The sequence below is a fragment of the Enterobacter cloacae complex sp. 370H10 genome (assembly GCF_050031535.1).
Lineage (GTDB): Bacteria > Pseudomonadota > Gammaproteobacteria > Enterobacterales > Enterobacteriaceae > Enterobacter > Enterobacter intestinihominis.
The window spans coordinates 4775483-4833153 of record NZ_JBLGWG010000001.1; the positions used below are offsets into that span (position 1 = coordinate 4775483).

A 57671-nucleotide genomic window follows, 5' to 3' on the forward strand; every position below is an offset into this window, starting at 1 on the left:
GATCCTGCTGCGGGAAGCGCAAAAAGGTAAGCGCGTGGTGCGTCTGAAAGGGGGCGATCCGTTTATCTTTGGTCGCGGCGGCGAGGAGCTGGAAACTCTCTGCAACGCGGGCATTCCGTTCTCCGTGGTGCCGGGCATTACGGCGGCATCCGGCTGTTCTGCCTATTCCGGCATTCCGTTAACCCATCGCGACTATGCCCAGAGCGTGCGCCTGGTGACGGGCCACCTGAAAACCGGCAGCGAACTGGACTGGCATAATCTGGCCGCTGAAAAGCAGACTCTGGTCTTCTACATGGGGCTAAATCAGGCAGCCACGATTCAGGCGAAACTGCTGGAGCACGGCATGGAAGCAGATATGCCGGTCGCGCTGGTAGAAAACGGTACCGCCATTACGCAGCGCGTGGTCGATGGCGTACTGACGCAGCTGGGCGAGCTGGCGCAGCAGGTTGAAAGCCCGGCGCTGATCGTGGTGGGCCGCGTGGTAGCACTGCGTGAAAAACTGAACTGGTTCTCCAGCCACTAACGCACAATCTCTCTCCCGGGAGTAGTCTTGAAGCGGACTACTCCCTTCTTACCTCAGTCGATAACATACCGCCCGCGTAATGGAACTTTTCCATTTATTCCCTCGTGTTACATCCAATTTTTTGATTTTATTGACAAGGAATGCGTATGTTCAAACTGGCAAAAGCTGCCGTACTGGTCGGCCTGTTAACAACTCTGACGGCCTGCACCGGTCACGTTCAAAATACTAAAAATAATTGCAGCTACGATTACCTGCTGCATCCGGCAATCTCCATTTCGAAGATCATTGGCGGTTGCGGCCCGGCGGCACAGCAGTAAGCGTTATTCAGGCGTAAAAAAACCGGGGATTTCCCGGTTTTTTTTTCGTCAGTTTTGTCGGGTGGCGGCTCCGCCTTACCCGACCTACACGGTCCCGTAGGCCGGGTAAGCGTAAGCGCCACCCGGCAAAGCGGCTTAAGGTTTCGCCACAAACCCAATCGCCTCGTACACCGCTTTCAGGGTTTCGGAGGCGCGCGCGCTGGCTTTTTCCGCGCCCTCTTTCATCACTTTTTGCAGGAAAGCTTCGTCGTTACGGTAACGGTGATAGCGCTCCTGCAACTCGGTCAGCATGCCGGAAACGGCGTCTGCCACTTCACCTTTCAGGTGGCCGTACATTTTGCCTTCAAAGTGTTTTTCCAGCTCAGGGATGCTCTGTCCGGTCACACCGGAGAGAATGTCCAGCAGGTTGGATACGCCCGCTTTGTTCTGCACGTCGTAGCGCACCACTGGCGGCTCGTCGGAGTCGGTCACCGCACGCTTGAGCTTTTTCACCACCGATTTCGGATCTTCCAGCAGGCCGATAACGTTGTTGCGGTTATCGTCAGACTTGGACATCTTTTTGGTCGGCTCCAGCAGCGACATCACGCGCGCGCCGGATTTCGGAATAAACGGCTCAGGCACTTTGAACACGTCGCCGTAAAGCGCATTGAAGCGCTGGGCGATATCGCGGCTCAGCTCCAGGTGCTGCTTCTGGTCTTCACCCACTGGTACCTGGTTGGTCTGGTACAGCAGAATATCTGCCGCCATCAGCACCGGATAATCAAACAGACCGGCGTTGATGTTTTCAGAGTAGCGCGCAGATTTATCCTTGAACTGGGTCATGCGGCTCAGCTCGCCGAAATAGGTGTAGCAGTTCAGCGCCCAGCCCAGCTGCGCGTGCTCTGGTACGTGAGACTGAACGAAAATGGTGCTCTTCTCTGGATCGATACCGCACGCCAGGTACAGCGCCAGCGTATCGAGCGTCGCCTTGCGCAGCTTCTCGGGATCCTGACGCGCGGTGATAGCATGCAAATCCACGATGCAGTAAATGCAGTGGTAGTCATCCTGCATGCTCACCCACTGACGTAACGCACCCATGTAGTTACCAATGGTCAGTTCACCTGAAGGCTGTGCGCCACTAAAAACGATGGGCTTAGTCATTATTCAATTCCTGATGTTCACTGTGCGAGAGCCCGAGTGCGGGCAACAAATCTTTGAAGTGGTCGAACACAACGTCCGGCTCACTCAGCGTAATGGCTTCACCGTAGTTGTAGCCGTAGGTCAACCCAACAGACGGGCAACCTGCCGCTCTGGCAGCCAGAATATCATTGCGGGAATCCCCGACAAAGAGCAGCTCCGCAGGCGCTAAGGATAATTTTCCTGCCACCAGCAATAGCGGTTCCGGATGCGGCTTTTTATTCTGCACGTCATCGCCGCCCACAATTACGGAGAAGTATTTCGCGATATCCAGCGCTTCCAGCAGAGGCGCAACGAACGGTGTTGGCTTGTTGGTCACCAGCCCCAGCGGGATGCCTTTCGCATGTAGCGCGCTCAGCGCTTCAGCGACATCCGGGAACAGGAAGCTGCCCTCTTCGACGGTCTCTTCGTAGAAACGGTCGAACAGTTTGCGCAGAATACGCTGCTGCTCATCCTGGGGAATATCCGCGTGGTCAACACTCGGTTTCCCTTGCGCGGAACGCTGGGAGGCACGCTCCTGACGAGCCCAGGTCAGCGCGCGCTCCATCAGCACGTCTGCACCGTTACCAATCCACGTCACAACGCGCTCTTCACCCGCAACGGGGAGTTCAAGGGCATACAGCGCCTGATCGACGGCGCGGGTTAATCCTGGCGCGCTGTCGACCAGCGTGCCGTCGAGGTCAAATGCTACACCCCGAATAGCCTGCAATTTATCCATGACTTACCTTCGCCAGTTCACGGCGCATTTCATCAATGACTTTTTTGTAATCCGGTTGATCGAAGATGGCGGAGCCTGCGACGAACATATCCGCCCCTGCCGCCGCAATCTCACCGATGTTATTGACCTTCACGCCGCCGTCCACTTCCAGACGAATATCATAGCCAGACTCATCAATGCGGCGGCGCACTTCACGCAACTTGTCGAGCGTCTGAGGAATAAACGACTGGCCGCCAAAGCCCGGGTTGACGGACATCAGCAGGATCACGTCCAGCTTGTCCATCACGTAGTCGAGATAGCTCAGCGGGGTCGCCGGGTTAAAGACCAGCCCCGCCTTACAGCCGTTCTCTTTGATCAGCTGTAGCGTGCGGTCAACGTGTTCGGAGGCTTCCGGGTGGAAAGTGATGATGCTGGCACCCGCCGCGGCGAAATCAGGCACGATGCGATCAACCGGTTTCACCATCAGATGCACGTCAATGGGCGCGGTGATCCCGTAGTTACGCAGCGCTTTAAGCACCATCGGACCGATGGTCAGGTTGGGAACGTAGTGGTTATCCATAACGTCGAAATGGACGACATCCGCGCCAGCCGCGAGAGCTTTGGCAGTGTCCTCACCCAGGCGGGCAAAATCGGCCGACAGAATTGAGGGGGCAATCAAAAACTGTTTCATCCGCATCTCCTTGAAATGTGTTTACCGGCGGGCAAAGGCTCAGGGTCGATAAAGCGCCAGAAGTTCGTCCACCTTTTTACGTGTGCCGCCATTGCTACTAATGCTACGCCGCACTTTTACCTGAAAATGCTTCGCGGCTTTGTACCATTCGCGCGTATCAGGCGTGTCGTGATTCGAAATTAACACCGGAATTCTTTTGCTGACCAGCTTTTCCGCCATCTCAGCCAGACGCGCCTGCTCGGCCGGGCTGAAGCTGTTGGTGTGGTAGGCGGTGAAATTTGCCGTGGCAGACAGCGGCGCGTAAGGCGGGTCGCAGTAGACCACCGAGTTTACGCCCGCCAGCTCCATGCACTCTTCATAGGAGAGACAGTAGAACTCGGCATTCTGCGCTTTTTCAGCAAAGTGATACAGCTCGTCCTGCGGGAAATAGGGACGCTTATAGCGGCCAAACGGCACGTTAAACTCGCCACGCAGATTATACCGGCACAGACCGTTGTAGCCATGGCGGTTGAGATAAAGAAACAACAGCGCGCGACGGAACGGGTCCTGGCTCTGATTAAACTCAGCGCGGAACTGATAGTAAATGTCCGGGTTGTTGTTCTCTGGCGTAAACAGCTTCCGCGCCTCTTCCACATACTCATCGGTACGCAGTTTCACGATGTTATAGAGGCTGATAAGGTCGCTGTTGATATCCGCCAGGATATAACGAGAAAAATCGGTATTCAGGAATACCGATCCAGCACCCACGAAGGGCTCGATAAGACACTCGCCTTTCGGCAGGTGCTTTTTAATATCGTCGAGCAGGGGGTATTTCCCCCCTGCCCATTTAAGAAAAGCGCGATTTTTTTTCATGCTGACTAACTGATTACACCTTCTCCGGCTGTGGAGAAAGCTCCGACAGCATCCTGCGCTTTAAACATTACTTCAGATCGGCCTGCACCTGATGAATTGGCTTCGCCCACGGATTTTTCGCCTGCACATCGGCAGGCAGCGTGGAGACGGCTCGTTTTGCTTCATCTTTTGAGGCATAAACTCCGCTTACCAGAACGTACCAAGGCTGTCCGTTACGGGTCGTCTGATAAACCACATAGTTTTTCAGATTCGATTTCTTCGCCCAGGCGTTGAGGTTGTCGTAGTTAGACGAACTGCTCAGCTGCAACGTGTAGTTGCTGGATGATGCGGATTTCAGAGAACCCACGTTACCCGTCGTTTTACCTGCCGTGGTGCTGGATGCGCTAGCGGTTGGCGTAGCAGCCGGTGCCGCAGTTGCAGCAGGCGCGGTTGTGGTCGCCGTTGCTTTAGGTGCAGCGGTTGCCGCAGGCGTTGGCGCTTTAACCGGTTGGCTCACCGCAGGTTTTGTCTGCGCTGGCGCTTTCGTTTCTGGCGCTTTTGCCACGGTCTGCGGTTTCGTCTCACGCTTCGGCTCAATCACAGCCTGCTTACGCTCCTGACGCGGCGCAGTCTGGGTATGGCGCGGTTTGGTTTCCGTTGCCGCCGTTTGCTGCTGGGCATTGCTGCCATGAACTGGCGCAACGGTGGCAGGTTCAGTAGGCAGCGTGGAGTTCACCACGGCAGCGTTAACCTGCTCCTGATTCTGCGGCTGCGTCAGCGCGTTATTCAGATCGCCCTGAACTTCAACACGCTGCTGGCCCTCCGGCGTAACAGGCGCCTGGCCCTGAGTTGGGGTCGCAGAGACGGGCGGCAGAGAGATATCCTGACCGGCACTGGTGTTACCTGCGGTCTGCTCTGCGGAAGTGGTGCCCGGCGCTGGCTGAGCGCCATTCGCCTGGTTGCTCGCATCGTTACCAGACAGGTCGATGCTCTTCTCGGCAGACGCTGTCTGCTCGGTAGAATGGGTAGAAGGTGCTTTTAGCGCGGAACCAATGCCGACAATCAGCAATACCAGAACCAAAACGCCAAGGCCCATCATGATGTACTGACGGGAGGCCGGTTTTGCCGCTACCGCTTTTTTACGTTTGCGCGGACGACGTTCAACAGGCTGTTCATCCATTAACTCTTCTTCGGATTCATACTCCTCGTCTTCACGCTCATTTCGCGCATTACGGCTACGCGAAGGGCGACGATCGTCTGCATCCAGATCGACATCGTCAAAGTTGATCTGCGGCTCGTTATCACGTTCTGAAGATTGACGAGAACGACCAGTACGACGATCGCTGGGATCGGGTTTCAGCTCGTCTTCTGGTTTGAATTCATCCATTTAACACCCCACTCAAAGGCTTCTGCCAACGACTCTGCATTTACCTGAAGCTAAAACGACCACCTGTTACAGCAGCCTGACCTTTCTAGTTGTTACGCCTGCTGACAATCAGCAATAGCGCCAAGTACGACTTCGTGCGGCACTCCGCCGCGCACTTCACTTTTCCCTATTGCAAGCGGGAGTACCAGACGCATCTCACCTGCCAATACTTTTTTATCGCGCATCATGTGGGGAAGGTACGCTTGCGCAGACATTTCCTGCGGACCATTCACCGGCAAGCCAGCACGTTTAAGCAACGTGATGATACGTGCTGTCTCTTCCGGCCTGAACTGCCCCAGACGTTCAGAGGCACGGGCCGCCATGACCATTCCGGCAGCGACAGCTTCACCGTGAAGCCAGTTACCGTAGCCCATTTCGGCTTCGATCGCATGACCAAACGTATGCCCCAGATTCAGTAAAGCACGTAAGCCGGTTTCACGCTCATCTGCGGCAACGACTTCTGCTTTCAGCTCACAGCACCGGCGAATACAGTAGGCCATTGCCTGCCCATCGAGGCGCAGCAGCGCATCCATATTCTCTTCCAGCCAGGTGAAGAACTCACCGTCAAGAATAATGCCGTATTTGATCACTTCTGCAAGGCCGGACGCCAGTTCGCGCGCTGGCAAGGTTTGCAGACAGTCAAGATCCACCACCACCGATGCAGGCTGGTAGAACGCGCCAATCATGTTTTTGCCGAGCGGATGGTTAACCGCCGTTTTACCGCCCACAGAAGAATCGACCTGTGAGAGTAACGTGGTTGGAATTTGAATAAAGCGCACACCGCGCTGGTAGCTGGCGGCTGCAAAACCGGTCAGATCGCCCACAACGCCGCCGCCCAGGGCAAGCAGTGTTGTATCACGACCGTGCGGTTTTTGCAGAAGTGCGGTAAAGACGGTATCCAGTACCGTCAGGCTTTTGTACTGCTCGCCATCGGGCAGAATCACACTGTCGACCTTCACGCCCGCCTGCTCAAGCAGGTGGCGTACACGGTCGAGATAAAGCGGAGCCAGCGTCTCGTTGGTGACCAGCATCGCCTGATCACCCGCTTTCAGTGGTAAGAAGGAAGCTGGATCGTTAAACAAACCAGCCGCGATGGTGATAGGGTAACTACGTTCCCCGAGAGTAACTGTAATCCTCTCCATGACGCGACATCCACCTTAAATGCTTTTACCCGCAGGCGAGTGTATATAAAGCCAGAATCAGTTGCTTTCCAGCATATGAATAATCTGGTTTGCAACCACTTTAGCGCTTTGATCGTCAGTACGAATGGTCACATCAGCAATCTCTTCGTACAGAGGATTGCGTTCATCGGCCAAAGCTTCCAGAACTTCACGTGGCGGTGTTTCAACCTGCAACAACGGGCGCTTTTTATCACGCTGCGTGCGTGCCAGCTGTTTTTCGATGGTCGTCTCAAGATAGACCACTACGCCACGGGCGGAGAGACGGTTGCGGGTTTCGCGAGATTTTACAGAGCCGCCGCCTGTTGCCAGCACAATGCCCTGTTTTTCCGTGAGTTCGTTGATCACTTTTTCTTCTCGGTCACGGAAACCTTCTTCGCCTTCTACGTCGAAGACCCAGCCCACATCCGCTCCGGTTCGTTTCTCAATCTCTTGATCAGAATCGTAAAATTCCATATTGAGTTGTTGAGCTAACTGACGCCCAATAGTGCTTTTGCCGGCACCCATAGGCCCAACCAGAAAGATATTGCGTTTCTCTGCCATTTTTTCGGTACTACTAAGACTATTCGTTAATGGTAATCCCCGCTGCGCAGACACCCGGCGTAGCAGGACATGAACTGAAACCTCATTTGCAATAGAGCGAGAGTCAGACGAAAAATTATCTCAATACTCCGGCTTGTTTGGCAACTGATTAAATCACCGTTCCCGGCGCATAAGGAAATAAGACGTAAGTCCAACTCAAATCGGTACTCCTTGTATGCTAATTCATGCCCCACGTCAAACATCTGCAACAAACTGAATGCAAAATCATTGCGGGGATCGTTACCCATTAATGAATACTGACCAGACGTGGCGTGATAAACACCACTAACTCGCGCCGTTCGTTATCTTTTCCGTCATGGCGGAACAACTGACCCAGCCACGGAATGTTGCCCAGCACGGGCACGCTGTCGCGTCCGGTTTTATTCTTTTGCGAAAAGATCCCGCCCAGCGCGAGCGTTTCCCCACTTTTTACCTCTACCTGCGTTTCGATCTCCTGCTTATCAATCGCCAGCGTTTCGCCGTCCGCCTGTTGCAGCACCTGGCCAGGCATATTTTCACTGATATGCAGCTTCAGACGAACGCGGCCGCCCGGGAGCACCACCGGCGTGACCTCCATGCCTAATACCGCTTCTTTAAATTCAACGGATGTCGCCCCGCTTTCGCCGCTGGAAACCTGATACGGGATTTCGCTGCCCTGCTTGATGCTGGCCGGCTGCATGTGCGACGCCAGTAGCCGCGGGCTGGCGATGATATCCACCTGCTGCTTTTGCTCAAGCGCCGACAACTCAAGATCCAGCATCCTGCCGTTGATGCGCCCGATATTAAACCCAACGTGTGTGGTTGCACTGGCCACCGACAGGTCAGCGCCCAACGTCGTGACCTGACCCACCTTACCGGCCTCCGTTGCGTCAGCGAGGTTCCATTTCACCCCCAGTTCACGCAGGCTTTTTTCACTAATGGTCACAATCTGCGCCGCCAGTTCTACCTGCTCGACGGGCAGATCCATCTGCGCTGCCCAGCGCTGGAGCATATCCACCACCGACTTGTTATCCCTGACCAGGAGACGGTTGGTGCGCTTGTCGACGGCGAGACTGCCTTTCGGGCTTAAGAGCTTTTCCGCCGCTTTTTGCAATTCGGCCGCATCCGCATAAGCAAACGGAATGCTGTGAGAGAGCAGCGGAGCGTCGAGCAGACGCTGGGCCCGCTCCTGCTCTTTACGCGTCTGTTGCTCCCGCTGCCAGGCCGCCGTATGCACATAAAAAATGCCGCCCTCTTCCCGCAATACCAGCCCGGCACTGTTCACTACCGTCTGAAGCGCCTGCCTCCAGGGCACCCGCGTTAGATTCAGCGAAAGCGAACCGCTGACATCCGGCGACACCACCAGATTGCGATCCTCCTGCGCTACCATCGCCTGTAATACCTGCACCACCGGGACATCATCCACCAGCAGGGTGACCGGTTTTGGCGTCGCGGCCCACAGGGGCTGGCTGAGTGCCGCCAGTAACAGCCCTATCCATATCTTCACTTTTTTTCGTTCCTTCTCGCTGCCATGTCCATCGTTTCGGCTCGCACATCTCGCCGACATCAACGGTCAGTTGTTGTGTATCTATCGCACTCACCCGCCAGCCTGGCGGTAACCGCATCTGCGTTTTTACCCGGTGCCAGCGGTTCTGCCCGTCCTGCATAAGGCCGATATCCCTGCTGCCGCTGACTACTCCCTGATACCGCCACTGGCTGAGTTGCCCTGCTGCGCAACGCTCTTCAGGCACGGAGAAGGGATCCCGCATCCCGGTCAGGAAAAGCGGAGAAAGCAGGATCAGCAAAAGGGTTTTACTGCGCATGACCGATCTCCAGTTGCAGGCTAAGGCGTAGCTGTTTTCCCTGTGGGGTGATGGAAAACGCGCTCACCCGCACGTTCTCAAGCGCCAGCCGGGAAAAGAGCGCCGGAACTGCGCCCCACAAGGCATCCAGCGCCAGCTCTCCCCCACTCTGCTGCGGTTTCCAGTACACCAGCCTTGCGTCCTCACGCTGAAATGCCAGCGGAGAAAAGGGCTGCACCGGCTTCACTTGCGTAACCACAGGTCGCCGCCCGGCCTTTGGCCACAGCGAGGCGTTGATTCGCTTCGCACTGCTGGCCTGCACCTGAATACCGGCGTAGCACAGAGCAGCGGGTCTGAGCAGCGCTCCCCAAATCGCAAACGCAACGATCCCCGACGCGATCAACCAGCAAAGGACGCGCCGGGAAGGACGTGCATCTGTCCAGCGTTGATACCAGATGCCCACTGGCTACCTCCGGCTATGCAGTTGAAAAGAGAACATCCATCGCCCCTGGCTATCCTGTTGCAATTCGCCTGCCGGTCCGGGGTTAAACCCCGTCACCCTTTTCAGCGCATCGGTCATGGCGGAGAGCGTCGGGAGTGAGGTGGTATAGCCCGTCAGGATCAGCGAGGGTGGCTGATAACGCAGCGCCGTCAGCCACGCCTGCCGGGGCATTGCACTGGCAAGGGATTCAAGCGCGGGTTGCCATGCCACCGTCTCAGGCGGCTGCGAAAGGGGTTCCAGCCCCGCAGACTGCGGCTGACGGGCTTTCAATACCTTCTGCACCGCACGCGTTCCCGCCAGATCGCTCTGCAACGCCTGTGACGCGAGAGTCTGCGTCGCCCGAAGGCTGACGCCTCCCGCCAGCATCACCAACAATGAGGCGGTAAACAGCAGCCCCCAAAAACGCAGGCGCTGATTACGTTGCTGCCGACGCCAGGGTAAAAGATTGGGCATGCTCATTACGGCGCCTCGCTCATGGCCAGCGCCAGGGCGACGGTGTAATCAGCACCACATTCTGGCAACGGCGGCTGACACAGCGTCACCGCTTCCCAGGGATCCCGTGCAGCATCAAACACGGCGATATCAGAAGGAGAAAGTGCAAGCAACGCCGCCAGCTCATTCACCGTCGCCGCTTCTGTGGTGTAGCGCCGCCCCCACTGGTGACGCATCGCCCACAGCCACTGGTCTTTATCCCTCCAGGCTACGCACCGGACGGGGGCAACAGCAGAGAGAAGATTAGCCAGTGCGCCGGCATCCGGGACGATTGCGGCCAGGCGCAAACGCAGCGCTTTCGCCAGCGACAACAGGGTATCGACCTCTCTGTTTTGCGCGGCGGTAACCTGAAAAGTGTTGCTGAACGTATCCTGCGCGTAGTCAAAGCAGAGCGTATCGGGAGGCATCTCCAGCTCACGCGCTAATGCGGCGCCTACCCAGGTGAGCTGTTCGCTGTCACGCAAGGTAACGGATGGACGGGGCAACGCGCGTTGCAGAACGCGCGTTGCCGGAAATGAGAGAAATACCCGATGCGAGTGCGGCAATGTTTTCCGCCAGCCACGTAATGCGTTAACCAGTTGTTCTGGCTTAAGTATTTTGCCTTCACCGATAACCCCGTCCGACAGCGGCACCGCCCACCAGCGCCGTAAACGCCAGCCGGCCCGCTCTCTGGTCAGCGCCACGGTAATCACCTTATCCTGTTGAATATGAACGCCTGTTTGCCACGTTTTAAAAGCCATGCTTCACGATCTCCTTATCGCCCGTCGGAGTGACGGCTATATCAATGAATCAGGCTTGCCTTTATACTACCGCGCGATTGTTTAGAAACTGCCCAGGCTAAACCAAATGGGAAATCTCCGGTGAAGTTCGTAAAGTATTTATTGATCCTTGCAGTCTGTTGCATTCTGCTGGGAGCAGGCTCGATTATTGGTTTGTACAAATATGTCGAGCCGCAACTCCCTGATGTCGCCACACTTCGTGATGTGCGGCTTCAGATCCCTATGCAGGTCTATAGCGCCGATGGTGAACTGATGGCGCAATACGGCGAGAAACGTCGTATCCCACTGACCTTAAATCAAATTCCACCTGTGATGGTGAAGGCTTTTATCGCCACCGAGGACAGCCGTTTTTACGAGCACCACGGTGTCGATCCGGTCGGTATTTTCCGTGCGGCAAGCGTGGCGCTGTTCTCCGGTCATGCCTCTCAGGGGGCAAGTACCATTACCCAGCAGCTGGCGCGTAACTTCTTCCTCAGCCCGGAAAAGACGCTGATACGTAAGATCAAAGAAGTGTTCCTCGCGATCCGCATTGAGCAACTGCTGAGCAAAGACGAGATCCTTGAACTTTACCTCAACAAGATCTATCTGGGCTACCGCGCCTATGGTGTAGGGGCTGCGGCTCAGGTCTATTTCGGTAAGTCGATCGATCAGCTCACGCTGAGCGAAATGGCGACCATTGCCGGCCTGCCAAAAGCGCCATCAACGTTTAACCCGCTCTACTCGCTGGACCGCGCCACCGCGCGCCGTAACGTTGTGCTATCGCGTATGTTGAGCGAAGGTTACATCAGCCAGGAGGAGTACGATCGGGCACGCAGCGATGTGATTGATGCCAATTACCATGCACCGGAAATTGCTTTCTCATCGCCGTATCTGACGGAAATGGTTCGCCAGGAGATGGTGCGCCGCTACGGCGACAAAGCATATGAAGACGGCTATCGCGTTTACACCACCGTGACCCGCAAGGTGCAGCAGGCTGCCCAGCAGGCGGTGCGTAATAACGTGATGGATTACGATATGCGTCACGGCTATCGCGGCCCGTCCAACGTGCTGTGGAGAGTGGGCGAAGGCGCATGGGACAGCAAAAAAATTACTGATTCCCTGAAAGCGCTGCCGACCTATGGCCCGCTGCGTCCGGCGGTGGTCACCCAGGCCGATCCGCAGGAAGCGGTGGCGATGATGGCCGATGGTACATCCGTTTCGCTGCGTATGGAGGGTATCCGCTGGGCGCGTCCGTACCGTTCTGACACCCTTCAGGGGCCTACTCCACGTAAAGTGACGGATGTGGTACAAACCGGACAACAAATCTGGGTGCGTCAGGTAGGCGATGCCTGGTGGCTGGCACAGGTGCCGGACGTCAACTCTGCCCTGGTCTCCATCAATCCGCAGAACGGTGCCGTGATGGCGCTGGTTGGCGGGTTCGATTTCAACCAGAGCAAATTTAACCGCGCAACCCAGGCGCTGCGTCAGGTCGGTTCGAACATCAAACCGTTCCTGTATACCGCGGCGATGGACAAGGGGCTAACGCTCGCCAGCATTCTCAACGACGTGCCAATTTCCCGATGGGATGCCGGTGCGGGCTCTGACTGGCAGCCGAAGAACTCTCCGGCGCAATACGCTGGCCCTATCCGTCTGCGTCAGGGCCTTGGCCAGTCGAAGAACGTGGTCATGGTTCGCGCGATGCGTGCGATGGGCGTTGATTATGCGGCAGAGTATCTGCAACGCTTCGGCTTCCCGGCGCAAAACATCGTTCATACCGAATCTTTGGCGCTCGGCTCCGCGTCCTTCACACCGCTCCAGGTCGCACGTGGCTACTCGGTTATGGCAAACGGCGGCTTCCTGGTCGATCCGTATTTCATCAGCAAAATCGAGAGCGATCAGGGCGGCGTACTGTTTGAAGCGAAGCCGAAAATTGCCTGCCCTGAATGCGATATTCCGGTGATTTACGGCGACACGCCAAAATCCAATGTCCTTGAAAACAAGGACATGGAAGATGTTGCCATCTCTCAGGAACGTCAGAATCTGGCGGTGCCGCAGCCTCAGCTGGAACAGGCCAATCAGGCGCTGGTCGCCCAGAGTGGCGCGCAGGAGTATGCTCCGCACGTGATCAGCACGCCGCTGTCATTCCTGATTAAGAGCGCGCTGAACACCAACATCTTTGGCGAACCGGGCTGGCAAGGCACCGGCTGGCGAGCGGGCCGCGATTTGCAGCGCCGCGACATCGGCGGCAAAACAGGCACAACCAACAGCTCAAAAGATGCCTGGTTCTCAGGTTATGGCCCGGGCGTTGTCACCTCGGTCTGGATTGGTTTTGACGATCACCGCCGCACTCTTGGACGCACAACCGCTTCTGGCGCAATTAAAGATCAGATTTCCGGTTACGAGGGTGGGGCTAAGAGTGCGCAACCGGCCTGGGATGCTTACATGAAGGCCGCTCTCGAGGGCGTGCCGGAGCAGCCGCTAACGCCTCCGCCGGGCATTGTCACGATCAATATTGACCGCAGCACCGGACAGCTCGCGAATGGCGGCAACAGCCGTGCCGAGTATTTCATCGAGGGTACGCAGCCAACCACGCAGGCGGTGCATGAGGTGGGTACCGAAATCATTGATAACGGCGAAACGCACGAGCTCTTCTGACGCCAACAAAAAAGCCGGGCGGTGGCGACGCCCGACCCGGCCTACAGCGTAATGCAAAACGGCAACCTTCGGTTGCCGTTTTTAATGGTGGCGCTACAAACGCCCCTGCCCCTTCAGCCACTCCCGCACCAGGAACAGTGCGCTCACGTTGCGTGCCTCGTTAAAGTCAGGATCTTCCAGCAAATCCATCAGATGGGCCAGCGGCCAGCGAACCTGCGGCAGCGGTTCCGGCTCGTCTCCTTCCAGCGATTCAGGATAGAGATCTTCCGCGACAACAATGTTCATTTTGCTGGAGAAATAGGACGGCGCCATGCTCAGCTTTTTCAGGAACGTCAGCTCTTTCGCGCCAAAGCCGACCTCTTCTTTCAGCTCCCGGTTTGCCGCTTCAAACACCGTTTCGCCCGGATCGATCAGTCCTTTGGAGAAGCCCAGCTCGTAGGATTCTGTGCCCACGGCGTATTCACGAATGAGGATCAGGTGCTCGTCGACGATAGGCACTATCATCACCGCTTCACGCGAGGAGGGGCGCATACGCTCATAAACACGACGCACACCGTTGCTGAACTCCAGATCCACGCTTTCGACATTAAACAGACGCGATTTTGCGACGGTTTCAACATTCAGAATGGTGGGCTTTTGTAAGGGTTTGGTCATCTTGACGGGTCTTTGCTGGGTGAACTGGCTTTATTGTGCGATACGCCGCACGGTTTCGGCAATGTCAATTGCTCTTTATTTACATTTATGCAACGTAACTGTAGGCAATTCTCATTTCAAAACAAATGTCAAGAGGTTGAAAAGTTTCCAGGAATTTGCTGATATCGCGCCGGAACAGGCTTTGTTATCATTACCGGTCACTGGGATGCGCGTCAACATGCTCAAGTTAGACTCCATACTTGCCGATAGCCGACCACAGAATCTCATTCATTGTACAAAAGGTGCGACTGACAACACCTGTAAGAAGATAAGTAAGATGGGGAAAGCATGAGCACCATTTTGATTTTTCTCGCTGCTGTGCTGGCCTGCGCGTCGATTGCGGTGTGGGTATTCAGGCGCCGCGTACATCGCCGTTATCGGCTGCCCTTTTTGAACGCGTTTGCCGGGGCAAACACGCGCAAGCTTTCGCCAGAGGAACGCAGCACCGTTGAGCAGTATCTCGACACGCTGAACCGATCCCGGCTTTCGCCTGGCCCTACCGGCGCCAGCGCCGCCCCCGTATCGCTCAACCTGAACGCCCAAAGCGACACCGTTTTGTGCGTAACGCGCTCTATTACCCGCTACGGCATCACAACCGACGATCCCAACAAATGGCGTTACTATCTCGACTCTGTTGAAGTGCACCTGCCTCCCTTCTGGGAGCAGTATATCAACGACGAAAACAGCGTCGAGCTCATCCATACCGATACGCTGCCGCTGGTTATCTCCCTTAATGGTCATACTCTGAGCGAATATGTTCAGGAAGCGCCACGCTTTGCGCTGGAACGCGCAAGCGGAACGCAGGCCTCTATTCGTGGTGAAGAGACAGAGCAGATTGAACTGCTCAACATCCGCCAGGAAACGCATGAAGAGTACGTCCTGAGCCGCCCGGATGGCATTCGCGAAGCGGTGCTGATTGTCGTCTCGTTCCTGCTCTTTTTCATCTGCCTGCTGACGCCGGACGTGTTTGTTCCGTGGCTCGCGGGCGGCGCAGTACTGCTTCTGGCCGCCGGGCTGTGGGGCATATTTGCCCCGCCGGCAAAAACGTCATTACGCGAAATTCACTGCCTGCGCGGAACCCCAAAACGCTGGGGACTGTTCGGCGAAAACGATCAGGAACATATCAACAATATCTCGCTCGGGATCATCGATATTATCTATCCGCGCCACTGGCAGCCGTGGATTGCGCAGGACCTGGGCCACAAAACGGATATTGATATCTATCTCGACCGCCACGTTGTACGCCAGGGACGTTACTTATCCCTGCACGACGAAGTAAAAAACTTCCCTCTTCAGCACTGGCTTCGCAGCGCGGTGATTGCCGGTGGCGCCGCGTTAATCTTCCTCATGCTGCTGCTTTTCGTGCCGCTGGATATGCCGATTAAATTTACCCTGTCATGGATCAAAGGGGCGCAAACCGTGGAAGCCACCAGCGTACAGCAGCTCGAAGAAGCGGGTGTACGCGTGGGGGATACGTTGCGGCTGAAAGGCACCGGGATGTGTAATATCCACTCACCGGGCGCCTGGAACACGCGCCAGAACTCGCCGTTCGCGCCGTTCGACTGCTCTCAGATCATCTGGAATGACGCCTCTCCGCTGCCGCTTCCGGAATCGGATGTGGTCAATAAGGCCACCGCGCTCACCCAGACGATTAATCGCCAGCTCCATCCAAAACCGGATGATGATTCTCGCGTCAGCCCTGCCCTGCGTTCGGCCATTCAGAAGTCCGGCATGGTGCTGCTGGATGACTTTGGCGAAATCGTCCTGAAAACAGAAGATCTCTGCTCAGCTCAGGATGACTGTATCCGGCTGAAGAACGCGCTGGTCAACCTCGGCAACAGCAAAGACTGGGACGCGCTGGTGAAACGCGCCGAAGCGGGACGCCTCGATGGTGTGAATGTGCTTCTGCGTCCGGTCAGCGCCGAGTCGCTGGATAACCTGGTGGCGACCTCTACCGCCCCCTTCGTGATGCGTGAAACCACCCGTGCCGCCCAGGCGCTTAACAGCCCGGCGCCTGGCGGTTTTGTGATTGCCAGCGATGAAGGCAGCGACCTGGTGGATCAACCCTATCCGCAGGTTTCGCTGTATGACTATCCAGCCCAGGAGCAGTGGAGCGAATTCCAGCGTCTGGCGCAGATGCTGATGCAGACGCCATTCAGCGCGGAAGGGATCGTCACCACCCTCTTTACCGACGCCAACGGCACGCGTCATATTGGCCTGCACCGTATGCCGGATAGCGCTGGCCTGTGGCGCTATGTAGGGACATCCCTGCTGCTGATTGCGATGCTGGCGTGTATTATCTGGAACGGTTATCAGGCCGTACGCCGCTATCAGCGCTCCCGCACGCGACTGGCAGAAATCCAGGCCTACTACGAAAATTGCCTAAACCCGAAACTGATCTCCTCTTCTGAGAGCCTGATCGGATAACGTCTCTGCGCGACAAGTTGTGCTACCCTGTCGCGCACGTTTCTTCTGGCTGGAGTTCCCCCTTATGCATCTTAATATCGACTGGCAGGCGGTCGATACCGTCCTGCTTGATATGGACGGCACGCTGCTTGATCTCGCCTTTGATAACTATTTCTGGCAAAAGCTGGTTCCGGAAACGTACGGTGAACAGCAGGGGATCTCCCCGGCGGAAGCGCAGGAATTCATTCGTTCGCAATATAGCGCGGTGCAGCATACGCTAAACTGGTACTGTCTTGACTACTGGAGCGAGCGACTCGGTCTGGATATTTGCGCCATGACCACCGCCCAGGGCGCACGCGCCGTACTGCGCGAAGATACGGTCCCGTTCCTGGACGCGCTGAAAGCCTGCGGTAAGCGCCGTATTTTGCTGACAAATGCGCATCCCCATAACCTGGCCGTGAAGCTGGAACATACCGGTCTTGCTTCGCACCTTGATTTATTGCTTTCCACCCACACATTTGGTTATCCGAAAGAGGATCAGCGGTTGTGGCATGCCGTGGTGGAAGAGACCGGTTTACAGCCGGAACGCACGCTGTTCATTGACGACAGCGAGCCGATTCTGGATTCTGCGGCCGCATTTGGCATTCGCTATTGCCTGGGCGTGACCAATCCTGATTCCGGCCTGGCTGAAAAAAGCTATCTGCGACATCCGGGGCTGAACGACTATCGCCGGATGATCCCCTCACTCACCGTGAAGGAGACGCCATGAAAGAAAAACCCTCTGATGGGGTAAGACTGGATAAATGGCTGTGGGCCGCCCGTTTTTACAAAACGCGCGCCCTTGCCCGTGAAATGGTTGACGGCGGAAAGGTGCATTACAACGGTCAGCGCAGCAAACCGAGCAAGCTGGTTGAACTGAATGCCACGTTAACGCTTCGCCAGGGCAACGATGAGAAAACGGTGGTGGTGAAAGCCATTACCGAACAGCGGCGGCCCGCAACCGAAGCCGTTTTGCTGTATGAAGAGACGGCCGAAAGCATAGAGAAGCGCGAGAAAACCGCGCTGGCGCGCAAAATGAACGCGCTGACGATGCCTCACCCGGACCGGCGACCGGATAAAAAAGAGCGCCGCGATCTGATGAAATTTAAACACGGTGAGAGCGAGTAACCCTCACCTGCATGAGAGATGAAAATGGCCCAACACGACCAATTACACCGCTATCTGTTTGAACAATTCGCCGTGCGCGGCGAGCTGGTCACCGTATCCGAAACCTGGAAACAGATTCTGGAAAACCACAACTACCCGCTGCCGGTAAAAACCCTGTTGGGCGAACTGCTGGTTGCCACCAGCCTGCTGACCGCCACGCTGAAGTTTGCTGGCGATATTACCGTCCAGTTGCAGGGCGATGGCCCAATGTCGCTGGCGGTGATCAACGGCAATAACCAGCAGCAGATGCGCGGCGTGGCGCGCGTTCAGGGCGATATCCCTGAAAATGCGGATCTGAAAACGCTGGTCGGTAACGGCTACCTGGTCATCACGATTTCGCCTGAAGAGGGGGAACGCTATCAGGGCGTTGTCGGTCTGGAAGGCGATACGCTTGCCGCCTGCCTGGAAGATTACTTCATGCGTTCCGAACAGCTGCCAACCCGTCTGTTCATCCGCACCGGTGAAGTGGATGGCCAGCCTGCTGCCGGTGGTATGCTGCTTCAGGTTCTGCCTGCGCAGGATGCGCAGACCAATGATTTCGAGCATCTGGCAACGCTGACGGAAACCATCAAAGCGGAAGAGCTGTTCACCCTGTCGGCGACCGACGTGCTGTGGCGTCTCTACCACGAAGAAGAAGTGACGGTTTACGATCCGCAGGCGGTGGAATTTAAGTGCACCTGCTCCCGCGAGCGTTGTGCTGGCGCCCTGAAAACGCTGCCGGATGAAGAGATCGACAGCATCATGGCGGAAGACGGTGAAATCGATATGCACTGTGACTACTGCGGTACGCACTACGTGTTCAATTCGATGGATATCGCGGAGATCCGCAATAACGCCTCTCCGGCGGATCCGCAGGTTCACTAAGCTCTGAGCCTGTTGCCCGGCGGCGCTATGCTCTCACGGGCTTACAATGAATTGTGCAATTTTTTGATATGATTGCTAATTGTAGGCCGGGTAAGCGTAGCGCCACCCGGCAAGAAAGAGCACTAACGCCGCCGCGCATTATTGTAACTGTCGTAGCTCATATCGACACGCTCCCCAAAAATCTCAATATCCGCCCAGGGCTTCACGACAGATTTCACTTTCCTCTGCCTTAATGCGCGGTCAAGTTCTTCTCTGGTCAATGCCTCCGGCATTTTCCACGCGTCCCCGGCGATCCTCCAGCCCGTGTTGGTTTGTGTGTAAGCCACGATCGTGCGATCGGTAAATTGAAATAGCACGGCCTCAGGCTTGCCGTCGCCGTTAAGATCCAGCGGCATGAGTAAACAGTTACTCTGGGCGCTATCGCAGCTCTCAAAGCGATACTGATTGCTGAGCATGGCTTGCCACAATACCTTATCAGGACGAGCCATTCCCGGTGCGAGCTGGACCTGTTTTTCCAGCATCGCGGCGGTCATCTTACCTGCTCCGCCAGCGTTCCTGGAGAGAAGACCATTTATTTCACGCTGGCGTTTTGGGTTAGAGATAAACTGCGGATCGTTTTGCAGCGTGAGCATCGCCTCCCGCCCCTTTCGTCCAGCGTTACTGAGCATATACAGGCTGACTTGATCCGCCGTTATTCTGCCGTCCTGATAGCGGGCCATATGGCTTGCAACGCTTATTCGCCACGGATCCAGCACGGGGGTATGGATCAACGCCAGGAAGATGAGGGAAAGCAGCCCGGTCGCCGGTATGACGTACGCATGGATCTTCTGCGGTTCACGGCGCTGAATCAGAACGCTGGCGCAAAAACCGACCGCCCAGACCAGCGCCACGATGGTTATCAATACCCCGTACAGACGCTCGGGTGACCAGCCGTATTGCGAAATGCGTAGCCACAGCGCCCACCCCGCCAGAACCGGATACGCGGGTACGATAGCCACAGCAAGGCGAATCATCCCTCGCAACGGGGCATAGTAAGGCAGCGTTTGACGCTGTGGATGCCACACTATCGTCACCAGGAATAACAGCAGCAGCGCTAAGGTGGTCAGCAAGCCCGCGGCGGATATTCTGGCTGAAATGGATTCAAAGCCGACAAAAGGCAACGCGCCAATAAAGAGCAGCGCCAGCGCCGCCATCAGGGGAAGCAGACCGGTGGCGATGAGGGTCAGCAGATTTTGCAGGGCAAGGATTAACCTTACCTGCATGCGCGTGAGCACGGCCGCACTGGCTGAAACCACGCCAATCGCCACTGAAATAAACCCGTCAGAATGAAAGAAAAGCCGATCAAAAAAGCCGATGCCGATAAGTTCGAAAAGCTCGGCCCAGAGGAAAAGCACCAGCCAGAAGAGACCATTCGAAACAAAAATAATGAGCAGCGTCAGCGCGTTATGCCAGTTTCGTTGATAAAAGTCGCTGTAGAACGAGGTAGTCGGGACGGGATCCAGACACCGCTGAAGCCATGGCAACACGAACAGCGTCATCAGCAGCAGATGAAAGCCGAAAACGAGCATCTCATCTTTGAGATTCCAGCTTTCGAGTCCTGCAACGCTCCACTTAAGCCAGCCGCCCATACCCGCGACTGCCGCGCCGATCATCCCGAGTGACAGCCACAAAAATGGCTTTCTGAATGACGTCATGGCAAGAGACAACGTGGTTGTCATTACCAAACTCTGAAAATAGCTGACCCAAGAGACCTGAATCGTTTTCCCAATGTAACTCTTACGTAATTTTCTTTCATGTATGCGATTACATTCACATTCTTCTGGATAAATTCACCAGAAATTAACCTTTTAAGAACATTTTCCCCAACCAAAAAGCGATTCCTGCGATAATCTGCCCGCCCTGTGACTGGAGTCGCAGCGTTTTCCGTTAGTAAGGGTTTTGACCAGATACGTAAATCTATGAGCCCCGTCGCGGTTAACATCCCCAGAAAAACCCTACAATTTCAGGCAGTACATATTGGCTAAGGAGCAGTGATATGCGTGTTAATGGTTTAACCCCGCAAGATCTCAAGGCTTATGGTATTCACGACGTCCAGGAAGTGGTCTACAACCCCGATTACGATACGCTGTATCAGGAAGAGCTCAATCCGGCACTGGAAGGATACGAGCGAGGTGTGTTGACGAATCTTGGTGCTATCGCCGTCGATACCGGTATTTTTACCGGCCGTTCGCCGAAAGATAAATACATCGTCCGAGATGATACCACCCGCGATACGCTGTGGTGGGCCGATAAAGGCAAAGGGAAGAACGATAACAAACCGCTCTCTCCTGAAACCTGGCAGCATCTGAAAGGGCTCGTCACCCATCAGCTTTCCGGCAAGCGTCTGTTCATCGTCGATGCTTTCTGCGGCGCTAACGCCGACACCCGTCTCTCCGTTCGGTTTATCACTGAAGTGGCCTGGCAGGCGCATTTCGTGAAGAACATGTTCATTCGTCCGACCGATGAAGAACTGCAAAACTTCACCCCTGACTTTATCGTGATGAACGGCGCGAAATGCACCAACCCGCAGTGGAAAGAGCAGGGTCTGAACTCCGAAAACTTCATCGCCTTCAACCTGACCGAGCGTATCCAGCTGATCGGCGGTACCTGGTACGGCGGCGAAATGAAGAAAGGGATGTTCTCGGTCATGAACTACCTGCTGCCGCTGCGCGGTATCGCCTCCATGCACTGCTCGGCGAACGTCGGTGAAAAAGGTGACGTGGCGGTGTTCTTCGGCCTTTCCGGCACCGGTAAAACGACGCTGTCCACCGATCCAAAACGTCGTCTGATTGGCGACGACGAGCACGGCTGGGACGACGACGGTGTGTTTAACTTTGAAGGCGGCTGCTACGCGAAGACCATTCGCCTGTCGGAAGAGGCAGAGCCGGATATCTACCACGCGATTCGCCGCGATGCGCTGCTGGAAAACGTCACCGTGCGTGCCGATGGCTCTGTCGACTTCGACGATGCGTCCAAAACCGAAAACACCCGCGTCTCTTACCCGATTTACCACATCGACAACATCGTGAAGCCGGTGTCGAAGGCGGGCCACGCCACGAAGGTGATTTTCCTGACCGCAGACGCGTTCGGCGTGTTGCCGCCAGTTTCCCGCCTGACCGCCAGCCAGACGCAGTACCACTTCCTCTCTGGCTTTACCGCTAAGCTGGCGGGTACCGAGCGCGGTGTGACCGAGCCAACCCCAACCTTCTCCGCCTGCTTCGGCGCGGCGTTCCTGTCGCTACACCCAACGCAGTATGCGGAAGTGCTGGTGAAACGCATGCAGGCATCCGGCGCACAGGCATACCTGGTGAACACCGGCTGGAACGGGACGGGCAAACGTATCTCCATCAAAGATACCCGCGCCATCATCGACGCGATTCTGGATGGTTCGTTGGATAACGCCGAGACCTTTACGCTGCCGATGTTCGATCTGGCGATCCCAACCGAGCTGCCGGGCGTGGATACGCGTATCCTTGACCCGCGCAACACCTACGGTTCACCGGAACAGTGGCGCGAGAAGGCAGAATCGCTGGCGAAACTGTTTATCGAAAACTTCGAGAAGTATACCGACACCCCGGCGGGTGCTGCGCTGGTGAGTGCGGGACCAAGGTAAAAGCAAAAAGGCAACGAAAGTTGCCTTTTTAATGTTTTCTCCCTCTCCCCGTGGGAGAGGGCCGGGGTGAGGGCATCAGGCCCCACCCTTTTTTAACTCTCTTTCACCTGCCCCCGTAAAACCGGCACCGGTAACCATGCGCGAATGCTCAAACCACCCCGTTCGCTGGTGCCAATTTCCAGCAGTCCGTTATGGTTATCAACAATACGCTGCACAATCGCCAGGCCTAAGCCGGTTCCGCTGGTGCTGCGCGCGCTGTCGCCGCGCACAAACGGCTGGAACAGGTGCTTACGCTGCTCAGGCTTGATGCCCGGGCCATCGTCTTCCACCTGGAACCAGGCGCGGTTGAGTTCCGTACCGCTGCTGACTTTGATCCAACCGTTGCCGTAACGCGCCGCGTTGACCACCATATTCGCCACCGCGCGTTTGATGGAGAGCGGGTGCATACGTACCTGAATCTCGCCCGCCTGAAGGTCGGTCGCAATTTCACGTTCATAACCGCTTTCGGCGGCAACAACTTCGCCCAGAACCGCGTTCAGATCCGCCATCTCCATCGGCATCTCCTGCCCGGTACGCAGGTAGTCGGTAAACTGCTCGATGATGGCGTTACACTCTTCGATATCCTTGTTGATGGACTCTGCAAGATAACCATCCTGCTCGCCCATCATCTCTGTTGCCAGGCGGATACGTGTCAGCGGGGTGCGAAGGTCATGGCTAACCCCCGCCATCAGCAGCGTACGGTCGTCAGCCAGCTGTTTAACGCCTGCCGCCATGTGGTTAAAAGCACGCGTTACCGAGCGCACTTCCGATGCGCCATACTCGCGCAGCGGCGGTGGGATAATACCTTTACCAACCTGCAATGCCGCATGCTCCAGGTCGACCAGCGGTCGGTTCTGGATACGAATAAACAGCCATGCGCCGCCGATAGCCAGCAGCATGATCGCCAGGGTGTATCGGAACAGCGGTGAGAAGTCGCCCTGATGAATCTCGGTGAGCGGAACACGCACCCAGATGTTGGGTGACAGCCAGGTTTTCAGCCAGACAACCGGCGAGCTTTTATTGACCTCAACGCGCACTTCCGTCGGGCCGCCAAGCTGCTGCGCCATCTGCTGGCTAAGGAATTCATAGTGCTGCGCCCAGCGCAGGCCGGCATCTTCCGCCGCTTCGTTCGAGTAGAGAGAAATGCCCAACTCACGGTAGATTTCCCGACGGAACGCCGGGGGGACAACCAACTGCGTGCCGTCCTCCAGTTGCAGTTTGTCGGTCATCAGCATACGCACTTCGTATGCCAGCACCTTATTAAACTGCTGAAGGCTCGGCAGGATCGCAAAGTTCAGCACCACCAGGTAGGTCGTCACCAGGCTGACAAACAGCAGGGTGACGATCAATAACAGCGTGCGGGCAAACGAACTTCGCGGCGAGAAGCGCATTCGCCTCATGCTTTAGAGCCGTCCGGGACAAACACGTAGCCCAGACCCCACACGGTCTGAATATAACGAGGATGCGCCGGATCTTCTTCCACCATGCGGCGCAGACGAGAGATCTGCACGTCGATAGAACGTTCCATTGCGGAGTATTCACGGCCGCGCGCCAGGTTCATCAGCTTGTCACGTGAAAGCGGTTCACGCGGGTGGCTGACCAGCGCTTTCAGTACCGCAAACTCGCCGCTGGTGAGCGGCATTGGCTCATCTTCACGGAACATTTCACGGGTGCCGAGGTTCAGCTTGAACTTACCGAATGCAATGACGGCCTCTTCCTGAGACGGCGCGCCCGGCAGCTCGTTCGCCTGACGACGCAGCACGGCGCGAATACGCGCCAGCAGTTCACGCGGGTTGAACGGCTTAGGAATGTAGTCATCAGCGCCAATCTCAAGGCCGACGATACGGTCAACTTCTTCACCCTTCGCCGTCACCATGATGATTGGCATCGGGTTGCTCTGGCTACGCAGACGACGGCAAATAGAGAGCCCATCTTCGCCAGGCAGCATCAGGTCCAACACCATCAGGTGGAAGGATTCACGCGTCAGCAGACGATCCATCTGTTCCGCGTTCGCGACGCTACGAACCTGGAAGCCCTGCTCGGTCAGATAACGTTCCAGCAGCGCACGCAGGCGCATGTCGTCATCTACGACCAGAATTTTGTAGTTCTCTTGCATTGTGTGTACTCCCAAAGGTTCGGATAAGCCTGGAACAGCGTATTCTAAAAAAGTGCACGGGTTCGACCAGCAAATTCTGGTATAAATTCTAGACGAAATTGTTACAAAGCATATTTAACAGCAGCTTATCTGTTCATTTCATCACATAAATCATTATTAATCTTGTCTGTTACACTGTGCGCTACGTATTGTGCGCAAAGACAGTTAACCGGCATTAAAGGCAGCACCATGAAAACGCCTCTGATCACCCGCGAAGGGTACGAGAAACTCAAAAAAGAGATGGATTACCTGTGGCGCGAAGAGCGTCCGGAAGTGACCAAAAAAGTCACCTGGGCCGCAAGTCTGGGCGACCGCAGCGAGAATGCGGACTATCAGTACAATAAAAAGCGACTGCGCGAAATCGATCGCCGGGTACGCTACCTGACGAAATGCCTCGAGAATCTCAAAATTGTCGATTACTCCCCGCAGCAGGAAGGTAAAGTGTTCTTCGGCGCGTGGGTCGAAATTGAAAACGACAACGGCGACACCCTGCGTTTTCGTATCGTCGGCTATGATGAAATTTTCGGTCGTAAGGATTACATTTCTATCGATTCACCCATGGCCCGCGCCCTGCTGAAAAAAGAGGTGGGCGATTTAGCCGTTGTCCAGACGCCCGCGGGTGAAGCAAGCTGGTACGTCAACGAAATCGAGTATGTTAAATAGTCCGAGAGCGCCCTCCCCGGCTGGCATTTTTTGGTGTCAGCCCGTATAACTATCCCCCTGATTTTCGATCCACAAGATGAACTGACCATGATGAAAGAGTCGCTCTGCCGCATTATTGCGGGTGATATTCAGGCCAGAGCCGAACAGGTAGAAGCTGCCGTTCGTCTGCTTGATGAAGGGAACACCGTGCCGTTTATTGCACGTTATCGTAAGGAAGTCACCGGCGGTCTGGATGACACGCAGCTGCGTAACCTTGAGACCCGTCTGGGCTATCTGCGCGAGCTGGAAGACCGACGTCAGGCGATCCTCAAATCTATCGGCGAGCAGGGCAAGCTGACCAGTGACCTGGAAAAAGCCATTAACGGTACCCTGAGCAAAACCGAACTTGAAGATCTCTATCTGCCGTACAAACCGAAGCGCCGCACGCGCGGGCAGATTGCGATCGAAGCCGGCCTTGAGCCGCTGGCCGACCTGCTGTGGAACGAGCCGTCTCACGATCCGGAAACCGAAGCCGCCAGATTTATCGACGCCGAAAAAGGCGTAGCGGACACCAAAGCCGCGCTGGACGGCGCTCGCTACATTCTGATGGAGCGCTTCGCCGAAGACGCGGCACTGCTGGCCAAAGTGCGTGATTACCTGTGGAAGAACGCCCATATCGTCTCCACCGTGGTGTCCGGCAAAGAGGACGAAGGCGCGAAATTCCGCGACTACTTCGATCACCACGAACCCATTTCTACCGCGCCGTCTCACCGCGCGCTGGCGATGTTCCGCGGTCGTAACGAAGGCGTGCTGCAGCTCTCCCTGAATGCCGATCCGCAGTTTGACGAGCCGCCTAAAGAGAGCCACTGTGAGCAGATCATTATGGATCACCTCGGTCTGCGCCTGAACAACGCCCCGGCGGACAGCTGGCGCAAAGGCGTGGTGAGCTGGACCTGGCGCATCAAGGTGCTCATGCACCTCGAAACCGAGCTGATGGGCACCGTGCGCGAGCGCGCCGAAGACGAAGCGATCAACGTCTTCGCCCGTAACCTGCACGACCTGCTGATGGCTGCGCCGGCTGGCCTGCGCGCCACCATGGGTCTCGATCCGGGTCTGCGCACCGGCGTGAAGGTGGCCGTGGTTGACGGCACCGGCAAGCTGGTTGCCACCGACACCATTTACCCGCACACCGGTCAGGCAGCGAAAGCGGCTATCGTGGTCGCCGCGCTGTGCGAGAAGTACAACGTTGAGCTGGTTGCCATCGGTAACGGTACGGCGTCCCGCGAAACCGAACGTTTCTATCTCGACGTGCAGAAGCAGTTCCCGAAAGTGACGGCGCAGAAAGTGATCGTCAGCGAAGCGGGGGCATCTGTCTATTCCGCCTCTGAGCTGGCAGCGCAGGAGTTCCCGGAACTGGACGTTTCCTTGCGCGGTGCGGTCTCTATCGCCCGTCGTTTGCAGGATCCGCTGGCGGAGCTGGTGAAAATTGACCCGAAATCCATCGGCGTGGGCCAGTATCAGCACGACGTGAGCCAGACGCAGCTGGCGCGCAAGCTGGATGCGGTGGTGGAAGACTGCGTTAACGCCGTCGGCGTGGACCTGAACACCGCTTCCGTTCCGCTGCTGACCCGCGTAGCAGGCCTGACCCGTATGATGGCGCAGAATATCGTCGCCTGGCGTGATGAGAACGGTCAGTTCCAGAACCGCCAGCAGCTGCTGAAGGTGAGCCGTCTGGGGCCGAAAGCTTTTGAGCAGTGCGCGGGCTTCCTGCGCATCAACCACGGCGATAACCCGCTGGATGCCTCTACCGTTCACCCGGAAGCCTATCCGGTTGTCGAGCGTATCCTGGCCGCCACCCAGCAGGCGCTGAAAGACCTGATGGGCGACAGCAGCGCGCTGCGTAACCTGAAAGCGGTGGATTTTACCGACGAACAGTTCGGCGTGCCGACGGTCACTGACATCATCAAAGAGCTGGAAAAACCGGGCCGCGATCCGCGTCCTGAGTTTAAAACCGCGACCTTTGCTGACGGCGTGGAAACCATGAACGACCTGCTGCCGGGCATGGTGCTGGAAGGGGCGGTAACCAACGTCACCAACTTTGGCGCGTTTGTGGATATCGGCGTGCATCAGGACGGTCTGGTGCATATCTCTTCCCTGGCCGACAAGTTCGTTGAAGATCCGCACACCGTGGTCAAAGCGGGCGACATCGTGAAGGTGAAAGTGCTGGAAGTGGATCTTCAGCGCAAGCGTATCGCCCTGACCATGCGTCTGGACGAGCAGCCGGGCGACACTAACGCGCGCCGTGGCGGTAATGGCGGTGGCCGTGAACAGCAGCGTCCGGCAGCGAAAGCCGCGAAGCCACGCGGACGTGACGCACAGCCAGCAGGCAACAGCGCGATGATGGATGCTCTGGCAGCGGCGATGGGTAAGAAACGCTAATCCTGTAAATGCCCCTCACCCTAACCCTCTCCCCAAAGGGGAGAGGGAACTTGAACACCCTCGCCCCTTTGGGAAGAGGGCCGGGGTGAGGGGAAAAATTATATCGTAAAATATGAAACCGATTGCATATCCATATTTAAACCGCTATTTATCACTCCATTAACAAATACGCTTTTTATTCCTTCCCGGGTATTCCCGCAAATATTGAGCAAGGTCAAGCAGACCGCAAATTAATACGATTAACAACATCCCGTCACATTTTTATTATTGTTGATAAAAACTATTCTCATTATCATCGCAGTGTTGATTATTTAACCTCTCGTGGAATCAGGCGCTATGCAATTCACTCCAGAAAGTGCGTGGAAAATTATCGGTTTTACCCGTGAGATAAGCCCGGCCTATCGGCAGAAGCTACTGTCACTGGGCATGCTACCCGGCTCATCATTCCAGGTGGTGCGCGTGGCGCCGTTGGGCGATCCTGTTCATATCGAAACCCGACGCGTTAATCTGGTTCTGCGTAAAAAAGACCTCGCATTAATTGAAGTTGAATCTTTATCCCGTTAACAAGCCAGCGGTTTCAGTGAGTCTAAAACAATGAAAAAATTAACTATTGGCTTAATTGGCAATCCTAATTCCGGCAAGACAACCTTATTTAATCAGTTAACCGGCGCACGCCAGCGTGTGGGAAATTGGGCAGGCGTAACGGTTGAACGCAAAGAAGGCCAGTTCACCACGACAGATAATCAGGTCACGCTGGTTGATTTACCGGGGACCTATTCACTCACCACAATTTCATCTCAGACCTCTCTCGATGAGCAAATTGCCTGCCACTATATTCTGAGCGGCGACGCGGATCTGCTCATCAATGTGGTGGATGCCTCCAATCTCGAACGAAATCTGTACCTCACGCTACAGCTGCTGGAGCTGGGGATCCCCTGCATCGTAGCGCTTAACATGCTCGACATCGCCGAGAAGCAAAAGCTGCGCATCGACGTCGACGCCCTCTCCGCCCGTCTGGGCTGCCCGGTGGTTCCGCTGGTTTCTACTCGCGCGCGCGGCATTGACGCCCTGAAGCTGGCAATTGACCGCCACACGGGCAATGCCGACGTCGAACTGGTGCACTACGCCCAGCCGCTGCTGCGCGAGGCCGGGCAGCTGGCGCAGGAGATGGACAACGCCATGCCCGCCAGACAGCGCCTGTGGCTTGGCTTGCAAATGCTGGAAGGCGATATCTACAGCCGCGCCTACGCAGGCGATGCGGCGGATAAACTGAGCGTTGCACAGGCTCGCCTGAGCGACGAGCTGGATGACCCGGCCCTGCATATTGCGGATGCGCGCTATCAGGCCATCGCCGCTATCTGTGACGTGGTCAGCAATGCATTAACCGCTGAACCCAGCCGCTTCACCGCCGCCGTGGATAAGATTGTGCTCAACCGCTTCCTCGGTTTGCCAATATTTTTACTGGTGATGTACGTAATGTTCCTGCTCGCTATAAACATCGGCGGTGCATTACAACCCATCTTTGATGGCGGCTCTGTCGCTATCTTCGTGCACGGTATTCAGTGGCTGGGCTACACCCTCCACTTCCCGGAATGGTTGACCATCTTCCTTGCGCAGGGGATCGGCGGCGGGATCAACACCGTCCTGCCGCTGGTACCGCAGATCGGCATGATGTACCTGTTCCTCTCCTTCCTTGAAGATTCCGGTTACATGGCACGCGCCGCCTTCGTAATGGACCGCCTGATGCAGGCGCTTGGGCTGCCGGGGAAATCCTTCGTGCCGCTGATTGTCGGTTTTGGCTGTAACGTGCCGTCAGTCATGGGCGCGCGTACGCTGGACGCACCGCGCGAACGCCTGATGACCATCATGATGGCGCCGTTCATGTCCTGCGGCGCACGTCTGGCGATCTTCGCGGTCTTTGCCGCGGCGTTCTTTGGTCAGGAAGGGGCGCTGGCCGTCTTCTCCCTGTATGTGCTGGGTATCGTGATGGCTATTCTCACCGGCCTGATGCTGAAGCACACCATCATGCGTGGCGAAGCGTCGCCGTTCGTGATGGAACTGCCGGTTTATCACGTTCCGCATCTGAAAAGCCTGATTATTCAAACCTGGCAGCGCCTGAAGGGCTTTGTTCTGCGCGCCGGTAAGGTGATTGTAGTGGTCAGCATTTTCCTGAGCGCCCTGAACAGCTTCACCCTGAGCGGCCAGGCAGCGGACAACATTAATGACTCTGCCCTTGCCTCCGTCAGCCGGATCATTACGCCGATCTTCAAACCGATTGGCGTACAGGAAGACAACTGGCAGGCAACCGTGGGCCTGTTCACCGGCGCGATGGCAAAAGAGGTGGTTGTCGGCACCCTGAACACGCTCTACACCGCGGAAAACATCCAGGAAGAGGAGTTCAACCCGGCAGAGTTCAGCCTCGGTGACGAACTTCTGGGTGCAGTAGAAGAGACCTGGCAGAGCCTGAAAGACACCTTCAGCCTGAGCGTGCTGGCGAACCCGATTGAAGCCAGCAAAGGCGACGGCGTAATGGCGACCGGAGCAATGGGCGTGATGGGCCAGAAATTTGGCAGCGCGTCGGCGGCCTACAGCTACCTGATCTTCGTCCTGCTCTATATTCCGTGCATCTCGGTCATGGGCGCCATTGCCCGTGAGTCCAGCCGCGGCTGGATGGGCTTCTCCATTCTGTGGGGGCTGAACATTGCCTACTCGCTGGCGACCGTGTTTTATCAAACCGTCAATTACAGCCAGCACCCGCGCTACAGCCTGGTCTGTATCCTCGCGGTGATCCTGTTTAACGTGATGGTGATTGGCCTGCTGCGCCGGGCGCGTAGCCGCGTTGACGTTAACCTGCTGGCAACGCGCAAAACCCCAACGACCTGCTGTAGTAGCCCTGCGGGCGACTGTCACTGAGGGGAAAAAAGATGGCATCGTTGATTCAGGTCCGTGACCTACTGGCGTTACAGGGACGAATGGAGGCGAAGCAGCTCAGCCTCAGCCTGCATACGCCGCAGCCGATGATCGATGCCATGCTGGAAAGGCTGGAGGCGATGGGGAAAGCCGTGCGCATTCAGGAAGAGCCGGACAGTTGTCTGTCCGGCAGTTGTAAAAGTTGTCCGGAAGGTAAAGCCTGCCTCAGGGAGTGGTGGACGCTTCGCTGATAAAATTGGACAGCGCCGAACAAAACTCAGCAGGATGAGAGATGAACGGCGCATGTGCCGCTTTGGCAACCACCATTGATTCACTCTCCGGCCACAGCGCATCCAGCAGCGGAACCACCTTGCGCGGGACCAGCCCATCCAGATAGCCATAAATACGCAGATGCGGCACCGTCAGTGACGCCAGCGGCTCACGCAGATCGGCCGTTTTCAGGATCTCCAGTCCACCGTTCAGCACCTCAACCTCCGGCATCGGCAGGGAAAGCACCGTCTGCTTCAGCATCCGCGCGTCCTGACGGGCGGTTTCAGTTCCCATCGTCTGCAACGCCAGGAAACGCTCCACCGTCCGCTGGAAATCTTCGCTCAACTGGTGCTGGAACCCGGCCAGCACCTCAGGTTTGATGCCCGGCCACGCCTCGCGGGCGCTGAAACAGGGTGATGAGGCAACGGTGATCAGCGCCTGCACCCGCTCAGGATGGCGCAGCGTAATCTGGCTTGCCACCAGCCCGCCCAGGCTCCAGCCGAGCCAGACGGCTTTTTGCGGCGCCGCTTCCAGAACCTGCTCCGCCATGTCCTCGAGCGTCATCGCGCCGTAGCCGTGGCTACGGCCATGCCCCGGCAGATCCACCAGGTGTACCGTAAATTGCGAGGCCAGTTCCTCACTTATGCAACGCCACACTTCGGCGTTCAGTCCCCATCCGTGCAGCAGCACAAGATGACAATTTCCCGTTCCAACGGTCTGCCACCACAGCGTCTTCATCAGTTAACGTTCTCTTTTTTCACATGGAGGTTGCGTATGCTAACAGTGCCCGGCTTGTGCTGGCTATGCCGAATGCCACTTGCGCTGAGCGCGTGGGGCGTCTGTTCCGTTTGCACGGGAGCGCTGGGTTACCTGAAGGGCTGTCCGCAATGCGGCTTGCCTGCCGTAAGCCAGACGCTCCCCTGTGGTCGATGCCTGAAAAAAGCGCCGCCGTGGAGCGCGCTGGTGGCGGTGGATGATTACGTTTTGCCGCTGAGTCGTCTGGTTCATCAGTTTAAGTTTTCCAGCCAGTTCGCGCTGGCGCAGCCACTGGCACGCCTGTTATTACTGGCGGTATTGCAGGCGCGAAGAACGCGTGGGCTACCGTCGGTCGACACGCTCGTGAACGTGCCACTCTTTCAGCGTCGGCACTGGCGGCGGGGATACAATCAGAGCGACCTGCTGTGCCGTCCGCTCGCCCGCTGGCTGGGTTGCCGGTACCCCGCCTCTGCGCTGAAACGTATTCATGCCACTGCCGTTCAGCACCGGCTCAACGCCCGGTCGCGCAAAAGAAACCTGAAAAACGCCTTTCGCCTTGAATTGCCGGTCAACGGTCTCCATATCGCGATTGTGGATGATGTCGTCACCACGGGCAGTACCGTGGCTGAACTTTCCCGACTGCTTTTGCAAAGCGGCGCCGCGTCAGTTCAGGTATGGTGTCTGTGCCGTACCTTGTAGCCCTTCTTCAATGGGCGTATGATTATACCCAGGTAATTTAGTCAACTATTAGGCCAAAGCTATGATCCGTATTTCCGATTCTGCACAAGCGCACTTTGCCAAACTGCTGGCAAATCAGGAAGAAGGGACGCAGATCCGCGTGTTTGTGATCAATCCAGGCACTCCGAATGCAGAATGTGGTGTCTCTTATTGTCCTCCGGATGCTGTGGAAGCAACTGACACTGCCCTTAAATTTGAACAGCTCACCGCGTACGTTGACGAGCTGAGCGCGCCGTATCTTGAAGATGCGGAGATTGATTTCGTCACCGACCAGCTGGGTTCTCAGCTGACGCTGAAGGCGCCAAACGCGAAGATGCGTAAAGTCTCTGACGATGCCCCGCTGATGGAGCGTGTGGAATATCTGCTGCAATCGCAGATCAACCCGCAGCTGGCCGGCCACGGTGGACGTGTTTCCCTGATGGAAATCACCGAAGATGGTCTGGCGATCCTGCAATTCGGCGGCGGCTGTAACGGCTGCTCCATGGTCGATGTAACCCTGAAAGAAGGGATCGAGAAGCAGCTGCTGAACGAATTCCCGGAACTGAAAGGCGTGCGCGATCTGACCGAACACCAGCGCGGCGAGCACTCTTACTACTAATTCAGTGCCCGTCTGTATTGCCCGGTGGCGCTGCGCTTACCGGGCCTGCTTTTTCTTGCCTCCCCCTCTATATGTTGACCTGCGTCTCATAATTCAAATTTTGCCTCCCTGGGTGATTCTCAATCACGTCATGTTACCCGTATCATTTCCATGGGCACTCAACACCCTTATAACAGCCGACTAAACTTATCGTTTTCGCAGGCATCAGTATGAGTGCCGTTAATACTCTGTTCCCAGTTGGGACAACCGGAATTTGTCGTTGAAACAATGACGTTACCCATAACAATTCAAAGGCCAGGTCAATCATGCCATTAGTCATCGTCGCTATCGGTGTTGTGTTATTACTGCTCTTGATGATCCGCTTCAAAATGAACGGATTTATCGCTCTGGTTCTGGTGGCACTTGCAGTCGGTCTGATGCAGGGAATGCCGCTGGTTAAAGTTATCAGCTCCATTAAAGCCGGTGTCGGCGGTACGCTCGGCAGCCTGGCGCTGATCATGGGCTTCGGCGCCATGCTCGGTAAAATGCTCGCGGACTGCGGTGGCGCGCAGCGTATTGCCACTACCCTTATCGATAAATTTGGCAAGCAGCACATCCAGTGGGCGGTGGTGTTAACCGGTTTTACCGTCGGTTTCGCACTGTTCTATGAAGTGGGCTTCGTCCTGATGCTGCCGCTGGTGTTCACCATCGCCGCTGCCGCCAACATCCCGCTGCTGTTCGTAGGCGTACCGATGGCTGCGGCGCTGTCCGTCACCCACGGCTTCCTGCCGCCGCATCCGGGTCCAACGGCTATCGCCACCATCTTCCACGCCGACATGGGTAAAACCCTGCTGTTCGGTACGATTCTGGCGATCCCAACGGTTATCCTGGCCGGTCCTGTTTATGCGCGCTTCCTGAAAGGCATTGATAAGCCCATCCCGGAAGGCCTGTACAGCGCCAAAACCTTCACAGATGCAGAGATGCCTGGCTTTGGCGTCAGCGTCTGGACCTCTCTGGTGCCGGTGATCCTGATGGCAATGCGTGCCGTAGCAGAGATGGTTCTGCCGAAAGGTCACGCGTTCCTGTCCGTTGCGGAGTTCCTGGGCGACCCGGTGATGGCAACGCTGATTGCGGTCCTGATCGCCATGTTCACCTTCGGTCTTAACCGTGGTCGTTCCATGGATCAGATCAACGACACGCTGACCTCTTCCATCAAAATCATTGCCATGATGCTGCTGATCATCGGCGGTGGCGGCGCGTTTAAGCAGGTGCTGGTCGACAGCGGCGTGGATAAATACATTGCTGCCATGATGCATGAAACCAACGTATCGCCGCTCCTGATGGCATGGTCTATTGCCGCGGTGCTGCGTATCGCGCTGGGCTCTGCAACCGTTGCGGCGATTACCGCGGGTGGTATCGTTGCGCCGCTGATTGCGACCACGGGCGTCAGCCCTGAGCTGATGGTTATCGCGGTCGGTTCGGGCAGCGTGATTTTCTCCCACGTGAACGATCCGGGCTTCTGGCTGTTCAAGGAGTACTTCAACCTGACCATCGGTGAAACCATCAAGTCCTGGTCCGCGCTGGAAACCATTATTTCGGTGTGTGGCCTGGTCGGGGTGCTGCTGTTGAATATGGTGGTCTGATGCCCTAAGTCGGGTGGCGGCTACGCCTTACCCGACCTACATGAGCACGACCTGATAATAAAAAACCCGCCACTGGCGGGTTTTTTATTATTTCTTCGCGGCTGCTTTTCGCCGTTTATCCAAATCCTTAATCAGCCTGTTCACCCCGTCATCGGCGAATATCGCTTCAAGCGTAGTGGACAGCTTGCGACGCCAGTTTTTGTACTGATAGCTGGTACCGGGTATGTTTACCGGCTCCGCCATATCAATCCAGTCTTCCGGTTGCAGACCGAGCAACGCGCTGTTGCTGTCGGCAATATAGCGCTGTAAGCCACGGTTAAGCGTTGGCGTCATCGACATCAGCGACGCCTTATGCCCGGCGCGCTTCGGCAGACAGCCATGCTTATGCAGCGCATCCAGCAGCCCCTGTTTCGCCAGCTCGCGATCCTGATACAACCCACGCAGAACCTCTTCATCCGGGTAGAGACCCAGCGTTTTGCCGAGCGTCAGGTCGCCGCTTTCCCAGTAGCCTCTGAGCGTAGGAAGATCATGCGTCGTCGCGACTGCCATTGACTGTTCAGGGTACGCTTTCGGCGCGCGGAAGGTTTTCTCATGGTCGTTTTCAAAATAGAGCACTTTGTAGGAGTAAACCCCGCTGTCGCGGAGCTTGCTGACAATCTCAACCGGCACGGTACCGAGATCTTCGCCAATCACCATGCACTGATGACGTTTACTCTCCAGCGCGAGGATTGAGAGCAGATCGTCCACCGGATACTGCACGTACGCCCCGTGATCGGCCGTTTCACCGTACGGGATCCACCACAGACGCAGCACGGACATCACATGGTCGATACGCAACGCGCCGCAGTTCTGCATGTTAGCGCGCAGCAGATCGATAAACGGCTCGTAGGCACGCGCCGCCATCACGTGTGGATCCATCGGCGGCAAGCCCCAGTTCTGACCAAGCGGGCCCAGAATATCCGGCGGCGCACCGACGGAGGCTTTCAGACAGTAAAGTTCACGGTCACACCAGGTCTCCGCCCCGCCTTCCGCCACGCCGACGGCCAGATCGCGATACAGACCGATCGGCATGTTATAGCCCTGGCTCACCTGCCAGCAGGCAGCAAACTGGCTGTACGCCAGCCACTGCAACCAGAGATAGAAATCCATCTCGTCGGCATGCGTCTCACAGAACGCCTTCACTTCCGGGGTATCCACGGACTGATACGCTTCCGGCCACACCGGCCAGCCCCAGCGCATCTCATCCTCCTGGACCTGATACGCATGCAGCGCATCAAACGCCGCCTGCCAGTAAAGGCTCTCGCCTTCCTGCATCACAAACTGGCGGAAGGCTGCCATCTGCTCGTCGTCACGCTTCGCAAAGCCCTTCCATGCCAGACGCAGCGCCGCCATTTTCAGCGCGGTCACGGAGGCATAATCGACCCAGTCCGCATCGCGGGCCTGTTTCAGCATCTGTTGGGTGGTCTCAAGCTTCCACCACGCCTGTGCCTCTTTGCTGTTTTTGAAATCGTCTAACGCGTTAACGTCGATGTAGATCACGTTCAGCCAGCGGCGGGAAGACGGGCTGTACGGGCTGGCGCTTTCCGGATTCGCCGGATAGAGGGCGTGGATCGGGTTGAGACCGATAAATGCCCCGCCGCGCTCACCAACAGATGCCAGCATCTTTTTCAGGTCGCCAAAATCGCCAATGCCCCAGTTGCTGTCTGAACGCAAGGTGTAAAGCTGCACACAGGCGCCCCACAGCTTTTTGCCTTCGAGTAGCGCCTGCGGCTCATAGCAGCGCTTCGGCGCGACGATCACCCGACAGTGGAAGCGGCTGTCATTCTGGGTGAGCGTCAGGCTGTGATAGCCCTCCGGCAGCTTCGCCGGAAGGGTGAGGGTTTTGCCGCCGGTGGCATGGCCTTTATGCTGATGCCCCTCTTCGGTGGTGAGCAGCCAGCTGAACTCGCCGCGCCCTTCCACCGCCAGCGGCATCTTTTTGCCCGCGGTAAAGACCTTCACGTTCGGCACCGGCGCTCCCGACGCTTTCGCGTCGGTTTTGTGCATGGCATCCAGCAAACGTCTTTTGGTGTCCGCACCAATAGACTGCGGTTTGCCGTGCGCATTGATGTAACTGAGGCTAATTCCCGCCGCCTGCGCGGCACTGTCCAGACGTTTACTCTCCATCGCGCTTCCTTAGCGTTTTGCCTGCCAGATACGAGCCTGATAATCACGGATTGAGCGGTCAGAGCTGAACATACCGCAGCGCGCGGTGTTCAGGATACACGCGCGGGTCCAGGCATCCTGGTCGCGATACAGCACGTCGACCTGCTTCTGCGCTTCAACGTAAGCGGTGAAGTCCGCCATCACCAGGTACGGGTCGCCGCCCTGTTTGTCCATGCTGTGCAGCATCTGGTCAAACGCGTGCTTGTCGCCGTCGCTGTACTTCCCGCTTTCCAGCTCTTTCAACACCGCATCCAGCACTTTGTCTTTTTTACGCCATTTCACCGGGTCGTACCCTTTGGCTTTGATGGCTTTCACTTCTTCAACAGTATGGCCGAAGATAAAGATGTTCTCTTCACCGACCTTCTCGGCGATTTCAACGTTCGCACCGTCCAGCGTGCCGACGGTCAGCGCGCCGTTCAGGGCCAGCTTCATGTTGCCGGTGCCGGACGCTTCTTTACCGGCGGTAGAGATCTGCTCGGAAATATCCGCCGCCGGGATCAGCATTTCAGCCGCAGAGACGCAGTAGTCCGGCAGGAACACCACCTTCAGCTTGTCGCCCACTTTCGGATCGTTGTTGATCGCCGCCGCCACTTTATTAATGGCAAGGATAATGTTTTTCGCCAGGTAGTAGCCCGGCGCCGCTTTCGCACCGAACAGGAACACGCGCGGGACGCGGTCGGCCTGAGGGTTCTCGCGGATCTCTTTGTACAGCGCCAGAATGTGCAGCAGGTTCAGGTGCTGACGTTTGTACTCGTGCAGGCGTTTGATCTGGATATCGAAAATCGCATTTGGGTTAATTTCAATTCCGGTACGCATTTTCACGAACTCGGCCAGACGTACCTTGTTCTCCAGCTTAATGGCGCGGTACTGCTCGCGGAACTTCGCGTCGTCAGCGTATTTTTCCAGGTTGATGAGCTGGTCCAGATCGTTGGCCCACTCTTTCTTCAGGGTTTTGTCCAGCAGGCCGGCCAGCAGCGGGTTGCACTGTTTGATCCAGCGACGCGGCGTAATGCCGTTGGTCACGTTGTGGAATTTGGTCGGCCACAGCTGGTGGTATTCCGGGAAGAGATCTTTCACCACCAGATCCGAGTGCAGCGCGGCCACGCCGTTCACCGCAAAGCCGCTTACCACGCACATGTTTGCCATGCGCACCTGTTTGTTGTGTACCACGGCCAGCTTCGCCCAGACGGCTTTGTCGCCCGGCCAGGTTTTCTCCACCAGCGTTTTGAACTGGTCGTTAATCTTATTGATGATCTGCATATGGCGCGGCAGCAGCGTTTTCACCAGCTTCTCATCCCAGCACTCCAGCGCTTCCGGCATCAGGGTGTGGTTGGTGTAGGCGAAGGTACGGCTGGTGATGGCCCAGGCGTCGTCCCAGCTCAGCTGATGCTCGTCGATCAGCACGCGCAGAAGTTCCGGGATGGCAATGGTTGGGTGCGTGTCGTTGAGCTGAATAACTTCGAAGTCCGGCAGCTGCGCCAGCTTGCGGCCTGCCAGGTGGTGGCGGCGCAGAATGTCCGCGACGGAACAGGCGCACTGGAAGTATTGCTGCATCAGGCGCAGCTTTTTACCCGCCAGATGGTTGTCGTTCGGGTAGAGCACTTTGGTCAGCTTCTCGGCGTCGATACCCTGCTGCTCGGCGCGCAGGAAATCACCGTCATTGAATTTAGTCAGGTTAAATGGATGCGCGTGCTTCGCCTGCCACAGACGCAGCGGCTGCGCCACGCCGTTACGGTAGCCGAGCACCGGCAGATCCCAGGCTTCACCGGTAATGGTGAACGCTGGTTTCCAGAGCCCCTGCTTCGTGACTTTCCCGCCAATCCCGACCTGCACATCCAGCTGTTCGTTGTGGCGGAACCACGGGTAAGTATTACGATGCCAGTCGTCCGGCGCTTCCATCTGGTGGCCGTCAGCGAACGACTGGCGGAACAGACCGTACTGGTAGTTCAGACCATAGCCAATGGCCGACTGGCCCACGGTTGCCATGGAATCCAGGAAGCAGGCTGCCAGACGTCCCAGACCGCCGTTACCCAGCGCCGGATCAATCTCTTCTTCCAGCAGATCGGTCAGGTTGATGTCGTGTTCTTTCAGCACATCGCCGACGTCCTGATACCAGCCAAGGTTCAGCAGATTGTTACCCGTCAGACGGCCAATCAGGAACTCCATCGAAATGTAGTTGACGTGACGCTGGCCTTTCACAGGCTTCGTCGCGGGCTGAGCGTCCAGCTGCTCTGCGAGCGCCCCGCTCACCGCCTGCCACCACTGGTGAGGCGTCATCTCGTTTGCAGCATGAAGGCCAAAACGCTGCCACTGACGCGTCAGGGCAGCCTGGAATTGAGCTTTGTTGAAAGTAGGCTGTGACATAGGGAATCGGCATCCTGTAGAGAGAAAACACATTTGGCGCTAGTGTGCCTGGCTCATTGCGCCTCTTCCTCCTCCTGTCGGGGATTAGGCAGGGAGGAGTAGCGGGGATGAGCATAAAAGTGTGATCGAGGCCACTGTGTAAGTGTGCGCTTCGCTGAAAAAGCGATCCCGGAAGAGCGTCAAAGAAATGAAATGCAGTTTCGGAGGAAATTAATCATCGCTGAAATGATTACTTACGTAGAATAATATTTCTCACGTACAGCGGCTTTCCAGCAACACTATTAAGCCAGAGCAACTTTCCCCAAAGTTAATTAACTTCACCGTCATTATCTCTTTCTGAAACCAGTTTCAGCGCAACCGCGCGCCATGCAGACAAGCCAGTAACAGCGCGGCATCCAGCCATTTATGAAAAGTTCCACCAATGATGAGAATGTTTTGTGACAGAGTGCAAATTCAGAGCCTCCAAACCCAGACATAACTTGCAATAGTTCCTCTATTGGCCGAACTTATAGATATTAATTACGAAGCGCAAAAAAAATAAATTCTCTCGTTCCCCACAGTGAAGTGAAAACTATGTTGATTCCGTCCAAATTAAGTCGCCCGGTTCGTCTTGACCATACTGTGGTCCGCGAGCGCCTGCTGGCTAAACTTTCCGGTGCGCATAATTTCCGACTGGCGCTGGTTACGAGTCCTGCGGGTTATGGAAAAACAACGCTCATTTCGCAATGGGCGGCAGGTAAAAGCGATCTTGGCTGGTACTCCCTGGATGAAGGTGATAACCAGCAGGAGCGTTTTGCCAGCTATTTAATTGCCGCGATTCAGCAGGCAACCAACGGACACTGCGTCACCAGCGAGGTGATGGTGCAAAAGCGCCAGTACGCCAGCCTGTCCTCTCTGTTCTCCCAGCTGTTTATCGAACTGGCCGAATGGCATCGCCCGCTGTATGTGGTGATTGATGATTATCATCTGATCACCAACCCGGTTATTCACGAGTCGATGCGGTTCTTCCTGCGCCATCAGCCGGAAAACCTGACGCTGGTCGTCCTGTCGCGCAACCTTCCGCAGCTGGGCATTGCCAACCTGCGGGTGCGCGATCAGCTACTGGAAATTGGCAGTCAGCAGCTGGCCTTTACCCATCAGGAAGCGAAACAGTTCTTTGACTGCCGTCTGACTTCTCCGATTGAGGCGTCGGAAAGCAGCCGCCTGTGTGATGACGTTGCAGGCTGGGCCACGGCGCTTCAGCTGATTGCCCTTTCCGCGCGGCAAAACAATAGCCCAACGCACCAGTCCGCGCGCCGCCTGGCGGGCATCAACGCCAGCCACCTGTCGGATTATCTGGTGGATGAGGTACTCAACAGCGTAGACCTCACTACCCGCCATTTCCTGCTGAAAAGCTCCCTGCTACGTTCGATGAACGATGCGCTGATTGTGCGCGTCACCGGTATTGAAAACGGGCAGCTTCAGCTCGAAGAGATTGAACGTCAGGGTTTGTTCCTGACGCGAATGGACGATCCCGGCGAATGGTTTAGCTACCATCCGCTGTTTGGCAGCTTCCTGCGCCAGCGTTGCCAGTGGGAGATGGCCGCAGAGCTGCCAGAAATTCACCGCGCCGCCGCCGAAAGCTGGATGGCGCAAGGTTTCCCGAGCGAGGCTATCCACCATGCGCTGGCCGCCGGAGATGCCGGTATGCTGCGCGATATTCTGCTCAACCACGCGTGGGGACTGTTCAACCACAGCGAACTGACGCTGCTGGAAGAGTCGTTAAAAGCGCTGCCGTGGGAGAGCCTGCTGGAGAATCCGCGTCTGGTGCTGCTCCAGGCCTGGCTGATGCAGAGCCAGCATCGCTACAGCGAAGTGAACACCCTGCTGGCGCGCGCCGAGCAGGAGATGGAAAGCGAGATGGATGCCACCCTGCACGGCGAATTTAACGCCCTGCGTGCGCAGGTGGCGATTAACGACGGCGACCCGGAAGAAGCCGAACGGCTGGCGATGGTCGCGCTGGATGAGCTGCCGCTGGCGAATTTCTACAGCCGTATTGTGGCCACCTCGGTACACGGCGAAGTGCTGCACTGTAAGGGCGACCTCACGCGTTCGCTTTCGCTCATGCAGCAAACCGAACAGATGGCCCGCCGCCACGATGTCTGGCATTACGCCCTCTGGAGCCTGATCCAGCAAAGCGAGATTTTATTTGCTCAGGGGTTCCTGCAGGCCGCCTGGGAAAACCAGGAGAAAGCGTTCCAGCTGATCCGTGAACAGCATCTGGAACAGCTGCCGATGCACGAGTTCCTGTTGCGTATTCGCGCTCAGCTGCTCTGGGCATGGTCGCGTCTGGATGAAGCAGAAAGCTGCGCCCGCCAGGGCCTGAATGTGCTTTCGAGCTTCCAGCCGCAGCAGCAACTCCAGTGCCTGGCCCTGCTGGTGCAGTGCTCGCTGGCGCGAGGCGACCTGGATAATGCCCGCAACCACCTTAACCGCCTGGAAAACCTGCTTGGCAACGGACAGTACCATAGCGACTGGGTCTCCAACGCCGATAAGGTCCGGGTGATTTACTGGCAGATGACCGGCGATAAAAAGTCCGCCGCCAACTGGCTGCGTCACACGCCTAAACCAGAATTTGCCAATAACCACTTCCTGCAAAGCCAGTGGCGCAATATTGCCCGCGTGCAGATCCTGCTGGGTGACTTCGAGCCTGCCGAAATCGTGCTGGAAGAGTTAAACGAAAACGCCCGTAGCCTGCGCCTGATGAGCGATTTAAACCGCAACCTGCTGCTGTTAAACCAGCTTTACTGGCAGGCGGGACGTAAAAACGATGCCCAGCGCGTGCTGCTGGAAGCGTTGCAGCTGGCGAACCGCACCGGGTTTATCAGCCACTTTGTGATTGAGGGTGAAGTGATGGCCCAGCAGTTGCGCCAGCTGATTCAGCTCAACACGCTGCCGGAACTCGATCAGCATCGCGCCCAGCGCATTCTGCGCGAGATCAACCAGCACCATCGCCACAAGTTTGCGCACTTCGATGAGAACTTTGTTGAACGTCTGCTGAACCATCCGGAAGTACCGGAGCTTATCCGCACCAGCCCGCTCACACAGCGTGAATGGCAGGTGCTGGGGCTGATCTATTCAGGCTACAGCAACGAGCAGATAGCCGGTGAGCTGGCGGTGGCGGCAACCACCATCAAAACGCACATTCGCAATCTGTATCAGAAGCTGGGCGTGGCGCACCGTCAGGACGCGGTGCAGCATGCGCAGCAGTTGTTGAAGATGATGGGGTACGGAGTTTAGTTTTGTGCGGCCTGATGCCCTCACCCCGGCCCTCTCCCACAGGGCTGAGGGATCCCCAGTAATTTTTTTATGCAGAAGCAATAAAGTTGCTTTCTAAATGACTGAGGGCTGTCAGCGATGCTCTGGTCCGGCTGTAAATCGCTGAGGCGTTTCCTGCAGGCCGGGGCGAGGCGCAGGGATGCGCCGAGAGGGCGGCTTTACAGGGACGTTGCCTCCGCCCGTACCCGATAAGCCGGAAGGAATAAGCCGAGGGCACCGCGAAGCGGCGATTTACCGCCGGGAGCCCGGGTCGCCAGGGTGGTGGCGACTGAGCCACCCTGGCACGTTCACCGGTCATGTCGTTACAGAGTAGCAAGGAACATAAAGTGAACGGAATGACCACCACCGCCGTATATTCCCCTCACCCTAACCCTCTCCCCGGAGGGGCGAGGGGATTGCTCAGTGCTCGCATTAATTTGTGGGGAACCCTCAGCCCACAGGGAGAGGGAGAACAATTTGTAGGTCGGGTAAGCGCAGCGCCACCCGACACAACCGCTAGCACAACTCCAGCTGCAAATTGTTATCCTTAATCACCTGCAACACGCCCGCCGGCGGCATCTCGTCGGTGTAGACCGCATTAACCATGCTAATGCTGCCCATGTTCACCATCGCGTTACGACCAAACTTGGAGTGATCCACCACCAGCATCACGTGGCGCGAGTTCTCAATAATCGCGCGCTTGGTGCGCACCTCGTGGTAATCAAACTCCAGCAGCGAGCCGTCGGTGTCGATGCCGCTGATCCCCAGAATGCCGAAGTCGAGGCGGAACTGAGAGATAAAATCGAGCGTCGCTTCGCCGATAATGCCCCCGTCGCGGCTGCGCAGTTCGCCGCCCGCGAGGATGATGCGAAAATCGTCTTTCTGCATCAACGTGTTGGCCACGTTCAGGTTGTTGGTCACCACGCGGAGGTTCTCGTGATTCAGCAGCGCATGGGCGACCGCTTCCGGCGTGGTGCCGATATCAATAAACAGCGTCGCGCCGTTCGGGATCTGGCTCGCCACTTTACGGGCGATGCGCTCTTTCTCTGCCGTTTGCGTCGCCTTACGGTCATGCCATGAGGTGTTCACCGAGCTGGACGGCAGCGCCGCGCCGCCGTGATGGCGCAGAATACGGTTCTGATCGGCCAGGTCGTTGAGGTCACGACGGATGGTTTGCGGGCTGACGGCAAACTGCTCCACCAGCTCTTCAGTACTGACGTATCCCTGTTTTTTTACCAGTTCGATAATGGCGTCATGACGTTGTGTTTGTTTCATGAAATATCCCTGGGAATTATGTTCGTTTTCGCGCATGGAGCGTATCGGCCAGCGCCATCGCCAGCCCGACCGCCAGGCCGGTAACGTGCGCACCATTGGCGATAGACATACCAAACAGATCAAACCATCCGGCAATAAGCCATATTAACGCAAAGGTTATTAATCCACGTTGTAAATAGATGCCGCTTTCCGGGTCGCGCTCGCCTCTGAGCCAGGCGTAACCCATCAGGGCGTACACCACGCCGGATAACCCGCCAAACCACGGACCGCTGAATTTATGCTGCACATAGCCGCTTAACAGGGCGCTGATAAGGGTGATCACAATCAGCTTGCCGCTGCCGAGCCGCTTCTCCACTGCTCCGCCGAGATACCACCACCACAGCAGGTTAAAGAGGATATGCATCACCGAGAAGTGCATCAGCGCATGCGTGAAGTAGCGCCAGACGTCAAATTGCAGGGAGGGATCGTACGGCCAGGCGAGGGCAATCATCACGCTCTGGTCGCCCACCACGCTCATAATAATGAAGACGATGATGCAGGCTGCCATCAAAAGCAGCGTAAACGGTCCTGCGCGCTCGCGGAGGGTGGCGAGAAACGGAAAACGTTGATAGTGCAGGCCACTGTCGGTCTGGCCGGATTGCCAGCTTGCTGCCAGATAACGCGGGTCGCCCGGGTTTTCCAGGAAACGCGCCAGCTCGGCGTTCACGCGCCCAGCCTGGCTTTCGTCTGCCAGCCAGACATCCGTCTGTGTATGCTGCTGAATAGTCAGGATAATGCCCTGCGTCGCCATATAGTCGACAAACGCCTGGGCGACGCGCGGGTTGCTAAAAGAGGTGATCATCAACATGGGCAGCGGTCGCTTATTTCCACACAAAAGGGGACAGTATAGCGGGATCAGCGCTCAAACGCGTATTCAACTTCTGCCGGGAAATGACGATGCCATGCATCGAAGCCGCCATCGACGCTGTATACCGCGTCGTAACCCTGCTGGAGCAGATACTGCGCCGCGCCTTTACTGCTGTTGCCGTGATAGCACATCACCATCACCGGCGTGTCGAAGTCGTTATCGCGCATAAACGCGCCCAGCGTGTCGTTGGTGAGATGGAACGCGCCCGGCGTGTGGCCCATCGCAAAGCTCTGCGGATCGCGGATATCCACCAGCACCGCGGTTTTCTGGTGCATTTTCTGATGGGCTTCTTCTACGTTAATACATTCAAACTGATCCATGGTGTTCTCTTTCTGTTGTTCTGGTTGGGTGCGCTCTGGTGCCCTCACCCCAGCCCTCTCCCACAGGGAGAGGGAGAAAAGTTAGTCGCACGATTTTACCCCGTAGTGTACGTCCTGGCGGCGGGTAAACGCCATTATGTTATCCATATCACTCTAAATTGTTTTTTTGATGTTACCAAAAGCGCGTTCCTTTGCTATTATGAGCGATATCGAACATTTTTGAGCTTTAACGAAAGTGCATGAGGGTGTTATGGAAACCAAAGATCTGATTGTGATAGGCGGGGGCATCAACGGTGCCGGTATTGCGGTTGATGCCGCAGGACGCGGTTTATCCGTGCTGATGCTGGAAGCTAACGATCTCGCCTGCGCGACGTCGTCCGCCAGCTCCAAGCTGATCCACGGAGGCCTGCGCTACCTGGAACACTACGAATTCCGCCTGGTCAGCGAAGCGCTGGCCGAACGCGAAGTGCTGCTGAAAATGGCTCCGCATCTGGCGATCCCGATGCGCTTCCGCCTGCCCCACCGCCCGCACCTGCGTCCGGCGTGGATGATCCGCATCGGCCTGTTCATGTACGATCATCTGGGTAAACGCACCAGCCTGCCGGGTTCGACCGGTTTGCGTTTTGGCTCAGAATCGGTCCTTAAGCCTGAAATCGTGCGCGGTTTCGAATATTCCGACTGCTGGGTGGACGATGCGCGTCTGGTGCTGGCTAACGCGCAGATGGTCGAGAAGAAAGGCGGCGAGGTGAAAACCCGTACCCGCGCGATCGCCGCGCGCCGCGAAAACGGCCTGTGGATCGTGGAAGCGGAAGACGTGGATACCGGCGAGAAGTTTAGCTGGAAAGCGCGCGGCCTGGTGAACGCCACCGGCCCGTGGGTGAAACAGTTCTTCGATGACGGTATGCACCTGCCTTCTCCGTACGGCATCCGCCTGATCAAGGGCAGCCACATTGTGGTGCCGCGCGTGCATACCCAGAAGCAGGCTTATATCCTGCAAAACGAAGACAAGCGCATCGTGTTTGTGATCCCGTGGATGGACGAGTTCTCCATCATCGGCACCACTGACGTGGAGTACAAGGGCGATCCGAAAAACGTTGAGATTGAAGAGACCGAAGTCAGCTACCTGCTGAAAGTGTACAACGCACACTTTAAGAAACAGCTGGCGCGCGATGACGTGGTCTGGACCTACTCCGGCGTGCGTCCGCTGTGTGATGACGAGTCTGACTCACCGCAGGCCATCACCCGTGACTATACGCTTGATATTCATGACGTGGACGGTCAGGCGCCGCTGCTGTCGGTGTTTGGCGGTAAGCTCACCACCTACCGTAAACTGGCGGAGCACGCGCTGGAGAAACTGGCGCCGTATTACAAAGGCATCGGCCCGGCGTGGACGAAAGGCGCCGTGCTGCCTGGCGGCGATATCGGCAATAACCGCGACGATTACGCCGCGAAGCTGCGTCGCCGCTTCCCGTTCATTACCGAAGGAATGGCGCGCCACTACGCCCGCACCTACGGCAGCAATACCGAACTGTTCCTCGGCGACGCAAAAGAGATTGCCGATCTGGGCGAGCATTTTGGCCATGAGCTGTACGAAGCGGAACTGCGCTACCTGGTGGAACACGAATGGGTGCGCCGTCTGGACGATGCCATCTGGCGTCGTACTAAAGAAGGGATGTGGCTGAATGCCGAGCAGCAGTCTCGCGTGGCGCAGTGGTTGCAACAACATGCGGGAAAGCGTGAATTGTCACTGGCGTCCTGAGGGTGACAAAAAATGCCCGGTGGCGCTGCGCTTACCGGGCCTACAGGATCGAGTAGGCCGGGTAAGGCGGAGCCGCCACCCGGCTTTGTTTTACAACCTCACCGGATCAATATGCCAGATATTCTCGGCATACTCTTTGATGGTCCTGTCTGACGAGAAGTATCCCATGTTGGCGATGTTATGCATCGCGGCGCTGGTCCACTTCTCCTGCTGACGGTACAGTTCGTCCACCTTATCCTGACAATCCACGTAGCTGCGGTAATCCGCCAGCACCTGATAGTGATCGCCAAAGTTAATCAGCGAGTCCACCAGGTCACGATAGCGCCCAGGCTCCTCAGGGTTAAACACCCCGGTGGCGATTTGCGTCAGCACCTGGCGTAACTCTTCATCCTCTTCATAATACTCACGCGGCGAGTAGCCCTGCTTGCGAAGCGCCTCTACCTCTTCCGCCGTATTCCCGAAGATAAAGATATTCTCCGCGCCCACATGCTCCAGCATTTCGACATTTGCGCCGTCCAGCGTGCCGATGGTCAGCGCGCCGTTCAGGGCAAACTTCATGTTGCTGGTGCCGGATGCTTCCGTCCCCGCCGTGGAAATCTGCTCTGAGAGATCCGCCGCCGGAATAATCAGCTGCGCCAGGCTTACGCTGTAGTTCGGGATAAACACCACTTTCAGCTTGTCGCCAATGTCCGGATCCTGGTTCACGACCTTCGCCACATCGTTGATAAGATGAATGATGTGCTTCGCCATGTAGTACGCGGAGGCCGCCTTACCGGCAAAGATTTTCACGCGCGGCACCCACTCCGCCGTCGGGTCAGCCTTAATGCGGTTGTAGTGAGTGATGACGTGCAGGACGTTCATCAGCTGACGCTTGTACTCGTGGATACGTTTGATCTGCACGTCGAACAGCGCTTTCGGGTTCGCCACCACGTTGAGATGCATCGCCAGCCAGACTGACAGCCGTTTCTTGTTCAGCAGCTTGGCTTCCCGCACGGCTTTGTTCACCGTCGGAAAATCAATGTGTTGTTCAAGCTCGCTCAGCTGGCTCAAATCGGTGCGCCAGGTGCGGCCGATATTTTCGTCCAGCACGTCAGACAGCGGCTGGTTCGCCAGCGCCAGCCAGCGGCGCGGGGTGACGCCGTTGGTCACGTTGCAGAAACGCGTCGGGAAGATCTTCGCAAAGTCTGCAAACAGCGACTGCACCATCAGGTTCGAATGCAGCTCTGAAACCCCGTTGACCTTATGGCTGATCACCACCGCCAGCCAGGCCATGCGTACGCGGCGACCATTGGATTCATCAATGATCGAGGCGCGGCTCAGCAGGCCGGTATCGTTCGGGTACTGCTCCTGCAAGGTCTTGAGGAAGTAGTCGTTGATCTCGAAGATGATTTGCAGGTGGCGCGGCAGAATTTTGCCGAGCATATCCACCGGCCACGTCTCCAGCGCTTCACTCATCAGCGTATGGTTGGTGTACGAGAACACCTGGCAGGTCACTTCAAACGCGTCATCCCAGCTGAACTTATGCTCGTCAATCAGCAGGCGCATCAGCTCAGGGATCGACAGCACCGGATGGGTATCGTTGAGGTGAATCGCGGTTTTTTCCGCCAGATTCGCATAGGTTTTGTGCAGCTGATAGTGACGGCTAAGGATATCCTGAATCGTTGCCGAGACGAGGAAATACTCCTGACGCAGACGCAGCTCGCGGCCCGAGTAGGTCGAGTCATCCGGATACAGGACGCGGGACACGTTCTCAGAGTGGTTTTTATCTTCCACCGCCGCGAAGTAGTCGCCCTGATTGAATTTACCGAGGTTGATTTCGCTACTGGCCTGCGCGTTCCACAGACGCAGCGTGTTGGTCGCATCGGTGTCGTAGCCGGGTATAATCTGGTCATAGGCCACGGCGAGGATCTCTTCGGTTTCCACCCAGCGGGATTTTTTCCCTTCCTGCTGAATACGCCCGCCAAAACGCACCTTGTAGCGCGTGTTGTGGCGCTTGAACTCCCACGGGTTACCGTACTCCAGCCAGTAGTCCGGCGACTCTTTCTGACGCCCATCAACGATGTTCTGCTTGAACATGCCGTAGTCGTAGCGAATACCGTACCCGCGTCCCGGCAGCGCCAGCGTCGCCAGTGAATCGAGGAAGCAGGCGGCAAGACGCCCGAGACCACCGTTACCCAGCCCCGGGTCGTTCTCTTCGTCAATCAGCTCTTCTAAGTCCAGCCCCATCTCTTCCAGTGCGTTTTTGACGTCGTCATAAATCCCGAGCGATAACAGCGCATTGGAGAGGGTGCGACCAATCAAAAACTCCATCGACAGGTAATACACCTGTCGCGTCTCCTGCGAGAGCTGTGCGCGGTTGGAGCGCAGCCAGCGTTCGACCATACGGTCACGCACCGCAAACAGCGTGGCGTTCAGCCACTCATGTTTGTTGGCAATAACGGGATCTTTCCCAATGGTAAACATCAGCTTATAGGCGATGGAGTGTTTCAACGCCTCAACGCTGAGCGTGGGGGAAGAGTAGCTAAATGGAGCATTCATATCAGTAACTTCGCCTCGTTACATCAAGCGTTGATAAAGGTCGCGGTAGGACTGCGCCGCAACGTGCCAGCCAAAGTCCATGGACATCGCCTGACGTTGTACGTAACGCCACAGGGATGGACGGGACCACAAGACGAAAGCACGCCGGATCGCCCGAAGTAGCGACCAGGCATTACTGTCCTCGAAAACAAACCCGCTGGCGATACCATCCGCCAGGTTTTCCAGGGAGCTGTCAGACACCGTATCCGCCAGCCCGCCCGTGCGGCGTACCAGCGGCAGCGTGCCGTATTTCAGACCATAGAGCTGCGTCAGGCCGCAGGGCTCGAAACGGCTCGGCACCAGAATCACGTCTGCGCCGCCCATGATGCGGTGCGAGAACGCTTCGTGATAGCCAATCTGCACGCCCACCTGCCCCGGATGTTCCGCCGCGGCCGCGAGGAAACCTTCCTGCAATACCGGGTCGCCCGCGCCGAGCAGCGCAAGCTGCCCACCCTGCTCCAGTAATCCCGGCAGCGCTTCCAGCACCAGATCCAGCCCTTTCTGGCTGGTCAGGCGGCTGACCACCGCAAACAGCGGTACCTTGTCGTTGACCTTCAGCCCCATCGCAATCTGTAGCTGACGCTTGTTCTCCGCTTTGTCCTCCACGGAGTCGCGACCATAGCGCGCTGCCAGCAGGAGGTCCGTTTCCGGATTCCAGATCTGTTCATCCACGCCGTTCAGAATGCCCGACAGACGACCTTCACGGTGGCGCTGTTGCAGCAGCCCTTCCATACCGTAACCGAACTCCGGCTGGGTAATTTCCCGCGCGTAGGTTGGGCTGACCGCCGTGATGTGGTCGGCGTAGTACAGACCGGCCTTCAGGAACGAAATCTGTCCGTTAAACTCCAGTCCGTGCATGTTAAAGAACGACCATGGCAGATCGATGTCATTCATATGATGCGCGTAATACATGCCCTGATACGCCAGGTTGTGCACCGTAAACACCGATTTCGCCGGGTGTCCTTTCGCCGCCAGATACGCAGGAGCCAGCCCCGCATGCCAGTCGTGCGCGTGCACCACGTTCGGACGCCAGAACGGATCCAGCCCGACGGCCATCTCCGCCCCCACCCAGCCGAGCAGGGCAAAGCGCAGCACGTTATCGGTATAGGCGTACAGGTTGGTATCGTGATACGGGCTGCCGGGTCGGTCGTATAAATGCGGCGCATCAATCAGGTAAATCCCTACGCCATTGTAATGTCCAAACAGCAGGGTGATACGTCCCGCGAAGGTCTCGCGGCGGGTAACAACCTTCGCATCGGGAATACCACGCCGGATATCCGGAAAAGCGGGTAACAACACGCGGGTATCCACCCCTCCGGCAATTTGCGCCGCCGGTAATGCACCAAGAACATCCGCCAGTCCGCCCGTTTTTAACAACGGGAACATCTCAGAACATACGTGTAAAACCTGCATCATCGCTCCTGTTTGATTTGCAGCTTCCGCAACATTTCCCGTGTTACTAACACGATCCCCTCTTCCGATCGGTAGAAACGACGTGCATCTTCTTCCGCGTTTTCCCCAATCACCATCCCTTCGGGAATGACGCAGGCACGGTCGATAACGCAGCGACGCAGACGACATGAGCGCCCTACCCAGACATCCGGCAGCAGGACTGCCGAATCGATATTACAGAATGAGTTTATACGCACGCGCGGGAACAGCACGGACTGCACCACCACCGAACCGGAGATAATGCACCCGCCAGAGACCAGCGAGTTCAGCGTCATACCGTGGCTGCCGGAGCGATCCTGGACGAACTTCGCCGGCGGCAGCGATTCCATATGGGTGCGAATCGGCCAGTTCTGGTCGTACATATCCAGTTCAGGCGTCACAGATGCCAAATCGAGGTTGGCTTTCCAGTAGGCTTCCAGCGTGCCGACGTCGCGCCAGTAAGGTTCCGCATTTGGATCGGACTGCACGCAGGACAATGGGAAAGGATGTGCATACGCCATGCCAGCTTTGGTAATTTTCGGGATGATGTCTTTACCGAAGTCGTGGCTGGAGTTTTCGTCTTTGTCGTCTTCTTCCAGCAGCTCATAAAGATAATCGGCATCAAAGACATAGATCCCCATGCTGGCGAGCGATTTGGTGTCGTCTCCCGGCATGGTTGGCGGATTCGCCGGTTTTTCGACAAAGTCGATAATCTTGTCATCGCCATCTACATGCATCACGCCAAACGCGGTTGCTTCTGCAACAGGCACCGGCAGACACGCCACGGTGCAGCGCGCACCTTTTTCGACGTGGTCGATCAGCATGTGGGAGTAATCTTGCTTGTAGATATGGTCCCCGGCGAGGATAACGATGTATTCCGCGTTGTAGCGGCGAATGATGTCGAGGTTCTGGGTCACGGCATCCGCCGTGCCGCGGTACCAGTTCTCCCCGTGAACGCGCTGCTGCGCCGGGAGCAGATCGACAAACTCGTTCATCTCTTCGCTGAAGAATGACCAGCCGCGCTGAATGTGCTGCACCAGCGTGTGCGACTGATACTGGGTAATGACGCCAATACGGCGAATGCCTGAGTTCAGGCAGTTGGAGAGTGCAAAATCGATAATACGGAACTTACCACCAAAGTGAACGGCCGGTTTGGCGCGCTTGATGGTCAAATCTTTCAGACGGGTACCACGCCCGCCCGCGAGGATCAGGGCAACTGTTTTTAATGGTAGCTGGCGCGCCAACATTAACGGATCGTTCTTCTCTAATCTAACCATGACTAACTCCTTTTTTATCATCTTTGGAATACGCACACTCCGTGCGCAGGCCCGTGCCAGACAGCCATAACAACCGGATTATCCGCTCCGGCAAAGGGAGGAATGGCTCGCCATTCCCCGTCAGGTAAAACAATCTCTGCGACGTCATCCGTCGCGTTCAGCGTCACCAGCCACGCATCCGAAAGCAGGATTTGCAGACAGGGTATGCCGTGTTGCCACTCTTGCGCGCTTAACGGTTGCGCGTCTTTATTCAGCCAGCGAACGTTGCCGTCGCCCTCTTCCCACCAGCCGTCGGCGGTGAGCGCGGGGATGTGCTGGCGAAGATGGATCAGCGCCGCGGTGAAATGGGTCAACCCGCTGTTCGCTTCTTCCCGGTTGAGCCAGGTCAAGGTGTTGTCCTGGCAATAGGCGTTGTTGTTGCCGTGCTGGCTGTGACCGTGCTCATCGCCCGCCAGCAGCATCGGCGTGCCCTGCGACAACAAAAGCGTCGTCAGCAGCGCATGAACGCTGGCGCGTCGCCGCTCGATCACATCCAGACTTCCGCCTAACCCTTCTATACCATGGTTAAAGCTATGGTTGTTGTTAGTCCCATCGCGATTCTCTTCGCCGTTTGCCTCATTGTGTTTCTGATTGAAACAAACGCAGTCGCGCAGCGTAAAACCGTCGTGCGCCGTCACCAGATTAATGGTGGCCGACGGACGTTTGCCGTCACGCTTAAAGAGATCGCTGGAGCCGGCAAAGCGACCGGCAAACTCCCCCAGCGACAGATCGCGCGTCAGCCAGAAGCGGCGGACGGCATCGCGGAAGTGGTCGTTCCACTCGGCAAACAGCGGCGGGAAGTTCCCCACCTGATAGCCGCCCTCGCCGATGTCCCAGGGCTCCGCAATCAGCTTCACCTTTGAAAGCACCGGACAGTTTTTGATGGCCTCAAACAGCGGCGCCTGCTGGCTGAACGCCGGGGTGCGCCCCATTACCGGCGCCAGGTCGAAACGAAAACCGTCCACGTGGAACGTCTCAACCCAGTATTTCAGGCACGCGTACGCGTAATGCGTAACGGCCGGATGACTGAGGTTGAGGGTGTGACCGCACCCGGTCCAGTTCTCGTAATCGCCGTCGTCCCTGATCCAATAATAGCTACGGTTATCGATTCCGCGCTGTGAGAGCGTCGGGCCATCAAGATCGCTTTCTGCACTGTGGTTCAACACCACGTCCAGAATGACCTCGATACCCGCCGCGTGAAGCGCCTTCACCGCATCGCGAAACTCATCCCGCGCCTTCTCCGGATGCACCGCGTAGCGCGGGTCGAGGGCGAACATCGCCAGCGGGTTGTAGCCCCAGTAGTTGCTTAACCCAAGACGCTGCAGCCGCGGCTCGCTGGCAAAATGCGCCACGGGCAACAGCTCCAGGGCGGTGATCCCTAAGTGCTTCAGGTACGCGACCATCGTCGGATGCCCAAGCGCTTTGTAGGTGCCGCGCATCTCTTTGGGGATTGACGGATGCAGATACGTCAGCCCTTTGACGTGGGCTTCATAAATAACGGTGTTGCCCCACGGCGTGCGCGGCGGGGCATCGTCTTCCCAGTCGTAGAGATCGTGTACCACCACGCTTTTGGGCGCGACGGGTGCGCTGTCGCGGTGGTCTGGTTCGCCGTAGCCAACGTGGAACAGCGGGTCGTCTTTAAACTCGCCGTCCACGCGGTGCGCACATGGGTCAATCAGCAGCTTCGCCGGGTTAAACCAGTGCCCCTGAGAGGGCTCCCAGGGGCCGTGTACGCGAAAACCGTAGTGCATCCCCGGCCGTCCTCCGGGCAGGTAGCCATGCCAGGTATCCCCCGTGCGCGCCGGTAAATCGTAACGGTGTTCGTTACCTTCCCCGTCAAACACACAGAGTTCCACCCGCTCAGCATGGGCAGAAAAGAGCGTAAAGTTCACCCCCTTTCCGTCAAAACTCGCCCCGAGCGGTTCGGGTTTACCTGCCGAGAGCTGCGTCATTCTCCCTCCCGCACCAGCCAGATTGTGCTCAGCGGCGGCAGCGTCAGGCCAAGGGAGTTCGGACGACCGTGGCTTTCGATGGCGTCGCTCTGTACCAGGCCACCGTTACCGGCGTTGCTGCCGTGGTAGTGCATGGAGTCGGTGTTAAGGATTTCGCGCCATTTGCCCGGCTGGTTTATGCCGAAGCGGTAGTGTTCGCGCGGTATCGGCGTGAAGTTGCTGGCAACAATGATCTCGTTACCGGCTTTATCACGTCGTACAAAGACAAACACCGAGCGCTCGTGGTCGTCCACCACCAGCCACTCAAAGCCGTACGGATCGAAGTCCAGCTCGTGCAGCGCTTTGTGGTGGCGATAGGTCAGGTTCAGGTCGCGAACCAGACGCTGCACGCCGTGGTGCCAGTTGTCCACGCCTTCCAGCAGATGCCAGTCAAGGCTGGTGTCGTGGTTCCATTCGCGCCCTTGCGCAAATTCGTTGCCCATAAACAGCAGCTTTTTGCCCGGGAAGGCGAACATCCAGCCGTAATAGGCGCGCAGGTTGGCAAACTTCTGCCACGCGTCCCCCGGCATGCGGTCGAGAACGGATTTCTTGCCGTGTACCACTTCATCGTGCGACAGCGGCAGCATGAAGTTTTCGGTGTAGTTGTAGAGTAGCCCGAAGGTGAGCTTATCGTGGTGATACTGACGATAAACCGGGTCAAGCTTCATGTAGTCGAGCGTGTCGTGCATCCAGCCGAGGTTCCACTTGTACCAGAAGCCCAGGCCGCCCATTGCCGGTGGACGGGAAACGCCCGGGAAGTCGGTTGACTCTTCCGCCATGGTCACGGCGCCTTCCACCTGCTCGCCGATAATGCGGTTGGTGTTGCGCAGAAACTCAATCGCTTCGAGGTTTTCACGCCCGCCATACTCGTTTGGGATCCACTCACCCTCTTTGCGGCTGTAGTCGCGGTAGATCATCGACGCCACTGCATCGACGCGCAGGGCATCAATGCCGAAACGTTCGATCCAGTACAGCGCGTTCCCGACCAGGTAGTTTGACACTTCACGGCGACCGTAGTTGTAGATCAGCGTGTTCCAGTCCTGGTGATAGCCTTCGCGCGGATCGCTGTGCTCGTACAGCTTCGTACCGTCAAACTCTGCCAGCGCAAAATCATCCGACGGGAAGTGGCCCGGCACCCAGTCGAGGATCACGTTCAGTCCGGCGGCGTGCGCGGCATCAATGAAATAGCGGAAGTCATCGCGCGTGCCGAAGCGGCGCGTAGGCGCATATAGCCCGGTCGGCTGATAGCCCCAGCTACCGTCGAACGGGTGTTCGTTGATTGGCAGCAGCTCCAGATGGGTAAAGCCCATCCATTTGGCGTACGGCACCAGCTGGTCCGCCAGCTCGCGATAGCTCAGCCAGAAGTTGTTATCGGTGTGGCGACGCCAGGAGCCGAGATGCACTTCATAGACGGAGATCGGCGCATCAAAGCGGTTGGCCTGCTTGCGCTCCTCGCTCTGGACAACCTTCTCCGGCAGACCGCAAATCAGCGAGGCGGTATTCGGGCGCAGTTCGGCCTCAAAGGCGTACGGGTCGGATTTAATACGCAGCTTGCCGTTGGCATCGATCATCTCGAATTTGTAGAGCTGACCGTTGTGCGCGCCGGGGATAAACAGCTCCCAGATGCCGGTTTCCCGGCGCAGGCGCATGGGGTGACGACGACCGTCCCAGTAGTTGAACTGCCCGACGACGGAGACGCGCTGGGCGTTTGGCGCCCATACGGCAAAGCGCGTGCCGGTGATACCGTCCATGGTATCCGCATGGGCACCCAGCGTTTCGTAGGGGCGTAAATGGGTCCCTTCGGACAGCAGCCAGGCGTCCATCTCTTTTAAGAGCGGGCCGAAGCTATAGGGATCATCAATCAGGTTTTGCTGACCGTGCCAGATAACGGCAAGCTGATAACGAAAAGGATTTTTACGGCGGGGCATGACGCCCGAGAAGAAGCCACGCGAGTCGAGGCATTCCAGATTACCCACCTTGCGGCCGGTTTTGGGTTCGATAACCCACACTTCTGTTGCATCCGGTAACAGCGCCCGAACTTCCAGTCCGGCCTCTGTACGGTGCATCCCTAGCACAGAAAAGGGGTCGGCAAAGTGACCCGCAATAAGCGCATTAATCACGTCTCTCGAAATACGATCGGACATGGTATTCATCCTGTTTTTTTATGTCGCCCTTTTTACGCGCTCCGGGACGACTTTTAATGTGACCTAAACGGTGCAGTTAATCCTCTCTGCTCCGCCCTACCCTCAGGTGAGAAATAAATCTTCCTTAAAGCATAGCCAACGTCGTGGGCCCTCCTGATAAAAAATAAGACATCTGCGTTTTACTCCATGTAGTACGCAAAAAAAGGGGGTGACATTCACCCCCGGTGTTTAACAAATTATTACGCCAGCTGGCGCAGCATGCGGCGCAGCGGCTCGGCGGCACCCCACAGAAGCTGGTCGCCAACGGTGAACGCGGAGAGGTACTCCGGTCCCATGTTCAGCTTGCGCAGGCGGCCAACCGGGGTGGTCAGCGTGCCGGTAACGGCTGCCGGGGTCAGTTCGCGCATGGTGATATCGCGATCGTTTGGCACCACTTTCGCCCACGGGTTGTGCGCAGCCAGCAGCTCTTCCACGGTCGGAATAGACACATCTTTTTTCAGTTTAATGGTGAAAGCCTGGCTGTGGCAGCGCAGCGCGCCGATACGCACGCACAGACCGTCAACCGGAATGGTGTTCGCGGTGGCGAGGATTTTGTTGGTCTCAGCCTGGCCCTTCCACTCTTCGCGGGTCTGGCCGTTATCCAGCTGTTTGTCGATCCACGGGATCAGACCGCCGGCCAGCGGTACGCCAAAGTTATCCACCGGCAACTCGCCACTGCGGGTGAGCTGAGTGACTTTACGCTCGATATCGAGGATCGCGGACGCCGGGTTTGCCAGCTCGGTCGCGACGCTCTGGTGCAGCTGGCCCATCTGGGTCAGCAGCTCGCGCATATGACGCGCGCCGCCGCCGGACGCCGCCTGGTAGGTCGCTACGGAGACCCACTCCACCAGATCCTGTGCGAACAGGCCGCCGAGGGACATCAGCATCAGGCTGACGGTGCAGTTACCGCCAACAAACGTTTTCACGCCGTTGTTCAGGCCGTCGGTAATGACATCCTGGTTAACCGGGTCGAGAATGATGATGGCATCGTCTTTCATACGCAGCGAAGAGGCCGCGTCAATCCAGTAGCCCTGCCAGCCGCTTTCACGCAGCTTCGGATAAATTTCGTTGGTATAATCGCCGCCCTGGCAGGTCACAATAATGTCGAGTGCCTTCAGCGCTTCCAGATCGTAAGCATCCTGCAACGTGCCTGTGGTACCACCAAAGGACGGTGCAGCCTGGCCGAGCTGGGAAGTGGAGAAGAAGACCGGGCGGATGGCGTCGAAATCGCGCTCTTCAACCATGCGTTGCATGAGTACAGAGCCGACCATACCGCGCCAGCCGATAAAACCAACGTTTTTCATAGCATTTTTTTCCTGCAAGGGGTGTGTGCTGATTGTGCAAGCCAGTATTGAACTGGGATATGCTTCACATTACAAAATGCTGCCAAAGTCGCAAGCGAAATTAATCGATGATTGCCCGGCAATCAGAAAAAGTGCTAATCATC

46 protein-coding genes (1 of these 46 cut by a window edge) are annotated in these 57671 nt (G+C 56.9%); 18 read left to right on the top strand and 28 right to left on the bottom strand.

Annotation, left to right across the window (positions count from 1 at the left end):
• Both cysG and ACQG2Q_RS23660 read left to right on the top strand, forming a co-directional pair.
• Positions 1-523, top strand: partial view of a siroheme synthase CysG gene (cysG, locus tag ACQG2Q_RS23655; protein WP_022649618.1) — the 3' end only. It extends 851 nt beyond the left edge of the window; the window shows 523 of its 1374 coding nt (coding positions 852-1374); the start codon falls outside the window, past its left edge; its stop codon occupies positions 521-523.
• A 146-nt stretch (positions 524-669) separates the two neighbouring features.
• Positions 670-840: a YhfL family protein gene (locus ACQG2Q_RS23660; protein ID WP_003861638.1), complete on the top strand. Its 171-nt coding sequence runs from the start codon at positions 670-672 to the stop codon at positions 838-840.
• Between the two features lie 135 nt (positions 841-975).
• Here the strand turns inward: ACQG2Q_RS23660 and trpS are convergent, their stop codons facing one another.
• The 12 genes from trpS to ACQG2Q_RS23720 form a co-directional block, all read right to left on the bottom strand.
• A complete protein-coding gene (trpS, locus tag ACQG2Q_RS23665) occupies positions 976-1980 on the bottom strand; it encodes a tryptophan--tRNA ligase (protein WP_023298773.1) in 1005 nt (334 codons plus the stop codon).
• Entirely contained in the window at positions 1973-2734 is a 762-nt protein-coding gene (gene gph, locus ACQG2Q_RS23670) for a phosphoglycolate phosphatase (protein ID WP_063850316.1), read from the bottom strand. The genes trpS and gph overlap by 8 nt, the downstream gene beginning before the upstream one ends.
• A complete protein-coding gene (rpe, locus tag ACQG2Q_RS23675) occupies positions 2727-3404 on the bottom strand; it encodes a ribulose-phosphate 3-epimerase (RefSeq protein WP_003861634.1) in 678 nt (225 codons plus the stop codon). Before rpe ends, gph begins: the two co-directional genes overlap by 8 nt.
• A 39-nt stretch (positions 3405-3443) precedes the next feature.
• Positions 3444-4256, bottom strand: coding sequence for an adenine-specific DNA-methyltransferase (gene dam, locus ACQG2Q_RS23680; protein WP_022649620.1), 813 nt, complete (start codon positions 4254-4256; stop codon positions 3444-3446).
• Positions 4257-4323: 67 nt separating this feature from the next.
• On the bottom strand, positions 4324-5622 hold the full coding sequence (gene damX, locus ACQG2Q_RS23685) for a cell division protein DamX (protein ID WP_426759271.1): 1299 nt from the start codon (positions 5620-5622) through the stop codon (positions 4324-4326).
• Between the two features lie 92 nt (positions 5623-5714).
• Positions 5715-6803, bottom strand: coding sequence for a 3-dehydroquinate synthase (aroB, locus tag ACQG2Q_RS23690; protein ID WP_038416842.1), 1089 nt, complete (start codon positions 6801-6803; stop codon positions 5715-5717).
• Between the two features lie 57 nt (positions 6804-6860).
• Positions 6861-7382, bottom strand: a complete 522-nt coding sequence (gene aroK / locus ACQG2Q_RS23695; RefSeq protein WP_003861630.1) for a shikimate kinase AroK — start codon at positions 7380-7382, stop codon at positions 6861-6863.
• Between the two features lie 286 nt (positions 7383-7668).
• Complete coding sequence (gene hofQ, locus ACQG2Q_RS23700) at positions 7669-8907, bottom strand: DNA uptake porin HofQ (RefSeq protein WP_063841660.1); 1239 nt, start codon at positions 8905-8907, stop codon at positions 7669-7671.
• Entirely contained in the window at positions 8819-9223 is a 405-nt protein-coding gene (locus tag ACQG2Q_RS23705; protein WP_032677155.1) for a HofP DNA utilization family protein, read from the bottom strand. The genes hofQ and ACQG2Q_RS23705 overlap by 89 nt, the downstream gene beginning before the upstream one ends.
• Entirely contained in the window at positions 9213-9665 is a 453-nt protein-coding gene (locus ACQG2Q_RS23710) for a hypothetical protein (protein ID WP_063850319.1), read from the bottom strand. Before ACQG2Q_RS23710 ends, ACQG2Q_RS23705 begins: the two co-directional genes overlap by 11 nt.
• Before the next feature lie 3 nt (positions 9666-9668).
• Positions 9669-10163, bottom strand: coding sequence for a PilN domain-containing protein (locus ACQG2Q_RS23715; protein WP_023307110.1), 495 nt, complete (start codon positions 10161-10163; stop codon positions 9669-9671).
• Positions 10163-10936: a hypothetical protein gene (locus tag ACQG2Q_RS23720; protein WP_063850321.1), complete on the bottom strand. Its 774-nt coding sequence runs from the start codon at positions 10934-10936 to the stop codon at positions 10163-10165. Before ACQG2Q_RS23720 ends, ACQG2Q_RS23715 begins: the two co-directional genes overlap by 1 nt.
• A gap of 120 nt (positions 10937-11056) precedes the next feature.
• On the opposite strand from ACQG2Q_RS23720, the gene mrcA reads away from it, so the two are divergent.
• Entirely contained in the window at positions 11057-13609 is a 2553-nt protein-coding gene (mrcA, locus tag ACQG2Q_RS23725; protein ID WP_063850323.1) for a peptidoglycan glycosyltransferase/peptidoglycan DD-transpeptidase MrcA, read from the top strand.
• A 93-nt stretch (positions 13610-13702) separates the two neighbouring features.
• Here mrcA and nudE read toward each other — a convergent pair whose 3' ends face one another.
• Positions 13703-14263: an ADP compounds hydrolase NudE gene (gene nudE / locus ACQG2Q_RS23730; protein WP_003861622.1), complete on the bottom strand. Its 561-nt coding sequence runs from the start codon at positions 14261-14263 to the stop codon at positions 13703-13705.
• Positions 14264-14590: 327 nt separating this feature from the next.
• Here nudE and ACQG2Q_RS23735 point away from each other — a divergent pair, with 327 nt between their 5' ends.
• From ACQG2Q_RS23735 to hslO, 4 genes are all read left to right on the top strand, one after another.
• A complete protein-coding gene (locus tag ACQG2Q_RS23735) occupies positions 14591-16729 on the top strand; it encodes an intracellular growth attenuator family protein (RefSeq protein WP_199004837.1) in 2139 nt (712 codons plus the stop codon).
• A gap of 64 nt (positions 16730-16793) precedes the next feature.
• Positions 16794-17477, top strand: coding sequence for a GMP/IMP nucleotidase (yrfG, locus tag ACQG2Q_RS23740; RefSeq protein ID WP_003861619.1), 684 nt, complete (start codon positions 16794-16796; stop codon positions 17475-17477).
• Positions 17474-17875, top strand: a complete 402-nt coding sequence (gene hslR, locus ACQG2Q_RS23745; RefSeq protein WP_003861618.1) for a ribosome-associated heat shock protein Hsp15 — start codon at positions 17474-17476, stop codon at positions 17873-17875. The genes yrfG and hslR overlap by 4 nt, the downstream gene beginning before the upstream one ends.
• Positions 17876-17893: 18 nt before the next feature.
• Positions 17894-18778 carry an Hsp33 family molecular chaperone HslO gene (hslO, locus tag ACQG2Q_RS23750; RefSeq protein ID WP_006812239.1) on the top strand — a complete coding sequence of 295 codons (885 nt, stop codon included), beginning with the start codon at positions 17894-17896 and terminating at the stop codon, positions 18776-18778.
• A gap of 122 nt (positions 18779-18900) precedes the next feature.
• Here hslO and ACQG2Q_RS23755 read toward each other — a convergent pair whose 3' ends face one another.
• On the bottom strand, positions 18901-20496 hold the full coding sequence (locus ACQG2Q_RS23755; protein WP_096216642.1) for a DUF4153 domain-containing protein: 1596 nt from the start codon (positions 20494-20496) through the stop codon (positions 18901-18903).
• A gap of 317 nt (positions 20497-20813) precedes the next feature.
• Between ACQG2Q_RS23755 and pckA the strand changes: the two genes are divergently transcribed.
• A complete protein-coding gene (gene pckA, locus ACQG2Q_RS23760) occupies positions 20814-22430 on the top strand; it encodes a phosphoenolpyruvate carboxykinase (ATP) (RefSeq protein WP_022649630.1) in 1617 nt (538 codons plus the stop codon).
• Between the two features lie 92 nt (positions 22431-22522).
• Here pckA and envZ read toward each other — a convergent pair whose 3' ends face one another.
• Entirely contained in the window at positions 22523-23869 is a 1347-nt protein-coding gene (gene envZ / locus ACQG2Q_RS23765; protein WP_096216641.1) for a two-component system sensor histidine kinase EnvZ, read from the bottom strand.
• Positions 23866-24585 carry a two-component system response regulator OmpR gene (gene ompR / locus ACQG2Q_RS23770; protein WP_001157751.1) on the bottom strand — a complete coding sequence of 240 codons (720 nt, stop codon included), beginning with the start codon at positions 24583-24585 and terminating at the stop codon, positions 23866-23868. Before ompR ends, envZ begins: the two co-directional genes overlap by 4 nt.
• Before the next feature lie 228 nt (positions 24586-24813).
• On the opposite strand from ompR, the gene greB reads away from it, so the two are divergent.
• The 5 genes from greB (at position 24814) to feoC (ending at position 30866) form a co-directional block, all read left to right on the top strand.
• A complete protein-coding gene (gene greB, locus ACQG2Q_RS23775; protein WP_022649631.1) occupies positions 24814-25287 on the top strand; it encodes a transcription elongation factor GreB in 474 nt (157 codons plus the stop codon).
• Positions 25288-25374: 87 nt separating this feature from the next.
• On the top strand, positions 25375-27705 hold the full coding sequence (locus tag ACQG2Q_RS23780) for a Tex family protein (protein ID WP_063850332.1): 2331 nt from the start codon (positions 25375-25377) through the stop codon (positions 27703-27705).
• Between the two features lie 336 nt (positions 27706-28041).
• Positions 28042-28269, top strand: a complete 228-nt coding sequence (gene feoA / locus ACQG2Q_RS23785) for a ferrous iron transporter A (protein ID WP_022649633.1) — start codon at positions 28042-28044, stop codon at positions 28267-28269.
• 30 nt (positions 28270-28299) lie between these two features.
• Entirely contained in the window at positions 28300-30618 is a 2319-nt protein-coding gene (gene feoB / locus ACQG2Q_RS23790; RefSeq protein ID WP_063151001.1) for a Fe(2+) transporter permease subunit FeoB, read from the top strand.
• Between the two features lie 11 nt (positions 30619-30629).
• Positions 30630-30866, top strand: a complete 237-nt coding sequence (gene feoC, locus ACQG2Q_RS23795) for a [Fe-S]-dependent transcriptional repressor FeoC (protein WP_015571443.1) — start codon at positions 30630-30632, stop codon at positions 30864-30866.
• Here feoC and bioH read toward each other — a convergent pair.
• The gene (gene bioH / locus ACQG2Q_RS23800; protein ID WP_063850327.1) at positions 30841-31623 is read right to left on the bottom strand and encodes a pimeloyl-ACP methyl ester esterase BioH; all 783 of its coding nucleotides are present in this window, start codon (positions 31621-31623) and stop codon (positions 30841-30843) included. The two genes, feoC and bioH, sit on opposite strands and share 26 nt — an antisense overlap.
• A gap of 36 nt (positions 31624-31659) precedes the next feature.
• On the opposite strand from bioH, the gene gntX reads away from it, so the two are divergent.
• From gntX to gntT, 3 genes are all read left to right on the top strand, one after another.
• Positions 31660-32340, top strand: coding sequence for a DNA utilization protein GntX (gene gntX, locus ACQG2Q_RS23805; RefSeq protein ID WP_023298787.1), 681 nt, complete (start codon positions 31660-31662; stop codon positions 32338-32340).
• 61 nt (positions 32341-32401) lie between these two features.
• Positions 32402-32977: a Fe-S biogenesis protein NfuA gene (gene nfuA, locus ACQG2Q_RS23810; protein WP_003861601.1), complete on the top strand. Its 576-nt coding sequence runs from the start codon at positions 32402-32404 to the stop codon at positions 32975-32977.
• A gap of 305 nt (positions 32978-33282) precedes the next feature.
• Positions 33283-34599 carry a gluconate transporter gene (gene gntT / locus ACQG2Q_RS23815; RefSeq protein WP_022649637.1) on the top strand — a complete coding sequence of 439 codons (1317 nt, stop codon included), beginning with the start codon at positions 33283-33285 and terminating at the stop codon, positions 34597-34599.
• Positions 34600-34686: 87 nt separating this feature from the next.
• Here gntT and malQ read toward each other — a convergent pair whose 3' ends face one another.
• Together malQ and malP are read right to left on the bottom strand one after the other, a co-directional pair.
• Positions 34687-36765, bottom strand: a complete 2079-nt coding sequence (malQ, locus tag ACQG2Q_RS23820; protein ID WP_096216719.1) for a 4-alpha-glucanotransferase — start codon at positions 36763-36765, stop codon at positions 34687-34689.
• 9 nt (positions 36766-36774) lie between these two features.
• Positions 36775-39168: a maltodextrin phosphorylase gene (malP, locus tag ACQG2Q_RS23825; RefSeq protein WP_063850331.1), complete on the bottom strand. Its 2394-nt coding sequence runs from the start codon at positions 39166-39168 to the stop codon at positions 36775-36777.
• A gap of 573 nt (positions 39169-39741) precedes the next feature.
• On the opposite strand from malP, the gene malT reads away from it, so the two are divergent.
• The gene (gene malT, locus ACQG2Q_RS23830) at positions 39742-42447 is read left to right on the top strand and encodes an HTH-type transcriptional regulator MalT (protein ID WP_022649640.1); all 2706 of its coding nucleotides are present in this window, start codon (positions 39742-39744) and stop codon (positions 42445-42447) included.
• Positions 42448-42981: 534 nt separating this feature from the next.
• On the opposite strand, the gene ACQG2Q_RS23835 is transcribed toward malT, so the two are convergent.
• Genes ACQG2Q_RS23835 through glpE form a run of 3 tightly spaced genes read right to left on the bottom strand, consistent with a single transcriptional unit; the run spans position 42982 to position 44967 of the window.
• Positions 42982-43740: a DeoR/GlpR family transcriptional regulator gene (locus ACQG2Q_RS23835; protein WP_022649641.1), complete on the bottom strand. Its 759-nt coding sequence runs from the start codon at positions 43738-43740 to the stop codon at positions 42982-42984.
• A 16-nt stretch (positions 43741-43756) separates the two neighbouring features.
• Positions 43757-44587, bottom strand: coding sequence for a rhomboid family intramembrane serine protease GlpG (gene glpG / locus ACQG2Q_RS23840; protein ID WP_022649642.1), 831 nt, complete (start codon positions 44585-44587; stop codon positions 43757-43759).
• Between the two features lie 47 nt (positions 44588-44634).
• Complete coding sequence (gene glpE, locus ACQG2Q_RS23845) at positions 44635-44967, bottom strand: thiosulfate sulfurtransferase GlpE (protein WP_022649643.1); 333 nt, start codon at positions 44965-44967, stop codon at positions 44635-44637.
• Positions 44968-45217: 250 nt separating this feature from the next.
• Here glpE and glpD point away from each other — a divergent pair, with 250 nt between their 5' ends.
• Complete coding sequence (gene glpD, locus ACQG2Q_RS23850) at positions 45218-46726, top strand: glycerol-3-phosphate dehydrogenase (protein WP_199004843.1); 1509 nt, start codon at positions 45218-45220, stop codon at positions 46724-46726.
• Positions 46727-46816: 90 nt separating this feature from the next.
• Here the strand turns inward: glpD and glgP are convergent, their stop codons facing one another.
• The 6 genes from glgP to asd all read right to left on the bottom strand — a co-directional run bounded on the left by glgP (position 46817) and on the right by asd (position 57528).
• Positions 46817-49264 (bottom strand): glycogen phosphorylase, encoded by a 2448-nt coding sequence (gene glgP / locus ACQG2Q_RS23855; RefSeq protein ID WP_023307123.1) that lies wholly within the window; start codon positions 49262-49264, stop codon positions 46817-46819.
• Between the two features lie 18 nt (positions 49265-49282).
• Positions 49283-50716, bottom strand: a complete 1434-nt coding sequence (gene glgA, locus ACQG2Q_RS23860) for a glycogen synthase GlgA (RefSeq protein ID WP_022649646.1) — start codon at positions 50714-50716, stop codon at positions 49283-49285.
• Positions 50716-52011 (bottom strand): glucose-1-phosphate adenylyltransferase, encoded by a 1296-nt coding sequence (gene glgC, locus ACQG2Q_RS23865; protein ID WP_003861582.1) that lies wholly within the window; start codon positions 52009-52011, stop codon positions 50716-50718. The genes glgA and glgC overlap by 1 nt, the downstream gene beginning before the upstream one ends.
• A 17-nt stretch (positions 52012-52028) precedes the next feature.
• Positions 52029-54002, bottom strand: a complete 1974-nt coding sequence (glgX, locus tag ACQG2Q_RS23870) for a glycogen debranching protein GlgX (protein ID WP_426759273.1) — start codon at positions 54000-54002, stop codon at positions 52029-52031.
• The gene (gene glgB / locus ACQG2Q_RS23875) at positions 53999-56185 is read right to left on the bottom strand and encodes a 1,4-alpha-glucan branching enzyme (protein ID WP_096216870.1); all 2187 of its coding nucleotides are present in this window, start codon (positions 56183-56185) and stop codon (positions 53999-54001) included. The genes glgX and glgB overlap by 4 nt, the downstream gene beginning before the upstream one ends.
• 239 nt (positions 56186-56424) lie before the next feature.
• A complete protein-coding gene (asd, locus tag ACQG2Q_RS23880; RefSeq protein WP_022649649.1) occupies positions 56425-57528 on the bottom strand; it encodes an aspartate-semialdehyde dehydrogenase in 1104 nt (367 codons plus the stop codon).
• Between the last annotated feature and the right edge of the window lie 143 nt (positions 57529-57671).

Coding starts and splice junctions, on each gene's coding strand:
- glpD (WP_199004843.1), top strand. CDS start 45,218: ATGGAAACCAAAGATCTGATTGTGATAGGCGGGGGCATCAACGGTGCC.
- ACQG2Q_RS23755 (WP_096216642.1), bottom strand. CDS start 20,496: ATGACAACCACGTTGTCTCTTGCCATGACGTCATTCAGAAAGCCATTT.
- malP (WP_063850331.1), bottom strand. CDS start 39,168: ATGTCACAGCCTACTTTCAACAAAGCTCAATTCCAGGCTGCCCTGACG.
- hslO (WP_006812239.1), top strand. CDS start 17,894: ATGAAAATGGCCCAACACGACCAATTACACCGCTATCTGTTTGAACAA.
- glgB (WP_096216870.1), bottom strand. CDS start 56,185: ATGTCCGATCGTATTTCGAGAGACGTGATTAATGCGCTTATTGCGGGT.
- dam (WP_022649620.1), bottom strand. CDS start 4,256: ATGAAAAAAAATCGCGCTTTTCTTAAATGGGCAGGGGGGAAATACCCC.
- glgC (WP_003861582.1), bottom strand. CDS start 52,011: ATGGTTAGATTAGAGAAGAACGATCCGTTAATGTTGGCGCGCCAGCTA.
- feoC (WP_015571443.1), top strand. CDS start 30,630: ATGGCATCGTTGATTCAGGTCCGTGACCTACTGGCGTTACAGGGACGA.
- ACQG2Q_RS23660 (WP_003861638.1), top strand. CDS start 670: ATGTTCAAACTGGCAAAAGCTGCCGTACTGGTCGGCCTGTTAACAACT.
- envZ (WP_096216641.1), bottom strand. CDS start 23,869: ATGAGGCGAATGCGCTTCTCGCCGCGAAGTTCGTTTGCCCGCACGCTG.
- ACQG2Q_RS23705 (WP_032677155.1), bottom strand. CDS start 9,223: ATGCGCAGTAAAACCCTTTTGCTGATCCTGCTTTCTCCGCTTTTCCTG.
- trpS (WP_023298773.1), bottom strand. CDS start 1,980: ATGACTAAGCCCATCGTTTTTAGTGGCGCACAGCCTTCAGGTGAACTG.
- aroB (WP_038416842.1), bottom strand. CDS start 6,803: ATGGAGAGGATTACAGTTACTCTCGGGGAACGTAGTTACCCTATCACC.
- malT (WP_022649640.1), top strand. CDS start 39,742: ATGTTGATTCCGTCCAAATTAAGTCGCCCGGTTCGTCTTGACCATACT.
- ACQG2Q_RS23720 (WP_063850321.1), bottom strand. CDS start 10,936: ATGGCTTTTAAAACGTGGCAAACAGGCGTTCATATTCAACAGGATAAG.
- feoB (WP_063151001.1), top strand. CDS start 28,300: ATGAAAAAATTAACTATTGGCTTAATTGGCAATCCTAATTCCGGCAAG.
- rpe (WP_003861634.1), bottom strand. CDS start 3,404: ATGAAACAGTTTTTGATTGCCCCCTCAATTCTGTCGGCCGATTTTGCC.
- hslR (WP_003861618.1), top strand. CDS start 17,474: ATGAAAGAAAAACCCTCTGATGGGGTAAGACTGGATAAATGGCTGTGG.
- gntX (WP_023298787.1), top strand. CDS start 31,660: ATGCTAACAGTGCCCGGCTTGTGCTGGCTATGCCGAATGCCACTTGCG.
- glgX (WP_426759273.1), bottom strand. CDS start 54,002: ATGACGCAGCTCTCGGCAGGTAAACCCGAACCGCTCGGGGCGAGTTTT.
- asd (WP_022649649.1), bottom strand. CDS start 57,528: ATGAAAAACGTTGGTTTTATCGGCTGGCGCGGTATGGTCGGCTCTGTA.
- yrfG (WP_003861619.1), top strand. CDS start 16,794: ATGCATCTTAATATCGACTGGCAGGCGGTCGATACCGTCCTGCTTGAT.
- glpE (WP_022649643.1), bottom strand. CDS start 44,967: ATGGATCAGTTTGAATGTATTAACGTAGAAGAAGCCCATCAGAAAATG.
- aroK (WP_003861630.1), bottom strand. CDS start 7,382: ATGGCAGAGAAACGCAATATCTTTCTGGTTGGGCCTATGGGTGCCGGC.
- glgP (WP_023307123.1), bottom strand. CDS start 49,264: ATGAATGCTCCATTTAGCTACTCTTCCCCCACGCTCAGCGTTGAGGCG.
- nfuA (WP_003861601.1), top strand. CDS start 32,402: ATGATCCGTATTTCCGATTCTGCACAAGCGCACTTTGCCAAACTGCTG.
- gntT (WP_022649637.1), top strand. CDS start 33,283: ATGCCATTAGTCATCGTCGCTATCGGTGTTGTGTTATTACTGCTCTTG.
- ACQG2Q_RS23780 (WP_063850332.1), top strand. CDS start 25,375: ATGATGAAAGAGTCGCTCTGCCGCATTATTGCGGGTGATATTCAGGCC.
- damX (WP_426759271.1), bottom strand. CDS start 5,622: ATGGATGAATTCAAACCAGAAGACGAGCTGAAACCCGATCCCAGCGAT.
- bioH (WP_063850327.1), bottom strand. CDS start 31,623: ATGAAGACGCTGTGGTGGCAGACCGTTGGAACGGGAAATTGTCATCTT.
- glpG (WP_022649642.1), bottom strand. CDS start 44,587: ATGTTGATGATCACCTCTTTTAGCAACCCGCGCGTCGCCCAGGCGTTT.
- nudE (WP_003861622.1), bottom strand. CDS start 14,263: ATGACCAAACCCTTACAAAAGCCCACCATTCTGAATGTTGAAACCGTC.
- malQ (WP_096216719.1), bottom strand. CDS start 36,765: ATGGAGAGTAAACGTCTGGACAGTGCCGCGCAGGCGGCGGGAATTAGC.
- ompR (WP_001157751.1), bottom strand. CDS start 24,585: ATGCAAGAGAACTACAAAATTCTGGTCGTAGATGACGACATGCGCCTG.
- glgA (WP_022649646.1), bottom strand. CDS start 50,716: ATGCAGGTTTTACACGTATGTTCTGAGATGTTCCCGTTGTTAAAAACG.
- ACQG2Q_RS23835 (WP_022649641.1), bottom strand. CDS start 43,740: ATGAAACAAACACAACGTCATGACGCCATTATCGAACTGGTAAAAAAA.
- feoA (WP_022649633.1), top strand. CDS start 28,042: ATGCAATTCACTCCAGAAAGTGCGTGGAAAATTATCGGTTTTACCCGT.
- ACQG2Q_RS23715 (WP_023307110.1), bottom strand. CDS start 10,163: ATGAGCATGCCCAATCTTTTACCCTGGCGTCGGCAGCAACGTAATCAG.
- gph (WP_063850316.1), bottom strand. CDS start 2,734: ATGGATAAATTGCAGGCTATTCGGGGTGTAGCATTTGACCTCGACGGC.
- pckA (WP_022649630.1), top strand. CDS start 20,814: ATGCGTGTTAATGGTTTAACCCCGCAAGATCTCAAGGCTTATGGTATT.
- ACQG2Q_RS23735 (WP_199004837.1), top strand. CDS start 14,591: ATGAGCACCATTTTGATTTTTCTCGCTGCTGTGCTGGCCTGCGCGTCG.
- greB (WP_022649631.1), top strand. CDS start 24,814: ATGAAAACGCCTCTGATCACCCGCGAAGGGTACGAGAAACTCAAAAAA.